Origin of the sequence: Streptomyces sp. NPDC059499 (genome assembly GCF_042749285.1) — a bacterium.
Taxonomy (GTDB): Bacteria; Actinomycetota; Actinomycetes; order Streptomycetales; family Streptomycetaceae; genus Streptomyces.
In genome coordinates, this window is record NZ_JBHYTT010000001.1 from 545,337 (window position 1) to 587,680 (window position 42,344).

Below are 42,344 nucleotides of genomic sequence, written 5' to 3' on the forward strand. Positions count from 1 at the left end.
ACCGGGGCCTCTTTGGAGGACGCGAAGGCGGGTGTCTCCCAGCGGAGCCGACCGGGGCCGGGCCTAGCTCACGGCCGCCGGACGGACGCGTCTCCGGGGTTCCGCTGTCCGGGCCGGGCCGCGAGCCCGACCCGGACGGGAGGTCCTAGCCGAGCGCCTGTGTGAGGTCGGCCAGCAGGTCGTCGGCGTTCTCGATGCCGACGGACAGCCGTACCAGGTCGGCGGGCACCTCCAGCGGGGAGCCCGCGGCCGATGCGTGGGTCATACGGCCCGGGTGCTCCAGCAGCGACTCGACACCGCCGAGCGACTCACCGAGCGTGAACAGCTTGGCGCGGTTGCAGACCTCGACCGCCGCCTCCTCGCCGCCCGCGACGCGGAAGGACACCATCCCGCCGAACGCCTTCATCTGCTTGGCGGCGATCTCGTGCCCCGGGTGCTCCGGCAGCCCCGGGTACAGGACCTTGGTCACCTTGGGGTGGCGGGTCAGCAGGTCGGCGACCTTGGTGGCGTTCTCGTCGTGGCGGTCCATGCGGACCGCGAGGGTCTTGATGCCGCGCAGCACCAGCCAGGCGTCGAACGGCCCGGCCACGGCGCCCATCGCGTTCTGGTGGTACGCGAGCTCCTCGGCCAGCTCGGGGTCGCTGACGACGAGCGCGCCGCCGACGACGTCCGAGTGCCCGCCCATGTACTTGGTGGTCGAGTGCACGACGACGTCCGCGCCGAGCGCGAGCGGCTGCTGGAGGTAGGGGCTGGCGAAGGTGTTGTCGACGACGAGCCGCACGCCCGCCTGCCGGGCCACACCGGCGACGGCCGCGATGTCCGTGATGCCGAGCAGCGGGTTGGACGGCGTCTCCACCCAGATCGCCTTGGTACGGGCGGTGATCGCCGCCCGGACCGCCGACACGTCGGAGGTGTCGGCCACCGAGAACTCCACGCCCCAGCGCGAGGCCACCTTCGCGAACAGCCGGAACGTACCGCCGTAGGCGTCGTTCGGGATGATCACGTGGTCGCCGGGCGTGAGCAGCGTGCGCAGGAGGCAGTCCTCCGCGGCGAGGCCGGACGCGAAGGCGAGCCCGCGCCGGCCGCCCTCCAGGGCCGCCAGGTTCTCCTCCAGGGCGGTACGGGTGGGGTTGGCGCTGCGGCTGTACTCGTAGCCGCCGCGCAGCCCGCCGACGCCGTCCTGCTTGTACGTGGACACCTGGTAGATCGGCGGGACCACGGCGCCGGTGAGGGGATCCGCCGTGTTGCCGGCGTGGATCGCAAGGGTCTCGAAGCTGTGCTGGTCGCTCATGGGGACCGAGCGTAGTTCGTCAAGAGGGCACTTACCGGCCGCTGCGCCGTCAAGGGACAATGGAGCCATGGAGATTCTGTGGTTCCTGCTCGCCCTGTGCATGCTCGCCGTGATCGTCGGCCCGATCATGCTGCGCCGCCGCGGCGGTATCCGGCAGGTCGCGCCCGGTTCCCCGGACGCGGCCGACCCGGAGAACTACGGATTCGTGCGCCAGGAGGAACTGGACATCCGGATGCCCGGGCCCGACCAGGACCTTCTCGACGTCCTGGCCGTCGTGCAGGGCACTCAGGAGTGGCGGGCCGCCTCCCAGCTCCTCGCGGGCACGCCCAAGGAGAGCGAGATCCGCTGGCAGCGGGTCCAGGCCTTCGCCGGTGCGGCTTCGCTGGAGCTGGCGCAGCGGCCCGGTGAGGGCGGGGCGTGGTTGCGGAAGTGGCGGGCCGAGGCCCCGAAGGACGCGGGCGGCGCGGCGGTGCACGCCGAGTTCCTGGTGCAGCAGGCGTGGCGTACCGCCGCGGTGGGCACCGACGACTTCCGGATCATCCTGGAGGAGGCGCACACGGTCTGCGGTGAGGCGGCCCTGCTGGCACCGGGCGACCCCGTCCCGTACATCGTGGAACTGGCCGTCGCCCGTGGACTGGGCTACTCCCACGAGCAGTTCGACCAGCTGTGGGCGAAGGTCATCGACCGTGCCCCCGCCCACATGGGTGCGCACATCGCCGCCCTGCACTACTGGTGCGAGAAATGGCACGGCTCGGCCGAGCTCGTCGACCGCTTCGCCACCGCCGCCGCCGCCCGCGCCCCGCAGGGCTCGCTGCTGGCCGCGCTGCCGCTGTTCGCGCTGTACGAGAACCTGCCGGAGGTCAATCTCGTGCAGGGCTTCTACCGGGGAGCCGTCGTGACGAAGGCGGTCGGGGGCGCGATGTTCGCGGTGCACGCCGCGCGCGCCGACGATCCGGTGCTCGCCCATGTCCGGCACCTGCTGGTCTTCTTCCTCGTCCGCATGGAGCGGTGGTCGGAGGCGATCCACCAGCTCGTCCACATCGACGGCCACGTGGGCGCGCTGCCCTGGATCCAGGACTCCGATCCGGCCGCCGAGTACACGGTGTACCGGGCGCTGGCCGTCGCCGGGTACGAGGCGAACGGCGGCAGCCCGGCGACGCTGCCGCAGTAGCCGCCGACGGGCAGGGGGCGCCGGAATCCACGGTGCCCCCGTGGCGTTGTACGCACTGAACACCGACCCCGGAGGAGCCCCCGCATGTTCCTGAACCACCGCACCCCGCAGCTCCCCACCCCCGAGGAGGCCCTGCGCGGCCGCCCGGTCCCCGAATTCACGGTCCCGTCCCGCCACACGGTCCTCGGCAATCCGCTGACCGGCCCGTACCCGGAGGGTCTGGAGGTCGCGGACTTCGCGCTGGGCTGTTTCTGGGGTGCCGAGCGCAAGTTCTGGCAGACCGAGGGCGTGTGGACGACCCTCGTCGGCTACCAGGGCGGCTCCACGGAGAACCCGGCGTACGAAGAGGTCTGCTCGGGCCTGACGGGCCACACGGAAGCGGTTCGTGTCGTCTTCGACCCGACGGTCGTGGGTTACGCGGAGCTGCTGAAGCTCTTCTGGGAGTCCCACAACCCGACCCAGGGCTTCCGCCAGGGCAACGACGTGGGCACGCAGTACCGCTCGGCGGTCTACACCCACACCGCGGAGCAGGCGGAGGGCGCGGCAGCGTCCCGCGAGGCGTACCAGCGGGTCCTCACCGGTGCGGGCTTCGGCGAGATCACCACGGAGATCCTGCCCGCCGAGGGCCGCACGCTGTGGCCGGCGGAGCCGTACCACCAGCAGTACCTGGACAAGAACCCGGACGGCTACTGCGGCATCGGCGGTACGGGCGCCACGCTGGAGTCCCCCTCCGAGACGAACTGGGGCCGCGCCTGCCCGACGGGCATCGCGCCGGCGCCGACGGAGGGCTGAGCCCCGCCTGCCGCACGGAGTCCGCGGACGGGAGTCCGGGCGCCTCCATGATCGCGTGATCGCTACTCTGTTCCCCCGCCCGGCTGCGGGCGGGGGAACAACAGGGGTGGGACATGCGCAGAGGTATCGCCGCACTCGCGGCGGTGGCGGCCGTGGGCGCCGCGGTAGTGACGGCTCCGGCCGCACACGCCGAGGGCCGGGGCGACATCCGGGTCGTCAAGACGGTCGTGAACGGGGGCGGCAGTGTGATCGTCGGCGTCACGAACGTGAAGCGGTTCCCGATCGTCATGACGATCAAGGACAACTCGGGCGTGAGGGACGTGACGGACGTGTCCGCGTTCAACACGTCCAACGGCTACGGGCCGGTGTCGTACCTGGGCACATCGTGCAAGAAGAGCAGCTCCACGACGTCCGTGTGCACCGCGACGATGGAGATCGACCCGTCGTGGATCGACTCCTACGGGAGCGGCAACGAGGGCTGGGACGCCAACGCGGTGGCCGGGACCTGGCAGGTCAACGCCACGGTCCGGGCCAACGACAAGGACTACTGGATCTCCGACCGCATCGCCACGTTCAAGATGAAGCGCGCGGCGACGCTGACGACGGACGCCGCTCCCGAGCCGGTGAAGAAGGGCGGCACGCTCACCGTCACCGGCAAGCTGTCCCGGGCCAACTGGACGGACCGGAAGTACCACGGGTACACCAAGCAGGTGGTGAAGCTGCAGTACAAGACACCCGGCGGCTCGTACCACACGGTCAAGACGGCGACCACGGACAGCGCGGGACGTCTCAAGACGACCGTGAAGGCCTCGGCGTCGGGCAGCTGGCGCTGGGCGTTCCTCGGCACGACGACGACCATGAAGGTCGTCTCCACCGGTGACGCGGTCACGGTGAAGTAGCCGGCCGCCTCTGCCCGCGGCGAATCTGCCGCGGGCAGAGATCGGTGACGTGGGCGCCCGGGCGGGCCAAGAGTGGAGGGAGCGCGGCTGATCCGGCCGCCCCACCACCGGGAGGTCCGATGTCGCCCCACTTCGCTGCCCGTCCACGCGCCGCCGACGAGGAGACACCGCCGACGCGGTTCGACGACCACCTCGCGGCGCAGCTCCTCGCCCAGCGGATCGTCTTCCTGGGGACCCAGGTGGACGAGGTCTCCGCCAACCGGGTCTGTGCGCAGTTGCTGCTGCTGTCCGCCGAGGACCCGCGCACCGACATCAGCCTCTACATCAACAGTCCCGGCGGATCCGTGACGGCCGGGCTGGCCATCTACGACACGATGCAGCTCATCCCGAACGACGTCTCCACCCTCGCCATGGGGTTCGCGGCGTCGATGGGGCAGTTCCTGCTCACCGTCGGGACCGAGGGCAAGCGGTTCGCCCTGCCGAACGCGCGGATCATGATGCACCAGCCCTCGGCCGGCATCGGCGGCACGGCCTCCGACATCGCGATCCAGGCCGAGAACCTCGAATTCACGAAGCAGGCCGTCGAGCGGATCACGGCGGCGCACACCGGGCAGTCCGCGGAGACGATCTCCCAGGACGGCGACCGGGACCGGTGGTTCACGGCCGGGCAGGCGAAGGCGTACGGGATGGTCGATCACGTCGTCGAGTCGCTCGACGACGTGCGCCCGGCCGGTTCGCGACGACGGATGGGACTCTGACATGAGCCAGTACACGATTCCGAACGTCGTCGAGCGCACCCCGCAGGGGGAACGGTCCTACGACGTCTTCAGCAGGCTCCTGTCCGAGCGGATCATCTTCATCGGTACGGAGATCGACGACGGGGTCGCGAACGTCGTCATCGCCCAGTTGCTCCACCTGGAGTCGTCGAGCCCCGGGGCCGAGATCGCGGTCTACCTCAACTCACCCGGGGGCTCCTTCACTTCGCTCATGGCGATCTACGACACCATGAGCTTCGTCTCGGCCCCCATCGCAACGTTCTGCGTCGGCCAGGCCGCCTCGACCGCGGCCGTGCTCCTGGCCGGCGGCGACCCGGGCCGCCGGTTCGTCCTGGAGCACTCCCGCGTGCTGCTGGGCCAGCCGGCCAGCGGCGGGCAGCAGGGGACGGTCTCCGACCTCCGGCTGCACGCCAAGGAGATGCTGCGGATCCGCTCACAGGTCGAGGAGGTCCTGGCCCGCCACACCCCCCACGACCTCGCGACCCTGCGGGCCGACACCGACAGGGACAGGATCTTCACCGCGCAGGAGGCGGTGACCTACGGCCTCGCGGACGAGGTCCTCAGCCGCCGGGTCCCGGCCTTCGCCTGAGGCTGCGTCAGGCGGCCAGTCGCACCTCGCCCATGGAGGTACGGGCCGGGGACATCCTGGAGGCCGTGCTGCGGCGCGCGAGCTCTCCCTGGGCCAGGGTCAGCACATCGGCCAGTCCGAGTCCGAGCGAGCGGGCCGCCGCCCCGAGGACCTCCGACGAGGCCTCCTTGCGGCCGCGCTCGATCTCGGAGAGGTACGGCATGGAGATCCGGGCGTCCTCGGCCACGTCCTTGAGCGTCCGGCCCTGGGCGAGCCGCTCGCGGCGCAGGACGTCCCCGACGACGTCCCGCCAGAGCGGCTCTCTGGCGGCGGGCGCGGGGCCCGGTGTCGCGGGGACGGGACGCAGGGGGATGACACGGGCTCGATTCTGCGCGTGGCTGCTCATCCCCCCAGCCTAGGAGCGCTGCGCCCGGCGCGGGCGGGGGAACCGCTCCGCGCCGGGCGGATCTGCTGTCGGCAGAACGCTCTTCCTCCTGGGGCGCGCGGATGCGTTCCGGGGCCGGGGCCGGTCAGCGCGGCGCGCGGATGCCGTCGATGATGCGCGTCCAGTTGTCGCCGCCGTGCCCGTCGTCGATCGCGCGCCGGTAGTGGGACTGCACCGCCAGCGGGAGCGCGAGGTCCAGGCCGAGTGCCCTGCCGGTCTCGACGATGTGATCGGACGTCGCGCCCATCATGGTGACCGTGCTGAGGTCGCCGGGGTGCTCTCCGGCGTCCAGCGCGGCACCGGGGTTCTCCTCACCGGCCCGCAGGATGTCGCTGGTCGAGTCGGCGGTGGAAAGCAGCTCCGGCAGCGTTTCCCTGGCCTTCATCCCTGCGGCCCCCAGCATCGCGGTGGCGTGCATCAGCCCGGACAGGGTGGTGAGGAACACGGTGAGCTGGGCCTGGTACATCAGCTGGGCGAGGCCGGGGTCCTCGCCCAGATACCTGGGTGTGCCGAGCAGCGCCAGGACCGGCTCGTGGGTACGCATCGCCCGGCCGGGGCCGCTGTAGTAGACGTAGGCGGCTTCGGTGCCGACCATCGGCGCGGGGACCATGACACCTCCGGTGAGGAAGGTGGCCCCGTGGCCCGCCGCCCAGGCGGCCGCCTCGCGTGTGCGCTCGGGGGTGTCGGAGCTCAGGTTGACCAGCGTCCGGCCGGCGAGCGATCCGGTGACACCGCCGAGGACGTCGTACATCGCCTGGTAGTCGGTGAGGCTGAGGAGCACGAGGTCACTCGCCTCGACGGCCTCGCCGGGTGTCGCCGCGAGCACCGCTCCGTCTCCGACGACGCCGTCCGCCCGGCCGGCGGTGCGGTTCCAGACGGTGACCCGGTGGCCGGCGGTGAGGAGCGCAAGGGCCATCGCCCGGCCCATCGGGCCGAGCCCGATCACGGTGGTGGCGCCGCTGCCCTGACTGGTGGTGAGGTTCTGTGGTTCGTTCACCCCTCCATGCTCGGCGGGCGTCACTACTCTCGGAAGTACCCACTATTTACTGCGGTACTTACCTTTTAGTAAGGGGACCACGATGGCCAAGGCGCCGAGATGCGGGCCTTACATCTGCGGCATCGACGCTGCGCTCGATGTGGTGAGCGGCAAGTGGAAGGGGCTGATCCTCTGGGAACTCGACGCCCACCGCGTACGCCGCTTCGGTGAGCTGCGCCGCGGTCTGCCGGGAGTGAGCGAGAAGATGCTGACGCAGCACCTGAGGGAGATGGAGGAGGACGACCTCGTGAACCGGAAGGTGTACGCCGAGGTGCCGCCACGCGTCGAGTACTCCCTGACCGAGTACGGGCACACGCTCAATCAGGCCCTTGCGCCGCTCGGGGTGTGGGGGGCCGAGCGGACGCGTCGCGAACAGCTCGAAGCGGTCGACCTGGCGGGGACGACCTCACACGCCTGAGTTCGCCGGCCACCGGCCGCGGTGAACACCGGACCTCGCCGACGGGCCGTGGGCCCGGTACGGGACACGGTCTGTTCCGTACCGGGCAGGCCGTCGGCGGGCGGGGCGCCCGCCGGCGACGGTTCAGCCGCCGATGGTGCTCTGCGGGCCGGCGTACTGCCGGAGCAGGGCGGGGACGTCCGCGGCCGGGTCGAGCGTGTAGCTGTAGTGGTCTCCCGGCTTGAAGGTGGTCCCGTTGGTCTGCTGCTTGCCGGTGCACGACACGCAGATACTGCCCGTCTGGGTCAGGGACGCCGCCGAGGTGTCGTTGTAGTAGGGGTTCGCGACGTTCTGGAAGTAGGTGTTCTCGATGACGGTCTTCGAGGCGCCGCGCGAGAGGTTGCCGTAGGACGACACGTTCTGCATGTAGTTGTTGTAGAGGTGGGCGTACGCGACGTTGTCGATGCTGGGGTTGCGCTGGTTGGTGTCGTGTATCCAGTTGTGATGGATGGTCATGCGGGCGGTGACGTTCTCCGTCCAGCCGATGCCGAAGGCCTTGTTCTGTTCGCCCATGACGTTCCAGGAGACGGTCAGGTAGCTGGTGTCCTTGCGGCTGTCGATGAGGCCGTCGTTCATCCGCTCGATGCGGTTGTGGTCGATCCAGATGTGGTCCGCGGTGTCCATCTGGATGCCGTCGTAGTCGTAGTCCTTGTCATCGGGATCGTCCGCGGCCATCCGGGTGTCGCGGATGGTGAGGTTGCGGATGATGACGTTGTGGACGCCGGTGCCGAGGAAGAAGCCGCCGCCGACGATCTGCCCGGAGGTGCCGACGCCGATGAGGGTCTTGTCGGACTTCACGGGTATCTCGTGCCCGTACGGGGAGACCGTGATCGCGGACGCCACCTTGATGACGTAGGGCTCCGCAGCGGTGGCGTACTTCACCAGGTCGGCGAAGTTCGTGACGGTGACGGTGGCCCCGGCCGCCCCGCCGGTGGTGCCGCCACCGGTGGCGGCGAAGCCGTCGGCCTTGTCGGACCAGGTGCGGCCCCCGGACACGGGCTGGAAGGCCCACTGCTTGTTGCTGTTGGCGGTGCAGGTCTCCTGGATGATCGCGGCACCACTGGCCGTGGACGCGCCCTTGTCACTCATGCACAGACCGCTGTTGACGTTCACGATCTGGTACGTCCCCGTACCGCTCGGGGTCAGCGTCCACTGCTGGTTCGTCTGCCCGGCACACCCCCACTGCTGGAGCTGCACCCCGCTCACCGTCGAATAGTCGGGCACATCCACGCACTTACCGCTCTGCCTGTTCACCAGCCGGTACCGCCCCGACCCGTCCGCGGTCAGCGTGAACTGCTGCCACGCAGCCCCCTCCGTACAACCCCACTGCTGCAACAACGCACCATTCGCCGTCGACGCCGCAGGCACGTCCACGCACTTACCGCTCTTCTTCACCACCAGCTGATAGACACCCCCCGCCGACGGCACCTCCGCCGCACCCGCCGACGACACCAGACCACCGGTGAGGGCTCCTCCGACGGTCAGTAGAAGCGCTGTCACCAGGGCTCCCAGCCCCAGCTTCCTTTGCCTGTTCCTGTGCTTGCTCATGCTTTCGTTCCTCTCGAACGGGGATGGTTCGGAATGCGTCCGGATGTGGCGGACGGTCAGCGCACCGGGTTCCAGCCGTCCGTGCCGGCCAGGTACTTCTGCGGCGTGTAGTTCGCGGCCTGGGCGTCCGTCAGATGTGGGCGGTTGCCGTTGACCGTGGCGCCGGCTCCGGTGTTGCGGTACTCGGAGAACCTGGCGTTCTTCCACGAGTTGGACGACATGTCCGTCCACGGCTGCGCGGTGGCGAGCGCCGAGGAGATCGAGCTCTCGCGGTAGAGGACCTGCGCGTCGGCGCGCCAGGGGCGGCCCAGCTGGGTGGTGTTCGCCACGGCACCGGTCACGGTGGACCGGTAGAACAGGAATCCGTACGTCTTGTCCGCAGGTGTGCTCGCGGCGGTGATCGGGCCGCCGGTGCTGCGCTTCTCGTGGATGGTGGAGGTGTGGAACACGGCGGTGCCACCGCCGTAGATGAAGTCCACCGTGCCTTCGACGTAGGAATCCACCACGTAGGCGCGGGCGCTGTTGTTCACCAGGAAGGTGTCCTGGTCGCCGAGCAGCCTGACGTCGTCGAGGACGGCGCGGTCGGCGTCGAGGTAGAGGGCGAGCGCCTGGTCACCGGTGTCGGAGCTGTTCTCGTCGAAGTCGTTCGCCATCGTCAGGTTGAGTGCCTGGAAGTCATGGCCGCGCGCGACGACGGTGGCCGATCCCGCGGTGCCGTAGTCACCGGCGTTGCGGTTACCGATGACGACCACGTCGTCCGCCGAGTCGCCGGTGCCCTTGAGGGTCACGAAGGGCTTGTCGGCGGGGACGGTCACCTGCTCGCGGTAGGTGCCGGGCTTGATGGTGATGGTGACGCGGCTCGCGTTGCCGGTGCCCACGGCGTTCACCGCGGCCTGGACCGTCCGGTAGGTGCCGGTGCCGTCGGCCGCGACGGTGGTCGGGGCGGAGGAACCGCCGACGGGCTGGAAGGCCCACTGCTTGTTGCTGTTGGCGGTGCAGGTCTCCTGGATGATCGCGGCACCACTGGCCGTGGACGCGCCCTTGTCACTCATGCACAGACCGCTGTTGACGTTCACGATCTGGTACGTCCCCGTACCGCTCGGGGTCAGCGTCCACTGCTGGTTCGTCTGCCCGGCACACCCCCACTGCTGGAGCTGCACCCCGCTCACCGTCGAATAGTCGGGCACATCCACGCACTTACCGCTCTGCCTGTTCACCAGCCGGTACCGCCCCGACCCGTCCGCGGTCAGCGTGAACTGCTGCCACGCAGCCCCCTCCGTACAACCCCACTGCTGCAACAACGCACCATTCGCCGTCGACGCCGCAGGCACGTCCACGCACTTACCGCTCTTCTTCACCACCAGCTGATAGACACCCCCCGCCGACGGCACCTCCGCCGCACCCGCCGACGACACCAGACCACCGGCCACGAGCAGGGCCGCGGGTAACGCGAGTGCCAGGGCGCGCCGGATCTTGTTCGGTTTCTCGGACATCGTTCGCTCCTCCAGATGGACGGTTGCTGCGGTGCTGTGGAGCCGCAGTGCCCAGGTAGATGCGCGAAACGGAGGGGGATGACAGAAAACCCGCAAGAAACTTCTCCGGGTTCCGGGAGGCGGAAGTTGCCCGGGTCCGCTTGTGGTGGAAGCGGCAACTTCTTTACGGGTCAGTGACGTTGTGCCACGATGCGTGACTCCGGGGCCCTGTCGGCCGCTTGTTCGGGGCCGTCCGGTGACCGGCCCCGAAGCGGAAGAGGGAGTCGTGACGGGATGACGGACAGCGGGACCGGCGCTACGGTGCGCGACATTCCGGCCCTGGTGCACAGGGCCAGGGGCGGCGACACCGGGGCGATGGACGAACTGCTCGGCGTCCACCTGCCGTTGGTATACGGAATCGTCGGGCGGGCCCTCAACGGCCACCCCGACGTCGACGACCTGGTGCAGGACGTGATGCTGCGGATCGTCCGCGCCCTGCCGTCGCTGCGCGAGCCCGAGCGTTTCCGCTCCTGGGCCGTGGCCATCGCGTACCGGGAGATCCAGCAGCACCAGCGGCGCACGGCCCGCGACCGGTTCCACCGGCACGAGGTGGAGGAGGTCGCCGACCCGCTCACCGACTTCGCCGAGCGCACCGTCGCCGAGCTGGAACTCACCGGCCAGCGCCGGGACCTGGCCCGTGCCGCCCGCTGGCTGGACGCGGACGACCGCCGACTGCTCGCCCTGTGGTGGGAGGAGGAGACCGGCCGCCTCACCAGGGCCGAGGTCGCCCGTGCCATCGGCCTGGACGCCCGGCACACCGCGGTCAGGGTACGGCGCATGAAGGTCCAGCTGGAGGCCGCGCGCACGGTCGTCCGCGCGCTGGGCACAACGCCCCGCTGCCCCGGACTGACGGACGCCGCGCGGGGCTGGGACGGCAGCACCGGTGCCCTCTGGCGCAAGAGGCTGACCCGCCATGTGCGGGGCTGCCCGCAGTGCGGGGCGGAGGGGTCGGGGCTGGTCGCGCCGGAGAAGCTGCTGCCCGGGCTGGGACTCGTACCGATACCGGGAGGTCTGCTGGACGGAGTGCGGCTGAGCGTGGAGACCGCCTCCGTGATCGGGCAGACGGCGGCCGACGGGGTCCGCGGGTATCTGCACCACCTCACGGCGAAGTCGGTCACGGCCTCCGCCGCGGTGCTGGCGGTCGTCACCGGGGCCCTGACCTACCCGGTGTGGCACTCACCCGCACCCTCTCCGCAGGCGGCACCACCGGCCGCGAGCCGTCCCGCGCAGCCGGCGAACCCGGCATCTTCCCGTCCGGCCCCGGCGCGTTCCGCGTCCGCCTCGCCTGCCGCGGTCCCGACGACGTCAGCCGCTGCGCGGAAGGCTTCGGGAGCGATCGGTGTGACCGGCGCCGACATCTATCTCGCACCCGGCGGCTCGGACTCGGGCGACGGCAGCCGGGCGCGCCCCTTCGCCACGCTCGGCAAAGCGGTGTCGGTGGTCCGGCCCGGACAGACGATCGCCATGCGCGGCGGCACGTACCGGCCGGAGGAGGGAGTGGACATCGGCACGGACGGCACCGCCGGCCGCCGCATCACACTCAGCAACATCCGGGGCGAACGGCCGGTGATCGACGCGTCCGGCGTACCCGCGGACACCTGGGCGATCACCCAGCAGGCGGATCACTGGACCGTGCAGGGGCTGGAGATCCGGGGCTCGGGAAGTCACGCGTACGTCTGCCGGGGCTGCCGGGACACCGTCTTCCGGGGGCTCTCCCTGCACGACAACGCCGAGTCCGGACTCACCCTGCGGGACGCCGGGACCGAGGGCAACAGCGTGCTCGACAGCGACTTCCACTCCAACGGGCCGAAGCCGGGGGGAGGCGTCGGCCTGGCGGTCAAGTTCGGCTCCGGCGGCGGCAACGTGGTCCGGGGCTGCCGCGCCTTCGACAACGGGGCCGACGGCATCGACCTCGGCGGCTTCACCACCCCGGTGACCGTGGAGAGCACCTGGTCCTACCGCAACGGCAACGGTTTCACGCTCGGCGGGGGCCGTACCACCGCCTCGGTGGCGCACGTGCTCACCGACGACGCCGCCTGGGACAACGCCGGGCTCGGCTTCAACGACGAGGGCAACCCGGGCGCCATCCGCCTCACCCGCAACACCGCCTTCCGCAACGGAACCGGCTTCTACCTGGCCAGCTCGTCCGCCGTGCTGAGCGCGAACGCGGCTGTGGGCAACACCGAGGGACCGGAACCGGTACTGGCGGACTCCGCACGTTCCGAGGGCAACACCTGGGACGGCGGGGGCGGGAGCCCGTCGATGTTCACCACGACCGATCCGGCCACCGCCGAGTCGCCCCGTTCCGCCGACGCCGCGCTGCCCCGGACGTCCTTCCTGGCCCCGGCCGGGCGGCAGCCAGGGGCACGCATGGCCGAAGGCTCCTGAGACGGCACGGGCACGTGGCACCCTTGCACGCAAAAGACCTCGATCGAAGGGGAGTTCGGATCCGATGACGGCGAGCAACGACCGTAGCCACCTCACCACTCTGCAGGGCCGTCCGTGGGTCGCCGCGAACGAGGTGCTCGCCTTCGTCCTCGAACTTGTGGCGATCGGCTGTCTGTCCTGGTGGGGCTTCACGGCCGTGGACGGCCGGCCGGCCTCGATACTGCTGGGGCTCGGCACACCTGCGGCGGCCGTCGCCCTGTGGGGACTCTTCGCGGCACCTCGCGCCCGGATCCGGCTGCCGCTCGCGGGAGTCCTGGCGGTGAAGACGCTGGTGCTCGGCGGTGCGGCGGCAGCCGTGTACGGGACGGGGCATCCGGTGGCGGCCGCGGTCCTCGCGGTGGTGCTCGTGCTGAACACGGGCTGCGCGGAGTACTTCCGGCGCGGCGCCGGTCAGGACGTGACGACGTAGCAGGTGTAGGCGCCGGTCACCGACGTCTCGGTCTTTCCCGCACCCACCGAGACCGTGGTGTCGGAGGAGCCGGTGTACGAGAAGCCGTCCTTGCGAACGGCGCCGCGCAGCCATGCGGCCGGGGCCTTGTCGTACGCGCGCCGGCACTGCTCGTCGGCGTATTCGTTCCCGTTCTTCTCCGCCCGGTCCCCGGGGAAGGTCCGGTCCACCTCGGTCTGCGCGAGCACCCGCATGTCGTGGCTCTCCGCGCAGTCGACGGGACGTACGACCCCGTTGCTGCCGAGTCCCGTGTCCGTGGCGGCGCACTGTCCCGCCTTCAGTCCGCCCACGGGGGCCAGCGTCTTCAGTGCGTCCTCGACGCCCCTGCCCGGCTTCCTGTGCCGGACCGGATCGCCGAACGCGCCGAGTTCGTAGGTCGCTCGCAGGGTCCTGATGCTTCCGGTGGGAGCGTTCTCCTCGTGCAGGCCGACGAGTACGGGCCCGAAATCGGCGGTCACCTCGGTGAGCCTGCCTTCGGAATCGAGCCGCACCGTCAGTTCCACCGGGTCGCCCCCGGCGGTCCGGAGTTCCGGGGGCAGTATTTCCGACGCGATCTCGGCGAGTACGGTCACCCGGTAGACGCGGCTGCCGTCCTTCTGCCGCTCGGGTTCCTGACGGGGGATCGTACGGGGGACGAGGTCGGCGAGGGTGCCGCTGTACGGTGCCACGTCGCCCGCGGCGTGCGCGGCCACCGCCCGGGTGGACTCGCCCAGTCCCGTGATCGCCTCAGGGGTGTAGCGCAGCCAGGCGGAGGCGCCGCGCCGTACGTAGACGTCGTCGCCGTCGGTGGCAAGGGTCTGCTCGACGGTCGTCCCCGGCTCCCCGACGAACTGGGCGGCGGTCCGGTGGAAGCGCCGGTCCACCGTGAGGCTGACGGTGGCGAGCGAGGTCCCCTCGGTGTAGTCCAGGCTTCCCTCGGTGACCTGTTCGGCGTCGCCGGTCGTCGTCCCGTACGTGAGGGTCGAGACGAAGGCGGCCGTGCCGGCCTTCCGCGTCGCTTCGGTCGCCGCGTGGAACTGCTCGGCCAGGGGCAGGCCGTAGACGGACTCCCCGGCTTCCGCTTCGTTGTCAGCGCCGCACGCGGCTGTGCCGACGAGCGCCGAGGTCAGCGCGAGCACGGCCCCCCAGCGTCTTGCAGTCTCCACGTTTCCCCACCCCTTGCACCTGCTCCGAACAGGCATTCTTCTCGGAGCAGGTGCTCCTGCGCGAGCACAGGATGATCACGAAGCCCCCGCGCCGGGGCGGGGCGGCCCGGGACACGCGCCGCACCCCGGACCGTTGCCACGTGGGGCCTTCGGATCAGATCAGGCCCTGCGCAAGCATCGCGTCGGCGACCAGTTCGAAGCCTGCGATGTTCGCGCCCACCACGTAGTTGCCGGGGCTGCCGTAGCGCTCGGCCGTCGTGTAGCAGGCGTCGTGGATGTGGCGCATGATCTCCGCGAGGCGCTCCTCCGTGTGGGCGAAGGTCCAGGAGTCGCGGGAGGCGTTCTGCTGCATCTCCAGCGCGCTGGTGGCCACGCCGCCCGCGTTGGCCGCCTTGCCGGGGGCGAAGGCGACACCCGCGTCCTGGAGGATGCGGACGGCTTCGGGGGTGGTGGGCATGTTCGCGCCCTCCGCGACCGCCTTCACACCGTGGCGTACGAGGGCGAGCGCGTCGGTCTCGTCGAGCTCGTTCTGGGTGGCGCAGGGCAGGGCTACGTCCACGGGGACGTTCCAGACACCCGTACCCGGGACGTAGCGGGCGTGCTCGCCGCGGCGCTCGGCGTAGTCGGAGACCCTGCCGCGCCCTGCTTCCTTGACCTCCTTGAGGAGGTCGAGGTCGATGCCCTTCTCGTCGACCACGTAGCCGCCCGAGTCGGAGCACGTCACGACGGTCGCGCCGAACTGCTGGGCCTTCTCGATCGCGTAGATGGCCACGTTCCCCGAACCCGAGACGGCGATGCGCTGGCCGTCGAGGGATTCGCCGCGGCTGCGGAGCATTTCGGCGGTGAACAGGACACAGCCGTAGCCGGTCGCCTCGGTGCGGGCCTGGGCGCCGCCCCAGCCCAGGCCCTTGCCGGTGAGCACGCCGGACTCGTAGCGGTTGGTGATGCGCTTGTACTGGCCGAAGAGGTAGCCGATCTCGCGGCCGCCGACGCCGATGTCACCGGCGGGTACGTCGGTGTACTCACCGAGATGGCGGTGGAGTTCCGTCATGAAGGACTGGCAGAACCGCATGATCTCGGCATCGGAGCGGCCCTTCGGGTCGAAGTCCGCGCCGCCCTTGCCGCCGCCGATCGGCATGCCCGTGAGGGCGTTCTTGAAGATCTGCTCGAAGCCGAGGAACTTCACGATGCCCAGGTTGACCGACGGGTGGAAGCGCAGTCCGCCCTTGTACGGGCCGAGGGCACTGGAGAACTCGACGCGGAAACCGCGGTTGACGTGGATGTCGCCGGAGTCGTCCGACCACGGGACCCGGAAGATGAGCTGGCGCTCGGGCTCGCAGATCCGCTCGATGATCCGGGCGTCGACCAGCTCCGGCCGCTGCGCCAGCACCGGACCCAGGGTTTCGAGGACCTCGCGTACCGCCTGGTGGAACTCCTTCTCACCCTGGTTGCGTCGCAGAACCTCCGCGTAGAGCGGTTCGATGACGCGGGTGGCGGCGGTGTGCGGGCTTGCGGAGCCGGAGGTGGCGGGCATCTGATCAAGACCTTCCATGGGTGGGCTCGTGCGCGACGGCGCTCCCTGTCCCTGGAAGCGCCACCGGTCGGGGGAGGACCGTCGCACCGGGCGATTGTCCCAGCGTGGCCCCGGAGAAGCCCGGAGCCGCCTCCATACTGACCACGATCGTCCGTATGACGACCCGTACGGTGGCGAAGCTCACAGCCTCCCGGGCGGGAGCGTGAGGGCCGAAGGGGTGCCCCGCCCCGCCGTAGGGTGTGCGCGTGGGGATCACTGAACGTGTTCGTACGCATACGCAAGTTCCCGGCCGGCCGTCCGCGAAGATCCCGCGGCCGCGCGGCAGTTCGAGCCCGGGTCCGGTGGCCGGCCGGCGTACGGCGTGGCGGGTGCCGCTCGTGGCGACGCTGGCGGTCGTGCCGCTGTACGTGGTGTGGGCCGCGTTCCTGTCCACCGGCGGCGGGGACCTCGCGGCGCAGCTGGCGTGGGCGGACTTCGCGGGGCGCCATCCCTGGTCGGCGTACAACCTCTCCTGGTACGGCGGGATGCACACCGCCAGCTACAGCGTGCTCACCCCGCATCTGATGGCCGTCCTGGGTGTGCGGACCGTCTCCGTGGCGGCGGGACTGGGCGGGTCGTGGGCGCTGGGGCGGCTGTGCGCGCGCGGTGGGGCGCGGTGGCCGGTGGCGGCCGCGGTGCTGGGGTCGTTCGGTATCTGGTGCAACGTCGGCTCCGGGCGTACGACGTTCGCGCTGGGCGCGGCGATCGGACTGGCCGCGCTGGTGTGCGTGACGGGGCGCCCCGCCGTCGCCGGGGGGTGTGCCGCGCTGGCGACGGCGGCGAGTCCGGTGGCGGGGTTGTTCCTCGTGGTGGCGGGTGCGGCGTACGGGCTGGACGGGCAGGTGCGCAGGGCGCTCGCGCTGCTGGCCGCGCCGGTCGCGGTGGTCACGGCGACGACGGCGCTGTTCCCGTTCACGGGCGAGCAGCCCATGCGCGCGGACGCGCTGTGGATGCCGCTCGGAACGTGCGCGGCCGTGTGGTTCGCCGCGCCGCGCACGGGCGGCTGGCGGGTGGTCAGGTTCGGGGCCGCGGTGTACGCGCACGGGGTCGTCCTGACCTTCTGTGTCGCCTCGCCGGTCGGGACGAACGTGGAGCGGCTGGTGGGACTCGCCGGTCCGCCCGTGCTGCTCGCGGCACTGCTCGCGGGCGCCGGGGGCCGGGCGGTGGCGGTGCGGCGGGTGGGGACAGCGGTGCTCGCGACGGTCCTCGTGGTCAACACCGGCTGGGTGGTGAACAAGACCGACGACGATCTGGAGGTCTCCACCACCGTGCCTGCCTGGGCCGTGCACACCGACGGTGTCGTCGCCGCGCTGCACGCACTCGGCGCGGACCGCACCCGGGTGGAGGTCGTCCCGGCCCGCAACCACCGGGAGGCGGCCCTGCTCGCCGGGCACGTCACGATGGCGCGCGGCTGGAACCGCCAGCTGGACGTGGAGCGGGGCCGGCTGTTCTACGGGAGGACCCTGGCACCGGCGGCGTACCGCGGCTGGCTCGACCGGTGGGGCGTCGGGCTGGTGGTGCTGCACAGCGGTACGCCGGACAGTCCGGCCGAGGCGGAGGCGGCTCTCGTCCGGCGCGGCGCGGACTGGCTGGAACCGGTGTGGCAGGACACCTGGTGGCGGGTCTACCGGGTCCGCGGGGCGGCAGGGCCGGTGTCGGCGCCGGGCGAGGTGGTGCGCGGGGACGCGGCGTCGCTGGTGGTGCGGATGCCGGCGGCGGGATCGGTACGGGTACGGATCGCGTACTCGCCCTGGCTGCGGGCGAACGGCGGGGCGTGCGTGGGGCGGGACGGCGCGTGGACACGGCTCACGGTGCCTCGGGCCGGCGTGTACCGGCTCGATTCCGGCTACCGGTTGTCCGGGGGCGGCTGCTGACCGTGCTCGCGCGGACGCCCAACAAACATCGGTGGTAAGTCGGAGGTGCAGGAGAAGCTCCCGCCGGCTGACGATCGGTCATGATGCCGTCATGACATCACCACGGGGGACCCGGAAGGCTACCGGTAGTCAACAGCCTTATGGACAAAGGGTGTTGGGGGAAAGATGCCGCTCGCGCGACAGTGCGATGCCCCCTCCGCCGTACGGTCTGCTCCGACCACCGCCCTCCCTTCCGTCCGGCGCCGACGGCATGCGGCGCTATCTCGCGATCGCCCTCGACTGCTATCTCTGCCTGCTGGCGGCCGGATTACTGACCCGGCCGTACGTGCACGCCGCCGAGACGGGCCGGGCCGTGGTCCTGACCGCCCTGCCCGCCCTCGCGCTCTCCTTCGTCAACCAGGTGCTGCTGACGGCGGCCGTCCGGGCCAGCGCGGGCAAACTGATCATGGGGGTACGGGTGATCGGGCTGCCCGACGCCCGCCGGCCGGGGCTGGGGCAGCTGATCAGGCGCTGGCTGTACGGGCTGGCCCGGCTTCCGCTGCAGCCCTGGTACCGGCTGCGCCCCGCCCGGCCCGGCGCCCGACGGCCGGGTGTCCCACGGCCCGCGTACGGGCAGCCCGGGATCGCGCAGCCAGGGGTCCCGCAGCCCGAAGGCTCACGGCCCGGCAGCATGGCCGACGACGACGTGGCGGGGCTGCGCCAGGTGAGGCGCGGGGACCTGCGGACCTACCTCAGGTCCGTCGCCGCGCACGCGTCGGTGTGACGCGGCGCCTCCCACCCGTCGGGCGGGGAGCGCCGCGTACCCGCCGGCCTCAGGCCGCCGCGTTCTCCGTGACCGTCACCCTGCCCTTGCGGATGGTCGCCACCCGGGGCGCCTTGCGGGCGAGGGAACTGTCGTGGGTGACCATCACGAAGGTCAGCCCGTGCTCCTTCCACAGCCCGTCGAGCAGTTCCATGATCTCGTCGCGCATGGACTCGTCGAGGTTGCCCGTGGGTTCGTCGGCGAGCAGCACCTTGGGCCGCTTCACGAGCGCCCTGGCGATCGCGACGCGCTGCTGCTGGCCGCCGGACATCTCGCCCGGCAGATGGGTGGGACGGTCGCCGAGGCCGACGGAGTCGAGGGCTTCCGCGGCCCGTTCCCGGCGGGTCCTCGCGCCGAGTCCGAGGGGGACGAGCGCGGTCTCGACGTTCTCCTGGGCGGTGAGCGTCGGGATCAGGTTGAAGCTCTGGAAGACGAAGCCGATGGACTCCGCCCGCACCTTGGTGAGCCGGGACTCGGGCAGCTTCGCCAGGTCGACGCCGTCGAGTTCGATGGTGCCGGAGGTGGGTCTGTCCAGCCCGCCGAGCATCTGGAGGAGCGTGGACTTGCCTCCGCCGGTCGGACCCTGGATGACGAGCCTGCCGCCGTCCTCGATGGTCAGGTCGACGCCCGCGAGTGCGTCGACGGGGTTCTTGCCGCGCATGTAGCGCTTGGTGACGCCCTTGAGCTGGTACACGTGTGGACTCCTGCTGTACGTACGGAGGGGAGGGGCGGGGCGGCGTTACGCGACGCGGCGCAGGGCGTCGGCCGGGCGCAGCCTGGAGGCCCGCCAGCCGCCGAAGGCGCCCGCGATGAGGCCTCCCGCCACCGCCAGCGCGACGGCGGTCAGGATCGTGGTGAGGGAGACCGGGGCGGTCAGCGCGATGTCGAGGGTCTTGGCCGCGGTCTGGCGGCCGGGACCGCCGCCGCCCATCGGGCCGCCGCCGCCCATGCCGCCTCCGCCGCCCGAGGAGCCGAGCTGGGCGGTGAGGGTGGGGCTGATGGCGGTCACGGCGTACGCGCCGGCGAGCCCGACGGCGATGCCGAGGACACCGCCCATGAGGCCGTTGACGAGGGCCTCGCCGACGACCTGGCGGGTGACGCGTCCGCTCTTCCAGCCGAGCGCCTTGAGGGTGCCGAACTCCCGTACACGGCGGCTGACCGCCGAGGAGGTGAGCAGTCCGGCGACGAGGAAGGCGGCGACCAGGACGGCGATGGAGAGCCACTTGCCGACGCTGGAGGCGAGGTCGGAGGCGGTGGAGAGGGAACCCGAGACCGTGTCGGCGAGGTCGGCGGACGTGGTGACCGTTGTGCCGGTGATGTTCTTCTGGATGGCGGCCTTGACGGTGTCGATCGCCTGCGAGCCGGCGGCCTTGACGTAGACCGTGGTGATCTTGTCCTTGGAGTCGGCGAGCGTCTGCGCCTGCTTCAGCGGGACGTAGACGTTGGCGGCCGCATCGCCGCTGTCCGCCGTCGAGACTCCGACGATCGTGTACTTCGTGCCGGAGATCGTGACGGTCTTGTCGACCGCGAGCTTCTTCTCCTTGGCGTACGCGGCGTCGACGACCGCGACCTCGGCGTCGGTCTCGGTGGCCTTGAACGTACGGCCCTTGGTGATCTTGGAGGAGGTCAGCGGGCCGAGGTCCTGCTGGGTGACGTCGGTGCCGTACACGGTGAAGGAGTTGACGTCGAAGGAGGCGCCGCCGCCCTGGACCTCACCCTGCGGCTGGCCGCTGCCGCCGCCGCGGGGACCGCCCTGGGCCGCTGCCCCGTCCTCGGGGGACTGCTTGAACTCACCGCGCTTGAACTGGCCGTCGACCTTCATGACGGTCAGGCTCAGCCCGCCGACGGCGTCCGCGACGCCGTCCTGCTTGCCGACCTTGTCGACGGTGGTGGAGGCCAGTGTCTGGAAGCCCTGGACCATGACGCGGTCGGTGCTCTGGGTCGCGTCGTCGTCGTCCTTGGCGTCGAACTCGAACCGGGGCCGTTCGGTGCCGGAACCCGGGGCGGCGGCGGCCTTGGTCACCGTCATGTCCGTACCCAGGCCGTACAGCGACTGGAGGACCTTGTCCTGGGCCTTGCTCATGCCCGAGGAGACCGAGCTGACGATGATGACCAGCGCAATGCCGAGGGCGAGCCCCGAGGCGACGACGAGCGCCGCCTTTCTGCGGCGGCGCAGCTCGCGCCGGAGGTAGGTGAAGAACATGGCGCGAAGCTACGGAGCGGGTGTGATGAGGAGTTAAGGCTGCGATGAGAGCTGGATGAGAACGCCTGCGGGCCGCACACGCCGAAGGCGGCGGCACCCCGGGGGAATCCGGGGTGCCGCCGCCTTCGTACGGGGGAGGAGCGCGGTGGGGACGATCAGGCGGCGGGAGCCGTCCACTCCGCCCAGCTCATGTTCCAGCCGTTGAGCCCGTTGTCGGGGGCGATGGTCTTGTCCGGGGAGTTCTTGACGACGACCACGTCACCGATCATGGAGTTGTCGTAGAACCAGGCGGCCGGCACGTTGGGGTCGCCCGCGCCCTTCGTGTCGGACAGGCCGACGCAGCCGTGGCTGGTGTTGACGCTGCCGAAGATCGACTTGGCGCCCCAGTAGTTGCCGTGGATGAAGGTGCCCGACGTGGACAGCCGCATGGCGTGCGGCACGTCCTTGATGTCGTACTCGCCCTTGCCGTCGTCGTCGGTGAAGCCGACCGTCGAACCGTCCATGCGGGTCTCCTTGAACTTCTCGGAGATCACCATCTGGCCGTTGTACGTCGGGTTCTCCGAGGAACCGGCGGAGATCGGGATGGTCTTGACCGTCTGGCCGTCCCGGGTGACGGTCATCGTGTGCGCCTTGGCGTCCACGGTGGAGACCTGGTTGCGGCCGACCTTGAAGGTGACCGTCTTCTGCTGTACGCCGACGACGCCGTCGGCACCTTCGACGCCGTCGAGCGCCAGCTTCAGCGTGACGGTGGAGTTGCCCTGCCAGTAGCTCTCGGGGCGCAGGTCCAGGCGCTTCTCGTTGAACCAGTGGCCGACGACTTCCTGGCCGCTGCTCGACGTCACGGTGATGCCGTCCTGGACGGCCTTCTTGTTCGTGATCGCCTTGTTGAAGTTGATCGAGACGGGCATGCCGACGCCGACGGTGGAGCCGTCCTCGGGAGTGAAGTTCCCGATGAAGCTGTTCTCGGGTGAAACGGTGGTGAAGGAGCTGTTGGCGTGCGCCTCGCGGTCCTTGGAGTCGGTGGCCGTCGCGCTGATCTTGTACGTGGTCGAGCGTTCGAGCTGACCCGTCGGCTTCCAGCTGGAGCCGTCGGAGGCGAGCGTGCCCTCGACGGCCTCCCCGGCGGACGTGGTCATGGTGACTTCGGTGAGCTTGCCCTTGGCGACGGTGACCATGGCGGCGTTGTTGATGCTCGCGTTGGTGGCACCGTTCTTCGGCGCGATCGTTATCTGCGCCTCGGAGGCGTCCTTGGCCGCCGCCTCGTCCACCTCGGCCTGCGACGTCTTCGAGCTCTCGGCGCTGCCGCCCTTGCCACCGCCGTCGTCGCTACAGGCCGAAAGCACCAGCACGCCGCCGAGCAGTGCGGACGCGGCCATGAGGCCCCTGCGCCGCTTGCTGTCCGTCATCACACGCTTCTCCATCGTTGCCGAATTCCCCAAAATCCCCGACGGGGCCGCCGGACGGCGAACACCCGTCAATCCTCCAAGAACACCCTGACCGGGTCTTCCGTTCCTCATCAGCCGAAGATGTGGGGAACACCACTCATCGACGCACCGGCGGCAGCGGCGGTTCCCACTGCCCGGCCGGCGTGCCGAGCGGAGTCAGCGTTCCGTCCCGCCACCCTCTTCGTCGTCCGTCTCATTGTCCTCGATCCCGTAGTGGCCCTCGTCCTCGTCGTCCCCGCCGGCGGTCCAGTCGTCGGCGCCGGGGTCGTAGTCGATGGTCTCGCTGCTCCACGAGGCCTGGGCGAGCTCGACCCCGGGTACCTGGCTGACCAGGTCGAACGGGTCGATAAGTGACGCGAGCGCCTCCGCATCGTCTTCCCTGACCGTCGCCTCCGCATGCATGCGTTCTTCGGCGGAGTCCTCGGCGTCGGCGCCGGACGCCGCGTGATCGGCGGCGATGCTCTCGAGTGCGGTGCCGGTCAGGGCGTCCGCGTCAGTGATCTCCAGCACCATCTCCACGCGAAGCCGAACAAATGCGTTTGTCTCTGAAGTGCTCATACGCCGGAGCGTAAGGCTCCTGGGGCCCGCGACTTTCCTCCGACCCGCTGCTTTGCTTAGCATCGGCTCACGGGGCTAACTGATGGTTGTCGCAAGGGGATCGATTCTGTGTCCATCGCTCGTCGCACGCTGCTGACCACCACCGCGGCAGGCACCCTGCTCTGCGCTCTCTGGTTCGTCCCCTCCGCCAACGCGACGGACGGGGCAGTCCCGCGGAGCGGTTCCGCCGGCTCCTCCGCCCCTGGCCAACAGGCGTCCGGTGCGGGAGAGATCACCACGCAGGAGACGCTCGCCGATACCGGGGCAGGGGTCGACACCACCCCGTATCTGATCGGCGGGACGGCCTTCCTGTGCGCGGGAGCGGGATTCGTCGCGTATTCGGCACGCCGGGGCACCGTGAGCCCGGGCTTCTGACGTACGCGGAAGGGCCGCCGCACCCGTGGGTGCGGCGGCCCTTCCGTGCGTACGGGTCGTGCGGGGTCAGGCGAGCGGTCCGGTCACCTTCTCCGCGGTGGCGACGAGCTTCCCTTCCCGGACGAAGGCGTCGGCGGCCGCCAGGTCGGGCGAGAGGAAGCGGTCGGGGCCCGGCCCCTGGACACCGGCGGCCCGCAGCGCCTCGATGACGGCCAGCGAGGCGGGCGCGGGGGCCAGTCCCTCGGCGGCGCGCAGTTCGACGGCGCGCGTGGCCGCGTACAGCTCGACGGCGACGATCCGCGCGAGGTTGGTGACGGCGGTACGGAGCTTGCGCGCGGCCGACCAGCCCATGGAGACGTGGTCCTCCTGCATCGCGGAGGACGGGATGGAGTCGACGGACGCCGGGACCGCGAGCCGCTTCATCTCGCTGACCAGGGCGGCCTGCGTGTACTGGGCGATCATCAGCCCGGAGTCGACACCGGCGTCGTCGGCGAGGAACGGCGGCAGACCGTGCGAACGGTTCTTGTCCAGGAGCCGGTCGGTGCGCCGCTCGGTGATCGAGCCGAGGTCGGCGGCGACGATCGCCAGGAAGTCGAGTACGTACGCGACGGGCGCACCGTGGAAGTTGCCGTTGGACTCCACGCGGCCGTCCGGGAGCACGACGGGGTTGTCGACGGCGGAGGCCAGCTCACGGTCCGCGACGAGCCGCCCGTGCGTGAGGGTGTCGCGTCCCGCCCCGTTGACCTGGGGTGCGCAGCGTACGGAGTAGGCGTCCTGGACGCGGGGCGCGTCGTCCTGGTGGTGGCCGGTGAGGCCGGATCCGGCCAGCACCCGCAGCATGTTGTCGGCGGAGGCGCCCTGGCCCGGGTGGGGGCGGATGGCGTGGAGCTCCGGGGCGAGGACCTTCTCCGTGCCGAGGAGGCCTTCCAGGGAGAGCGCGGCGGTGATGTCCGCGGCGGTGTAGAGGTTCTTCAGGTCGGCGAGGGCCATGACGAGCATGCCGAGCATGCCGTCGGTGCCGTTGAGGAGGGCGAGGCCCTCCTTCTCGCGCAGTTCGACGGGCGTGATGCCGTGGGCGGCGAGGAGCTCGCCGGCGGGGCGCACGACGCCGTCGGGGCCCTCCGCGTCGCCCTCGCCCATGAGGGTCAGGGCGCAGTGCGAGAGCGGGGCCAGGTCGCCGGAGCAGCCGAGCGAGCCGTATTCGTGCACGACGGGGGTGATGCCCGCGTTGAGCACGTCCGCCATGGTCTGCGCGACCTGGGGGCGTACGCCGGTGTGCCCGGAAGCGAGCGTCTTCAGCCTCAGGAACATCAGCGCCCGCACGACCTCGCGCTCGACGTGGGGGCCCATGCCCGCCGCGTGCGAGCGCACGATGTTGCGCTGCAACTGCGCCCGGAGGTCCGGGCTGATGTGCCGGCTGGCGAGGGCGCCGAAGCCGGTGGAGACGCCGTAGACCGGCTCGGGCTTGGCGGCCAGCGCGTCGACGATCTCACGGGCGGCGGCGAGGGCGTCGACGGCGTCCTGCGAGAGCTCGACACGGGCGCCCCCGCGGGCCACCGCGATGACGTCCTCGGCGGTGGTACCGGACGTCCCCACCACGACTGTATGCATATCCATATTCAGAAGCCTACGGACTGAATCTCGACATGTCACTAGTGGTCGTGCGGTTGACCCCTTACCGATCCGGCATCCCGTTCCCGGGCGGCGGACTGCCGCGCAGCCGACGGCGGTCGTGCGGCGACTTGGGCGGGGAGTCGGCGAGCCGGATCACCTCGCCGTCCCGACCCGCCACCACCGGCCTCCGGGAATGCGCCGCCTTGGCCTGGTACTGGGCCGCGTCGGCGAGCCGGAAGAGCCGACGCGCGGAGCGTACGGGGCCGATCTCGTCGCCGGTCGAGGCGACCCCGCAGGCGACCCCGTTGCCGAGCTCCAGGGCCACGGCCCGCGCGCAGAGCTCCTCGGAGACCCGGACCACGTCGTCCGCCGTGGGCCCCACGGTCAGCAGGCAGAACTCGTCGCCGCCCAGCCGCGCCGCCAGAGCGCCGGGGAGCATCGCCCCGCAGAGCGAGAGCACGGAGCCGAAACGTTCCAGCAGGCGGTCGCCGACCGCGTGGCCATGGGTGTCGTTGACCGCCTTGAGGCCGTTCAGGTCACAGACGACCAGGCTCACCACGGCGCCCTCCGTACGATGCCGCTCCACCGCCTCGTCGAGCCGGAGGTCGACGGCACGGCGGTTGGCGAGTCCGGTCAGCGGGTCCGTGAAGGCCAGCTTGCGTACCTCCTCCAGGCGCTCGGTCTGGGCGATGCCCGCCGCGACGACGGCGGCCAGCACGGTGGCGAAGTCCGCGTCGTCCCGGTCGAACACCCGCGCACCGGCCGGACGCGCCACGTACAACTCGCCCCAGGCCCTCCCGTGCAGCACGATCGGCGCCACCACGCAGCAGCCCCGCCCGCGCCGACGCAGAGCCGCGACCCGCTGGTGGCAGTACGGGCGGGCGCCCCGGGCCGGAGCTCCCGCGGCCGGGCTGCCGTCGGCGGTCTCCACCCAGGCGTCCGGCTCACCGCCGCCCGCCCAGCGCTCGTGCAGGAACTCGGTGATCTCCGGGAACTGGTGCACGGGGTAGGCCTCCTCGTCGGGGAACTCGTCCTCCCCGTCGGCCCGCTCCCCCGCGTTCACCAGCACCCGCAACCGGCCCCGGTCGCGCTCCCAGACGGAAAGGGCCGCGAAGCTGCCGCCCAGCGCCTCGCACGCCCCCAGCGCCGCGGCCCGCCAGGACTCGCGCGAGGTGTAGGCCGCCGCCATCGTCTGCGCCAGCGAAACCACGGCGCGCAGCCGCACATCATCACCGCCCATCACCACAGCTTAGGGAGGTTTGTGATGATTTGATCAGTTGGCAGCGCGGATGATCTTCAGCGCGCCCGCCGGGCGCTGCCGTCACTCACCCGGCCAGTTCGGCTTCCGCTTCTCGTTGAACGCGGCCACGCCCTCGGCCCGGTCCCCGGAGAAGGCCACCGACCGCCAGGCCGCGTCCTCCACCTCGAGCCCCGCCCGCAGGTCCAGCCCCTGGCCGAGCCTCAGGGCCCGCTTCGCGGCGCGCAGCCCCACCGGGGAGTTGACGGCGATCCGGCCGCCGAGCGCCAGCGCCTCGTCCCGGTCCAGACCCGCGTCGACCAGCTCGTCCACCAGCCCCAGCTCACGCGCCTCCACCGCCTCCACCCGCCGCGCGGAGAAGACCAGCTCGGCCGCGCGCGCAGCGCCGACCCTGCGGGGCAGCAGCTGCGTACCGCCACCGCCGGGAATGACGCCGACGGACACCTCGGGCAGTCCGACCACAGCGGTGCGGTCGGCCACGATCACATCGCAGGCCAGCGCGAGCTCGAAGCCGCCCCCGAGGGCGAAGCCGTGTACGGCGGCCACGGTCGGCATCGGCAGTTCGAGCACACCGGTATACGCGGCCCTCGCGGTGGGCCGCTGCCGCACCAGCTCGGCGTCCGTGAAGGAGTTCCGCTCCTTGAGGTCCGCGCCCACGCAGAAGGCCCGCTCATGGCTGGAGGTGAGCACGGTGACGCGCACCCCCTGGTCGGCGCCGAGCGCCTCGCAGGCGGCCCCGATCGAACGAGCCATGTCGGTGGACACCGCGTTCATCGCCTTGGGCCGGTCGAGCACGAGCTCGGCCACGTGCTCCTGACCTTCGTGCCGCCGCACGACGACGAACTCCCCGAACCGCTGCTCCGACGTGACGGTCATGACTGCACCCCTCCGGTTAACGAGCGTTACCGGGGGGATCCTAGGCGGCCGGACCGCAACACCCCAGCCCACCGGGCCGCCTCCCCGGCGACCCCAGACTTCCGACGCACGCGTGCACGCGCGGAACCCACCCCGGCAACCCCCGGCCCGCCCGGCGATCGAGGGCACCTCGGAGCCCACCCCGGCAACCCCCGTCCCGCCCGACGCTCCAGGGCACCTTCGAAGCCCACCCCCGCCACCCTCAGCCCGCCCGGCGATTGAGGGCACCTTCGAAGCCCACCCCGGCCATTTCAAGCCCGCCCGGCGATTGAGGGCATCCTTCAAGCCCGTCCGGCGATTGAGGACCGGGGCCCCGGGGGCGGAGCCCACGGTTTCGGGAAGGGGCGGGTAGGGGACAGGCCCGCCGCAGGCGCCACCCGCACCCCCACCGCGTCAGGACGCCGGCTTGCCCCGCCGCGCCAGCAGCCACGGCTCCACGACACCCAGCCCCCGCACAGGCCGCTGCCACATCGGCTGCAGCCCGAAGCGGTACGTCGGCAGCGGCGGCTCGTCCTCCACAGGCCGGCCCTCCTTCTCGGCCAGCCGCGCCCGCTCGGCCGCGGCCGCGACCACCTCGGCCGCCTGGGCCTCGGAGGCGGGGGCGTCACCGGTCCGCGTGAGCTCCTGGGCGAACGCGCTGTCGACCAGCACGGCGTCCTTCGGCGCTATCGAGGTCAGCCGGCTGGCCAGATTCACCGTCGTTCCGAACACATCGCCCATCCGGGTGGTGACCGTGCCGAACGCGATGCCCACCCGCAGTGCGGGCATCGTGGTGTCCTGAGCCATCGCCTCGACCAGCCGGAGCGCTATCTCGCCCGCCGTGCCCGCGTCGTCCGCGGCGAAGAGGACCTCGTCGCCCAGCGTCTTGATCAGGCGTCCGCCATGGGCGGCGACCAGGTCGGCGGAGGTCGTCTCGAAGGCCTCGACGAGCTCGCCGAGCTCCTCCTCCTCCAGCCGCCGGGTCAGCCGCGTGAAGCCGACCAGGTCGGCGAAGCCCACCGCGAGCCGGCGGTCGACCATCTCCTCGTCGTCCGCGGCCTGCACGACCCGGCCGGTGGCGGCGGCCAGCTGGCGCCGCCACACGTACACGAGGAATTCCTGCAGCTCGGGCAGGAGAAGCTCGACCAGCGGATACGTGACCTCGGTACGGGTCATACCGGGCTCGGGGGGCTCGGTCAGCCCTTCCAGGAAGGAGTCGATCTGCCACTCCGCGAGCCGCGCGGTCGTCTGCCCGGTCGACCGGGCCACCTGGATCGCCATCGGCTCGCTGAGCAGCCCGGCCTCCACGAGGCCGGCCAGGCGCCGCAGCGCCAGCACGTCCGCCTCGGTGAGCGCCTTGGCCTGCCCGATGTCGGCGAAGCCCATGGCACGCCAGAACCGGGACGCCAGGTCCATGGAGACCCCGGCGGTCCTGGCCGCCTGGAACGGCGTGTAGCGCCGGTCGGCCCCCAGGATCAGCTGTTCCAGCCTGATCGCGAGAGGGTCGTCGGTCGGTTCGGCCGTGTGGTCGACTTCGTGATGCGGTGTCGCGTGGACCGAGGATCCCGGCGGGGGCTCCGTGCCCGCGCCTGAGTTCGTGTCGTCGACGGTCACCGGCCGCCTCCTGCCCGTTCCCTGCGCACTGCCCTGCCGATCTGTCGCTGGATCGCCTCAACGATACGGCAGATGTGCCCCAGCTCACGTCCCCGGTTGACCGGTTCGGGTGCGTCATGAGAGACATCGTCCGCAATCGCCCGTGCCGTCCGCGCCGTACGTACGCCGACGCCGGCCCGGTTCAGGTCAGCCCGCCCTCCGCTCCGCGCAGATGGACGATGTCACCGGCGGAAACCGGCTCCTGGAGTCCGTCCCCGGTGGCCAGCACCAGCCGCCCGTCACCATCGATCGCGACGGCCTCGCCGACGACGGACCGGTCACCGGGCAGCTCCGCCCGCACCGTGCGGTCCAGGGTGGCGCAGCCCGCCGCGTACGCGGCCTGCAGGCCGCTCTCGGCGGCGTCGCCCTTCGCTTCGCGCCACCGGCCGTACCACTCCTCCAGTGAGCGCAGGACGGCCCGCAGCAGCGTCTCCCGGTCGGTCGACACCGCCCCGGCGAGCGCCAGCGAACCCGCCTGGGGGGCGGGCAGCTCGGCCGCGCGCAGGGAGACGTTGAGCCCGATACCGATGACGACGCCGTCCCCGGCCCGCTCGGCGAGGATGCCGCCGGTCTTGCGCTCCGCGCCGGACTGGGTCCCGGTCTCCCCGGGGCGGGTGCCGGAGCCCGTGGGAATGGTCACCAGGAGGTCGTTGGGCCATTTCAGTGCCATGTCGACGCCGGCCGACTGCGCGAGACCCGTCGCGGTCGCCACACCGGCGAGCAGCGGCAGCCAGCCCCACCGCTCGGGGGGCACGTCACCGGGGGTCAGGTAGACCGAGAAGAACAGCCCCGATCGGGGCGGCGCGGTCCAGCTCCGGTCCAGCCTCCCGCGGCCCGCGGTCTGCTCCTCGGCGACCAGCACGGTGCCCTCGGCCAGTCCGGAGGCGGCCCGTGCCGCGAGGTCGGAGTTGGTGGAGCCGGTCGTCGCGACGATGTCGAGCGAGGTCCACAGGCCGCCCGGTCTCAGCAGTCCGCGGCGCAGCGCGGCCTCGTTCAGGGGCGGTCTGTCGAGGTCCGACCAGCGGTTGTGTGGCGCATCCGGAGGTGTCATGCAACCCACATTAGGTGTGGGCAACGACGCACTGCCGAACCGTATGCGCGCCGATACGCTACGGATCAGTAGCCAACACCAGCCGACGAGCCTGTAGCCGTCGAGCACTTTTCGGTCCAGCACCTTTACTGGATGTACCAGCCGTCCCCGTGACCAGGCAGGGAGCCGCCACCCGATGTCCGAGCCGCAGAGCGACATCCACACGACCGCGGGCAAGATCGCGGATCTGCAGCGCCGTATTGACGAGGCCACGCACGCAGGTTCCGCACGCGCCGTCGAAAAGCAGCACGCCAAGGGCAAGTTGACCGCCCGTGAGCGCGTCGAGCTCCTGCTCGACGAAGGCTCCTTCGTGGAGCTCGACGAGTTCGCCCGGCACCGGTCGACGAACTTCGGCATCGAGAAGAACCGCCCCTACGGCGACGGCGTCGTCACCGGCTACGGCACCGTCGACGGCCGCCCCGTCTGCGTGTACTCGCAGGACTTCACGATCTTCGGCGGCTCGCTCGGCGAGGTCTACGGCGAGAAGATCGTGAAGGTCATGGACTTCGCGATGAAGACCGGCTGCCCGGTCATCGGCATCAACGACGGCGGCGGCGCCCGCATCCAGGAGGGCGTGGCCGCCCTCGGCCTGTTCGCCGAGATCTTCCGCCGCAACGTGCACGCCTCGGGCGTCGTACCGCAGATCTCCCTGATCGTGGGACCCTGCGCGGGCGGCGCGGTCTACTCCCCCGCGATCACCGACTTCACGGTCATGGTCGACCAGACGTCGCACATGTTCATCACCGGACCCGACGTCATCAAGACCGTCACCGGCGAGGACGTCGGATTCGAGGAGCTGGGCGGCGCCCGCACCCACAACACCACCTCCGGTGTCGCCCACCACATGGCGGGCGACGAGAAGGACGCCATCGAGTACGTCAAGTCCCTTCTGTCCTACCTCCCGTCGAACAACCTCTCGGAGGCCCCGGCCTTCCCCGAGGAAGCCGACCTGGAGACCACGGACGAGGACCGCGAGCTCGACACCCTCATCCCGGACTCGGCGAACCAGCCCTACGACATGCACACCGCCATCGAGCACGTGCTGGACGAGGGCGAGTTCCTGGAGACCCAGGCCCTGTTCGCACCGAACATCATCACGGGCTTCGGCCGCATCGAGGGCTATCCCGTCGGCATCGTCGCCAACCAGCCGATGCAGTTCGCCGGCTGTCTGGACATCAACGCCAGCGAAAAGGCCGCACGCTTCGTCCGCACCTGCGACGCGTTCAACGTGCCGGTCCTGACCTTCGTGGACGTCCCCGGCTTCCTGCCCGGCGTCGACCAGGAGTACGGCGGCATCATCCGCCGCGGCGCCAAGCTGATCTACGCCTACGCCGAAGCGACCGTCCCGCTGATCACCGTCATCACGCGCAAGGCCTTCGGCGGCGCGTACGACGTCATGGGCTCCAAGCACCTGGGCGCCGACCTGAACCTGGCCTGGCCCACCGCCCAGATCGCCGTGATGGGCGCGCAGGGCGCGGTGAACATCCTGCACCGCCGCACCATCGCCGCCGCCGACGACCCGGACGCCACCCGCGCCGAGCTCATGGCCGACTACGAGGACGCCCTCCTCAACCCGTACGTCGCCGCCGAACGCGGCTACGTCGACGCCGTCATCATGCCCTCCGACACCCGTGCCCACCTCGTCAAGGGCCTGCGCCAGCTCCGCACCAAGCGCGAGTCACTGCCCCCGAAGAAGCACGGGAACATCCCCCTCTAGGCACCGGGAGCCACCATGATCAAGGTCGTACGGGGCAATCCCACCCCGGAGGAACTGGCTGCCGCGCTGGCGGTCGTCCGGGCGCGTGCCGCCGCGGGTGCCGTGCTGCCGTCCGGCGATCCCATGCCGCCCGAGCAGTGGTCCGACCCGGGCCGTGTCGCACGGCGCGGGGCGCTGCGGCCGGGCCCGCGGTCCTGGGCCCGGACGTACTGGCCCGTCTGACGGGAGCGCTGAGTCGCACGGTCGCGGCGCCTGAGTACGCGTACTCAGGCGCCGCAGCCGTCCCCGGGCCACCATCGGAACCATGTTGTGGTCCGACCCCGAGAACAAGCCGCCGAAGGAACTGCGCGACGCCCAGGACATGATGCGGCGCGCGGGGCTTCTGCTCGCCCTGGCCATGGTCGTCGCGATGTTCGTCCTGGGCACCCGCTGAGTCCCCGTCACGAGGGACCGGTCCGGGCTGCGGGACCGAGCCCGTGTCACAGGGGCCGAGTCCGGGTCACGAGGGCGCCGGGGCCCTTCTACGATGGCCGCTATGACTGATCAGCGCCGCCTCGTGCTCGCCTCCGCCTCCCCCGCCCGTCTCGGCCTGCTGCGCCAGGCGGGCTTCGCCCCCGAGGTGATCGTCAGCGGCGTGGACGAGGACGCGCTCTCGGCCCCGACACCGGCCGAGCTGGCGCTCGTGCTGGCCGAGGCGAAGGCCTCCGCCGTCGCGTCCCGTCCCGAAGCCTCCGGCGCGCTGGTCATCGGCTGCGACTCCGTCCTCGAGCTGGACGGTGAGGCGCTCGGCAAGCCCGCCGACGGCGAGGAGGCCACCGCACGCTGGAAGGCCATGCGCGGCCGTTCCGGCGTCCTGCAGACCGGGCACAGTGTGATCGACACGGCGACCGGCCGTACGGCGTCGGCGACCGCGTCCACCGTCGTGAGGTTCGGCGAGCCGACCGACGCCGAGGTGGCCGCCTACGTCGCTTCCGGCGAGCCGCTCCATGTCGCGGGCGCGTTCACCCTGGACGGCCGCTCCGCGCCCTTCGTCGACTCGATCGAGGGCGACCACGGCAATGTCATCGGGCTCTCGCTGCCCCTGCTGCGCCGGCTGCTCGGCGAACTCGGCATCTCCGTGACCGAGTTGTGGGTCTGAGCGGACCCTGCTTCACGCCGGCGCGGGCGCCCCTTCTCCGGCGCCGCTCCCGCTGGTGCCGGTCTCTCCTGTGCCGTTCCCGCCGACGCCGGTCTCCCCTGCGCCGGTCTCCTTCTCGTCGCCGGCCGGCTCACGGCGTCCGTACGCCACCAGGGTCAGCACGATCAGTCCCAGGACGACCATCATGAAAGCGAACGCGGTCCAGCCGACCAGTCCCACCACCACGGCGCCCAGCACACCGTGCACGACCGCGCACCCGATGAGGGCGATCCTGGCGATCCGGCCCGGCGCGCGGTCACGGATCCCGGCCAGCAGCGGGATCAGACCGCACGCCACCAGCAGGAGCCCGGAGAAGCCGCCCATCACCCATGTGCCGGTGGACATCACGTCCGGGTCCATGCCCGCCAGGGACATCTTCTGATTGTCGACGACCGTCGCGAGGATGCCGTTGATGAGCACGATGCCCGCGGCTTCCCCGAACAGAACGATCGCGGTTATGACGGCCACTGATCTGCGCACCACGGCGCCCACCCCCTGTTACCTGTAGTACTGCGATACAGCGCGGACCCTACTAACCGGTAATCCTTCGGACAAGGGGTCGCGCAGTCCTCGCGCCTCCTCGTACGTTCAGCAAAGATTCCTTCGGCCGTTCGTAGGGTGTCCACAAAGAAACACCACGTGTGGCTGACCGTACGGACAGAGACTTGGACCACACCTCGTGGCTACTGTGCGGTGAAGGATCGCGGCGTACCGTGGTGCGACAAGGGATTTCGCGACTCGAGCAAGCCTCGAATCACACTCCGTGTGGGCAAGTTCACCTTTGGGGACGGGTCGTACGGCCGTGTCGGTAGTCCCTAAACTCAGCTTGTTCTCAAGGAGGGAGTCATCGTGCGCAAGGTGCTCATCGCCAACCGTGGCGAAATCGCTGTCCGCGTTGCTCGGGCTTGCCAGGATGCCGGAATCGCGAGCGTAGCCGTCTACGCCGATCCGGACCGGGATGCTCTGCATGTCCGCGCGGCAGACGAGGCGTTCGCCCTGGGCGGTGACACCCCGGCCGCCAGCTACCTGGACATGGGCAAGGTCCTCCAGGCGGCCAAGGACTCCGGGGCCGACGCGATCCACCCCGGCTACGGCTTCCTCTCGGAGAACGCCGAGTTCGCCCAGGCCGTCCTGGACGCGGGCCTGACCTGGATCGGCCCGCCGCCGCAGGCGATCCGCGACCTCGGTGACAAGGTCGCCGCCCGGCACATCGCCCAGCGGGCCGGCGCGCCGCTGGTGGCCGGCACCCCCGACCCGGTCTCCGGATCGGCCGAGGTCGTCGCGTTCGCCGAGCAGAACGGCCTGCCCATCGCGATCAAGGCCGCCTTCGGCGGCGGCGGACGCGGTCTGAAGGTCGCCCGCACCCTCGAGGAGATCCCGGAGCTGTACGACTCCGCGGTCCGCGAGGCCGTCGCCGCCTTCGGCCGCGGCGAGTGCTTCGTCGAGCGCTACCTCGACAAGCCCCGCCACGTGGAGACCCAGTGCCTGGCCGACTCCCACGGCAACGTGGTCGTCGTCTCCACCCGTGACTGCTCGCTGCAGCGCCGCCACCAGAAGCTCGTCGAGGAAGCCCCCGCGCCGTTCCTCTCCGAGGCGCAGAACGCGGAGCTGTACGCCGCGTCCAAGGCGATCCTCAAGGAAGCCGGCTACGTCGGCGCCGGCACGGTCGAGTTCCTCGTCGGCACGGACGGCACCATCTCCTTCCTCGAGGTCAACACCCGCCTCCAGGTCGAGCACCCGGTCACCGAAGAGGTCACCGGCCTCGACCTCGTCCGCGAGATGTTCCGCATCGCCGACGGCGAGGAGCTCGGCTACGGCGACCCCGCCGTGCGCGGTCACTCCTTCGAGTTCCGGATCAACGGCGAGGACCCGGGCCGCGGCTTCCTGCCCGCCCCCGGCACCGTCACCGCCTTCAACCCGCCCTCGGGTCCCGGCGTCCGCCTCGACGCGGGCGTCGAGTCCGGCAGCGTCATCGGACCCGCCTGGGACTCCCTGCTCGCCAAGCTGATCGTGACCGGCGCGACGCGTGAGCAGGCACTCCAGCGCGCGGCCCGCGCCCTGCGCGAGTTCACCGTCGAGGGCATGGCCACCGCCATCCCCTTCCACCGTGCCGTCGTCGTCGACCCGGCGTTCACCGCCGACCCGTTCCGCGTCCACACCCGGTGGATCGAGACGGAGTTCGTCAACGACATCCCCGCCTTCGCCGTTCCCGCCGACACCGAAGCGGACGAGGAGTCTGGCCGCGAGACCGTCGTCGTCGAGGTCGGCGGCAAGCGCCTCGAGGTCTCCCTGCCCTCCTCGCTCGGCATGAGCCTGGCCCGCACCGGCCTCGCCGCCGGCGCCAAGCCCAAGCGCCGCGCCGCGAAGAAGGCCGGCTCCGCCGCCTCCGGCGACACCCTCGCCTCTCCGATGCAGGGCACCATCGTCAAGATCGCCGTCGAGGAGGGCCAGGAAGTCAAGGAAGGCGACCTCATCGTCGTCCTCGAAGCGATGAAGATGGAACAGCCCCTCAACGCCCACCGCTCCGGCACCGTCAAGGGCCTGTCCGCCGAGGTCGGAAGTTCCATCTCCTCCGGCGCCCCCATCTGCGAGATCAAGGACTGAGCGCTCTTCTCCCCCCGAGGGCCCGGCCGCTGTCGACGACGTACCCGACAGCGGCCGGGCCCTCGGTGGCATCCTGGACGCAGGGCGGAGACCAGGAGGACAGCGCGATGGCGATGAGCACGGCACGGACACCGGACCGGCCGATGCGCGCCGACGCGCGCCGCAACTACGAGCGGCTGGTCGGCGAGGCCCGCACGTCCTTCGCCGAGCACGGTACGGATGCCTCGCTCGAGGACATCGCCCGGCAGGCGGAGGTCGGCATCGGCACGCTGTACCGGCACTTCCCGAACCGGCACGCGCTGATGAACGCGGTGTTCCAGGAGGCCCTTGCCTCACTGCTCGCCCGCTCCCACGAGCTGGCGGAGGCGGAGCAGCCGTGCAGCGCGCTGGTGGAGTGGCTGGGCGCGATCGTCACCCATGCCGGTGAGTACCGCGGCCTGGCGCAGGCACTCATGTCGGCGTCGGGGGACACGACTTCCGCTCTGGCGCAGTGCAATGTGCCCCTGCGTCAGGCGGGGGCGCGACTGCTGGCGCGGGCCCAGGCGAGCGGTTCGGTGCGGGCGGACGTCTCGATCGACGATCTGCTGCAGCTGACGAACGCGATCGCGCTGGCGGCCGAGCAGACTCCGTCGGATCCGGGCCTGGCCGACCGCCTCCTGATGTTGACGCTCCAGGGCCTGAAGAGCGGGACATCCGCACCTGGCCCACGGGGCGACTGAGACCGTCCCCCTGCCCCTGATCCGGGTGGAGAGGAAGCGCCGCCCCGCTACCGGCGCCGCAGGTCCGCCACCCGGGCACGCTCGCCCGACCCCTGCTCGGCCAGCGCCGCCGCGCTCCGCAACTGCGGTGGTCCCAGCCCCGAGTGGCCCCCCGGCTGGGTGCGGCGCTGACCCGGGAGCGGCATGTCCCGCCGGGGCCGGTGGCCCGGACCGCTCTCACCACCGGAGGACTCCGCCTCGGGTCCCGCGACCGTGATCTCCACGCCCTGGTCCGCCAGAGCCTGCAGCTCGGTGGCGGCACGCTCGTCGTGGACCGGTGGTTCGTCGGTCACCAGCCGGGTGATCAGCTCCGTGGGCACCGTCTGGAACATGGTGTCGGAGCCGAGCTTGGTGTGGTCCGCGAGGACCACCACCTCCGCCGCCGCCTGCACCAGCGCCCGGTCGACGCTCGCCGAGAGCATGTTGGACGTGGACAGCCCGCGCTCGGCGGTCAGCCCGCTCCCGGACAGGAACGCGCGGGACACCCGCAGCCCCTGGAGGGACTGCTCGGCACCGCTGCCCACGAGCGCGTAGTTACTCCCGCGCAACGTGCCACCGGTCATCACCACTTCCACCCGGTTGGCATGGGCCAACGCCTGGGCGACGAGCAGCGAGTTGGTGACCACGGTCAGACCGGGAACACGCGCGAGCCGGCGGGCCAGCTCCTGCGTGGTCGTGCCGGCGCCGACCACGATGGCCTCGCCTTCACCGACGAGGCCGGCGGCCAGGTCGGCAATAGCTGTTTTTTCCGCGGTGGAGAGATGGGATTTCTGCGGAAAGCCGGACTCCCGCGTAAAACCGCCCGGCAAAACCGCACCGCCATGCCGGCGGTCGAGGAGTCCTTCTGCCTCCAGTGCCCGCACGTCCCGCCGTACGGTCACTTCGGAGGTCTGGACGACGCGGGCGAGCTCACGGAGCGATACCGCCCCGTTGGCGCGCACCATTTCGAGGATCAACTGACGACGTTCTGCAGCGAACACGGAACTGACAGTAACCTGGCCGTGGGTTGCTTTTCAGCAGTTTGCGCCGAATAAGAGAAGTTGTACACGCACAGGGCCCCCTAGTGGTATAGGGGGCCCTGTTGTTGTTCTTGAGTTGTCCGGGAGGTGCCCGGGAGATGCACAAACGCCCTGTCAGGACGCCGGGGAGGCCGGGCTCCGCCGGTTCGGCGGCAGCCCTCCGGCTCCTGCCTACGCCTCGCCCGCCCGCTTACGGGTGTGCAACTGCCGGGCGACTTCCGCGATCGATCCGGACAGGGACGGGTACACGGTGAACGCGTTCGCGATCTGTTCCACTGTCAGATTGTTGTCGACCGCGATCGAGATCGGATGAATCAGCTCGCTGGCCCTGGGCGCGACGACACAGCCGCCGACCACGATGCCGGTGCCCGGCCGGCAGAAGATCTTGACGAAGCCGTCCCGGATGCCCTGCATCTTGGCGCGCGGGTTGCGCAGCAGGGGCAGCTTCACGACGCGGGCGTCTATCTTGCCGGAGTCGACATCGGCCTGGCTGTATCCGACCGTGGCGATCTCGGGGTCGGTGAAGACGTTGGAGGAGACCGTCTTCAGGTCCAGCGGAGCCACCGCGTCCCCGAGGAAGTGGTACATCGCGATCCGGCCCTGCATCGCGGCGACGGAGGCCAGCGCGAAGATGCCGGTGACGTCGCCGGCCGCGTACACGCCGGGGGCGCTCGTGCGGGAGACGCGGTCGGTCCGGATGTGGCCGGACTCCTTGAGCAGGACCCCGGACTCCTCCAGGCCCATCCCCGCGGTGTTGGGGATCGCGCCGACGGCCATCAGGCAGTGCGTACCGGAGATGACGCGGCCGTCGGCCAGCGTGACCTCGACGCGGTCTCCGACGCGCTTCGCGGACTGGGCCCGGGAGCGGGCCATGACGTTCATGCCGCGGCGCCGGAACACGTCCTCCAGGACGGCCGCGGCGTCCGGGTCCTCGCCCGGGAGAACCCGGTCGCGGGACGAGACGAGGGTGACGCGGGAGCCGAGCGCCTGGTAGGCGCCGGCGAACTCGGCGCCGGTCACACCGGAGCCGACCACGATGAGCTCCTCGGGGAGCTCGTCCAGGTCGTAGACCTGGGTCCAGTTCAGGATGCGCTCGCCGTCGGGCAGGGCGTCCGGGATCTCCCGGGGGTGGGCACCCGTCGCGATCAGGACGGCGTCGGCCGTGAGGCGCTCCTCGGTGCCGTCGGCCGCGGTCACCACGACCTGGCGGGAGCCGTCGGCGGCCTGGAGGCCCTCGAGGCGGCCGCGGCCGCGCATGACCCTGGCACCGGCGCGGGTGACGGAGGCGGTGATGTCGTGGGACTGGGCGAGCGCGAGGCGCTTGACCCGTCGGTTGACCTTGCCCAGGTCGACACCGACCACGCGCGCCGCCTGCTCTATGTGCGGCGTGTCGTCGGCGACGATGATGCCGAGTTCCTCGTACGAGGAGTCGAAGGTGGTCATCACCTCGGCCGTCGCGATCAGGGTCTTCGAAGGTACGCAGTCGGTGAGTACCGACGCGCCGCCGAGGCCGTCGCAGTCGACGACGGTCACCTCGGCGCCGAGCTGGGCGCCCACCAGTGCCGCCTCGTAGCCGCCGGGGCCGCCGCCGATGATCACGATCCGGGTCACGAAAAGTCCGCCTCGCGTGGTGTCTTCCCGCGGCCGTCTGCCGCCCCGGCCGGGGGTCCGGGGGATCGCCCCGGGGAATGCAGTACGTAATTCATTGTCCCGCACGCGCCAAGGTGCTTCGCCCCGGGGCCCTCCATACGGGGACGGGGCCGATCGGGCCACGGCCTCCGGACCCGATGGGACCGCCCCGGGCGACGCCCCGGCCGGGGGGTTCCTCACAGGAAACGGCACGCGCCCCGCCACCTCCCGTACCCTCGACCCCATGTCGCTCTACGCCGCGTACGCCGGCAACCTCGACGCGCGGCTGATGACGCGCCGCGCTCCGCATTCCCCGCTGCGCGGCACCGGCTGGCTCAACGGCTGGCGGCTGACGTTCGGCGGGGAGCAGATGGGCTGGGAGGGCGCGCTCGCCACGGTCGTGGAGGCGCCCCGTTCCCAGGTCTTCGTCGCGCTGTACGACCTGGCGCCGATGGACGAGGACTCCATGGACCGCTGGGAGGGTGTCGGCCTCGACATCTACCGGCGGATGCGGGTGCGCGTGCACACCCTGGACGGCGAGGAGCCGGCCTGGATGTACGTGCTGAACGGCTACGAGGGCGGGCTGCCGTCCGCCCGCTACCTGGGCGAGGTGGCCGACGCCGCCGAGTCCGCGGGCGCGCCGCACGACTATGTGATGGGTCTGCGCAAGCACCCCTGCTGAGCCCTCGCGGAACCCGTGCCGGTCCCCTGCCGGACCGCGCCCCGGACGGCGCTCCCGCACCGCTTTCGTACGAAAGTACGAGCACGACAGGCCAGACTCTGAACCTGCGCATCTACGCGCGTAGGGATTCACCGGTTACCCTCATCCGCGTGAACGCATCTGTTATTCCGGACCACATCCAGGGCGACCCCCACGTCGCCGCAGCCGACGCCGCCGCCCGCCTGCGCGAGCTCACCGGTGCCGAGACCCATGACGTCGCCCTCGTGATGGGCTCCGGGTGGGCCCCCGCAGGCGATGCGCTCGGCGCGCCGGAGGCCGAGTTCCCCGTGACCGCGCTGCCCGGGTTCCCGGCGCCCGCGGTGGAGGGGCACGGCGGCACGATCCGCTCGTACCGGATCGGCGAGAAGCGCGCCCTGGTCTTCCTCGGCCGCACGCACTACTACGAGGGCCGCGGCGTCGCCGCCGTCGCCCACGGCGTCCGTACGGCCGTCGCCGCGGGCTGCAAGACCATCGTCCTGACGAACGGCTGCGGCGGTCTCCGCGAGGGCATGCGCCCCGGACAGCCCGTGCTCATCAGCGACCACATCAACCTCACGGCGGCGTCGCCGATCATCGGCGCCAACTTCGTCGACCTGACCGACCTGTACTCGCCGCGGCTGCGCGCGCTGTGCAAGGAGATCGACGAGACGCTCGAAGAGGGCGTGTACGTGCAGTTCCCCGGCCCGCACTACGAGACTCCTGCCGAGATCAACATGGTGCGCGTGATGGGCGGCGACCTCGTCGGCATGTCCACCGTGCTGGAGGCCATCGCGGCACGTGAGGCGGGCGCGGAGGTGCTGGGGATCTCCCTGGTCACGAATCTCGCCGCCGGCCTGAGCGGCGAGCCCCTGAACCACGAAGAGGTCCTCCAGGCCGGCCGGGACTCCGCCGCCCGGATGGGTTCGCTGCTGGCCCGGGTCCTCGACCGGATCTGAGCAGGATCAGCCTCGCCGGCGTCCGGGGCGCGGTGGTCGGGGGTGGAGCCCCCGCAGCGCAGCGGCCCGCCCCGGCCCACACAACAGCACCGCAGAAAGGCGGACACCGTGCAGCAGGACCTCATCACGCAGGCCAGGACCTGGCTCGCCGAGGACCCGGACCCCGAGACCCGCGCGGAGCTCGCCGGACTCGTCGACGCCGGGGACCTGGCCGCGCTCGCCGACCGGTTCGCGGGCACCCTGCAGTTCGGCACGGCCGGCCTGCGCGGTGAGCTCGGCGCGGGCCCGATGCGGATGAACCGGTCCGTCGTCATCCGCGCCGCCGCCGGCCTCGCCGCGTATCTGACGGCCCAGGGGCAGGCCGGCGGACTCGTCGTCATCGGCTACGACGCCCGTTATAAGTCGGCCGACTTCGCCCGCGACACCGCGGCCGTGATGACCGGAGCGGGCCTGCGCGCCGCCGTGCTCCCCCGCCCGCTGCCCACCCCCGTCCTCGCGTACGCCATAAGGCATCTGGGCGCCGTGGCGGGCGTGGAGGTCACCGCCAGCCACAATCCGCCGCGCGACAACGGCTACAAGGTCTACCTCGGCGACGGCTCGCAGATCGTGCCGCCGGCCGACGCCGGGATCGCCGCCGCGATCGCGGCGGTCGGCCCGCTGGAGACCGTGCCGCGCCCCGGCGACGGCTGGCAGACCCTCGGCGACGAGGTCCTGGACGCCTACCTCGCCCGTACGGACACCGTCCTGGGTGCCGGCTCCCCCCGCACCGCGCGCACCGTCCACACGGCCCTGCACGGCGTCGGCACCTCCGTCCTCACGGCCGCCTTCGCACGGGCCGGTTTCCCCGCGCCCGTGCTCGTCGCCGAGCAGGCGGAGCCCGACCCGGCGTTCCCCACCGTGGCCTTCCCCAATCCGGAGGAGCCCGGCGCCATGGATCTCGCCTTCGCGACCGCGCGCCGTACGGATCCGGACATCATCATCGCCAACGACCCGGACGCCGACCGCTGCGCCGTCGCCGTGCCGGACGCGTCCACGGACGGCGGCTGGCGGATGCTGCGCGGCGACGAGGTGGGCGCGCTGCTGGCGGCACACCTGGTGGACCGGGGCGTCACGGGCGTGTTCGCCGAGTCGATCGTGTCCTCGTCGCTGCTGGGCCGGATCGCGGAGAAGGCCGGGCTCGGGTACGAGGAGACGCTGACGGGCTTCAAGTGGATCGCCCGCGTCGACGGTCTGCGCTACGGGTACGAGGAGGCGCTGGGCTACTGCGTGGACCCGGACGGGGTCCGCGACAAGGACGGCATCACCGCCGCGCTGCTGATCGCCGAACTGACCTCCGTGCTGAAGGAGAAGGGCCGCACCCTCCTCGACCTGCTCGACGACCTCGCGCTCGCACACGGCCTGCACGCCACGGACCAGCTGTCGGTCCGGGTCGAGGACCTGACGGTCATCGCGGACGCCATGCGCCGCCTGCGGGAGAACCCCCCGACCGCGCTGGCCGGCCTCCCCGTCACCTCGGCCGAGGACCTGTCCCGGGGTACGGAGCAGCTGCCGCCCACGGACGGTCTGCGCTACCACCTGACGGGCGCGCGGGTCATCGTCCGCCCGAGCGGCACCGAGCCGAAGCTCAAGTGCTACCTGGAGGTCGTGGTGCCGGTCGCCTCGGCCGACGAGCTCCCGGCCTCCCGGGAACGGGCCGCGGAGCTGCTCGACGGCATCAAGCGCGACCTGGCTGCCGCCGCCGGCATCTGAGGGGGCGGGCCCCGCCTGCCTGCCGTGGGGGGGCGGGCCCCCCCCCGGCGGCCCGCCGCAGCCCCCCGCCCCCCCGCGGCCGGGACGACACGGGCGCCCCA

39 protein-coding genes are annotated in these 42,344 nt (G+C 71.3%); 20 read left to right on the top strand and 19 right to left on the bottom strand.

Translation table 11 applies throughout. The features are described 5' to 3' along the window. Positions 1–145 precede the first annotated feature (145 nt). On the bottom strand, positions 146–1,291 hold the full coding sequence (locus ACFW9O_RS02535; protein ID WP_351182109.1) for a cystathionine gamma-synthase: 1,146 nt from the start codon (positions 1,289–1,291) through the stop codon (positions 146–148). A 67-nt stretch (positions 1,292–1,358) separates the two neighbouring features. On the opposite strand from ACFW9O_RS02535, the gene ACFW9O_RS02540 reads away from it, so the two are divergent. The 5 genes from ACFW9O_RS02540 (at position 1,359) to ACFW9O_RS02560 (ending at position 5,518) form a co-directional block, all read left to right on the top strand. Then, positions 1,359–2,462, top strand: a complete 1,104-nt coding sequence (locus tag ACFW9O_RS02540; protein WP_384604171.1) for a hypothetical protein — start codon at positions 1,359–1,361, stop codon at positions 2,460–2,462. Positions 2,463–2,546: 84 nt separating this feature from the next. Next, entirely contained in the window at positions 2,547–3,254 is a 708-nt protein-coding gene (gene msrA / locus ACFW9O_RS02545; protein WP_384604174.1) for a peptide-methionine (S)-S-oxide reductase MsrA, read from the top strand. 113 nt (positions 3,255–3,367) lie between these two features. Beyond that, positions 3,368–4,153 carry a hypothetical protein gene (locus ACFW9O_RS02550; RefSeq protein WP_384604177.1) on the top strand — a complete coding sequence of 262 codons (786 nt, stop codon included), beginning with the start codon at positions 3,368–3,370 and terminating at the stop codon, positions 4,151–4,153. 119 nt (positions 4,154–4,272) lie between these two features. Further along, a complete protein-coding gene (locus ACFW9O_RS02555; RefSeq protein WP_351179050.1) occupies positions 4,273–4,911 on the top strand; it encodes an ATP-dependent Clp protease proteolytic subunit in 639 nt (212 codons plus the stop codon). Between the two features lies 1 nt (position 4,912). Then, complete coding sequence (locus tag ACFW9O_RS02560) at positions 4,913–5,518, top strand: ClpP family protease (protein ID WP_384604180.1); 606 nt, start codon at positions 4,913–4,915, stop codon at positions 5,516–5,518. A gap of 7 nt (positions 5,519–5,525) precedes the next feature. On the opposite strand, the gene ACFW9O_RS02565 is transcribed toward ACFW9O_RS02560, so the two are convergent. Together ACFW9O_RS02565 and ACFW9O_RS02570 are read right to left on the bottom strand one after the other, a co-directional pair. Next, positions 5,526–5,903: a helix-turn-helix domain-containing protein gene (locus tag ACFW9O_RS02565; RefSeq protein ID WP_384604182.1), complete on the bottom strand. Its 378-nt coding sequence runs from the start codon at positions 5,901–5,903 to the stop codon at positions 5,526–5,528. A 124-nt stretch (positions 5,904–6,027) separates the two neighbouring features. After that, on the bottom strand, positions 6,028–6,939 hold the full coding sequence (locus ACFW9O_RS02570; RefSeq protein ID WP_384604185.1) for an NAD(P)-dependent oxidoreductase: 912 nt from the start codon (positions 6,937–6,939) through the stop codon (positions 6,028–6,030). Positions 6,940–7,021: 82 nt separating this feature from the next. Between ACFW9O_RS02570 and ACFW9O_RS02575 the strand changes: the two genes are divergently transcribed. Further along, positions 7,022–7,396 carry a winged helix-turn-helix transcriptional regulator gene (locus ACFW9O_RS02575; RefSeq protein ID WP_384604187.1) on the top strand — a complete coding sequence of 125 codons (375 nt, stop codon included), beginning with the start codon at positions 7,022–7,024 and terminating at the stop codon, positions 7,394–7,396. Positions 7,397–7,519: 123 nt separating this feature from the next. Here the strand turns inward: ACFW9O_RS02575 and ACFW9O_RS02580 are convergent, their stop codons facing one another. Beyond that, positions 7,520–8,983 (bottom strand): RICIN domain-containing protein, encoded by a 1,464-nt coding sequence (locus ACFW9O_RS02580; protein ID WP_384604190.1) that lies wholly within the window; start codon positions 8,981–8,983, stop codon positions 7,520–7,522. A gap of 56 nt (positions 8,984–9,039) precedes the next feature. Then, the gene (locus tag ACFW9O_RS02585) at positions 9,040–10,476 is read right to left on the bottom strand and encodes a pectinesterase family protein (RefSeq protein WP_384604192.1); all 1,437 of its coding nucleotides are present in this window, start codon (positions 10,474–10,476) and stop codon (positions 9,040–9,042) included. A gap of 273 nt (positions 10,477–10,749) precedes the next feature. On the opposite strand from ACFW9O_RS02585, the gene ACFW9O_RS02590 reads away from it, so the two are divergent. Both ACFW9O_RS02590 and ACFW9O_RS02595 read left to right on the top strand, forming a co-directional pair. Further along, the gene (locus ACFW9O_RS02590; protein ID WP_384604193.1) at positions 10,750–12,903 is read left to right on the top strand and encodes a sigma-70 family RNA polymerase sigma factor; all 2,154 of its coding nucleotides are present in this window, start codon (positions 10,750–10,752) and stop codon (positions 12,901–12,903) included. Between the two features lie 64 nt (positions 12,904–12,967). Further along, positions 12,968–13,372: a YrdB family protein gene (locus ACFW9O_RS02595; RefSeq protein WP_384604196.1), complete on the top strand. Its 405-nt coding sequence runs from the start codon at positions 12,968–12,970 to the stop codon at positions 13,370–13,372. On the opposite strand, the gene ACFW9O_RS02600 is transcribed toward ACFW9O_RS02595, so the two are convergent. Both ACFW9O_RS02600 and gdhA read right to left on the bottom strand, forming a co-directional pair. Beyond that, a complete protein-coding gene (locus ACFW9O_RS02600; protein ID WP_384604199.1) occupies positions 13,354–14,556 on the bottom strand; it encodes a septum formation family protein in 1,203 nt (400 codons plus the stop codon). The two genes, ACFW9O_RS02595 and ACFW9O_RS02600, sit on opposite strands and share 19 nt — an antisense overlap. Positions 14,557–14,710: 154 nt before the next feature. Beyond that, positions 14,711–16,090, bottom strand: a complete 1,380-nt coding sequence (gene gdhA / locus ACFW9O_RS02605) for an NADP-specific glutamate dehydrogenase (protein ID WP_384604202.1) — start codon at positions 16,088–16,090, stop codon at positions 14,711–14,713. Positions 16,091–16,458: 368 nt separating this feature from the next. Here gdhA and ACFW9O_RS02610 point away from each other — a divergent pair, with 368 nt between their 5' ends. Both ACFW9O_RS02610 and ACFW9O_RS02615 read left to right on the top strand, forming a co-directional pair. Continuing rightward, positions 16,459–18,003, top strand: a complete 1,545-nt coding sequence (locus ACFW9O_RS02610; protein ID WP_384605232.1) for a hypothetical protein — start codon at positions 16,459–16,461, stop codon at positions 18,001–18,003. A 250-nt stretch (positions 18,004–18,253) separates the two neighbouring features. Further along, positions 18,254–18,766 carry an RDD family protein gene (locus ACFW9O_RS02615; RefSeq protein ID WP_384604204.1) on the top strand — a complete coding sequence of 171 codons (513 nt, stop codon included), beginning with the start codon at positions 18,254–18,256 and terminating at the stop codon, positions 18,764–18,766. 49 nt (positions 18,767–18,815) lie between these two features. On the opposite strand, the gene ACFW9O_RS02620 is transcribed toward ACFW9O_RS02615, so the two are convergent. From ACFW9O_RS02620 to ACFW9O_RS02635, 4 genes are all read right to left on the bottom strand, one after another. Beyond that, on the bottom strand, positions 18,816–19,499 hold the full coding sequence (locus ACFW9O_RS02620) for an ABC transporter ATP-binding protein (RefSeq protein WP_351179017.1): 684 nt from the start codon (positions 19,497–19,499) through the stop codon (positions 18,816–18,818). 45 nt (positions 19,500–19,544) lie between these two features. Next, positions 19,545–21,008 carry an ABC transporter permease gene (locus tag ACFW9O_RS02625; RefSeq protein WP_384604207.1) on the bottom strand — a complete coding sequence of 488 codons (1,464 nt, stop codon included), beginning with the start codon at positions 21,006–21,008 and terminating at the stop codon, positions 19,545–19,547. Between the two features lie 155 nt (positions 21,009–21,163). After that, positions 21,164–22,429 carry an Ig-like domain-containing protein gene (locus tag ACFW9O_RS02630; protein WP_351182426.1) on the bottom strand — a complete coding sequence of 422 codons (1,266 nt, stop codon included), beginning with the start codon at positions 22,427–22,429 and terminating at the stop codon, positions 21,164–21,166. Positions 22,430–22,609: 180 nt separating this feature from the next. Then, the gene (locus ACFW9O_RS02635; RefSeq protein WP_384604210.1) at positions 22,610–23,011 is read right to left on the bottom strand and encodes a hypothetical protein; all 402 of its coding nucleotides are present in this window, start codon (positions 23,009–23,011) and stop codon (positions 22,610–22,612) included. A 108-nt stretch (positions 23,012–23,119) separates the two neighbouring features. Between ACFW9O_RS02635 and ACFW9O_RS02640 the strand changes: the two genes are divergently transcribed. Then, the gene (locus ACFW9O_RS02640) at positions 23,120–23,425 is read left to right on the top strand and encodes a hypothetical protein (RefSeq protein ID WP_384604213.1); all 306 of its coding nucleotides are present in this window, start codon (positions 23,120–23,122) and stop codon (positions 23,423–23,425) included. 66 nt (positions 23,426–23,491) lie between these two features. Here the strand turns inward: ACFW9O_RS02640 and hutH are convergent, their stop codons facing one another. The 5 genes from hutH to ACFW9O_RS02665 all read right to left on the bottom strand — a co-directional run bounded on the left by hutH (position 23,492) and on the right by ACFW9O_RS02665 (position 29,895). Beyond that, positions 23,492–25,042 carry a histidine ammonia-lyase gene (hutH, locus tag ACFW9O_RS02645; RefSeq protein ID WP_384604215.1) on the bottom strand — a complete coding sequence of 517 codons (1,551 nt, stop codon included), beginning with the start codon at positions 25,040–25,042 and terminating at the stop codon, positions 23,492–23,494. A gap of 58 nt (positions 25,043–25,100) precedes the next feature. Beyond that, positions 25,101–26,279, bottom strand: coding sequence for a GGDEF domain-containing protein (locus tag ACFW9O_RS02650; RefSeq protein ID WP_351181213.1), 1,179 nt, complete (start codon positions 26,277–26,279; stop codon positions 25,101–25,103). A gap of 81 nt (positions 26,280–26,360) precedes the next feature. Further along, on the bottom strand, positions 26,361–27,173 hold the full coding sequence (locus ACFW9O_RS02655) for an enoyl-CoA hydratase-related protein (protein ID WP_351181210.1): 813 nt from the start codon (positions 27,171–27,173) through the stop codon (positions 26,361–26,363). Positions 27,174–27,605: 432 nt separating this feature from the next. Then, positions 27,606–28,805 carry an adenylate/guanylate cyclase domain-containing protein gene (locus ACFW9O_RS02660; protein ID WP_351181207.1) on the bottom strand — a complete coding sequence of 400 codons (1,200 nt, stop codon included), beginning with the start codon at positions 28,803–28,805 and terminating at the stop codon, positions 27,606–27,608. 181 nt (positions 28,806–28,986) lie between these two features. After that, positions 28,987–29,895, bottom strand: a complete 909-nt coding sequence (locus ACFW9O_RS02665; RefSeq protein ID WP_384604218.1) for a biotin--[acetyl-CoA-carboxylase] ligase — start codon at positions 29,893–29,895, stop codon at positions 28,987–28,989. A 175-nt stretch (positions 29,896–30,070) separates the two neighbouring features. On the opposite strand from ACFW9O_RS02665, the gene ACFW9O_RS02670 reads away from it, so the two are divergent. The 4 genes from ACFW9O_RS02670 to ACFW9O_RS02685 all read left to right on the top strand — a co-directional run bounded on the left by ACFW9O_RS02670 (position 30,071) and on the right by ACFW9O_RS02685 (position 32,789). Then, entirely contained in the window at positions 30,071–31,651 is a 1,581-nt protein-coding gene (locus tag ACFW9O_RS02670) for an acyl-CoA carboxylase subunit beta (protein WP_384604221.1), read from the top strand. A gap of 15 nt (positions 31,652–31,666) precedes the next feature. Further along, entirely contained in the window at positions 31,667–31,873 is a 207-nt protein-coding gene (locus tag ACFW9O_RS02675; RefSeq protein WP_351181198.1) for an acyl-CoA carboxylase epsilon subunit, read from the top strand. A gap of 82 nt (positions 31,874–31,955) precedes the next feature. Further along, on the top strand, positions 31,956–32,084 hold the full coding sequence (mmpB, locus tag ACFW9O_RS02680) for a morphogenic membrane protein MmpB (protein ID WP_099174806.1): 129 nt from the start codon (positions 31,956–31,958) through the stop codon (positions 32,082–32,084). Positions 32,085–32,177: 93 nt separating this feature from the next. Beyond that, a complete protein-coding gene (locus tag ACFW9O_RS02685; protein ID WP_384604225.1) occupies positions 32,178–32,789 on the top strand; it encodes a Maf family protein in 612 nt (203 codons plus the stop codon). 12 nt (positions 32,790–32,801) lie between these two features. Here the strand turns inward: ACFW9O_RS02685 and ACFW9O_RS02690 are convergent, their stop codons facing one another. Further along, positions 32,802–33,311, bottom strand: coding sequence for a hypothetical protein (locus ACFW9O_RS02690; protein ID WP_384604228.1), 510 nt, complete (start codon positions 33,309–33,311; stop codon positions 32,802–32,804). A 366-nt stretch (positions 33,312–33,677) separates the two neighbouring features. Here ACFW9O_RS02690 and ACFW9O_RS02695 point away from each other — a divergent pair, with 366 nt between their 5' ends. Then, positions 33,678–35,432 (top strand): biotin carboxylase N-terminal domain-containing protein, encoded by a 1,755-nt coding sequence (locus ACFW9O_RS02695; protein ID WP_351179807.1) that lies wholly within the window; start codon positions 33,678–33,680, stop codon positions 35,430–35,432. 107 nt (positions 35,433–35,539) lie between these two features. Continuing rightward, on the top strand, positions 35,540–36,151 hold the full coding sequence (locus ACFW9O_RS02700) for a helix-turn-helix domain-containing protein (protein ID WP_351179804.1): 612 nt from the start codon (positions 35,540–35,542) through the stop codon (positions 36,149–36,151). A 47-nt stretch (positions 36,152–36,198) separates the two neighbouring features. Here ACFW9O_RS02700 and ACFW9O_RS02705 read toward each other — a convergent pair whose 3' ends face one another. Both ACFW9O_RS02705 and ACFW9O_RS02710 read right to left on the bottom strand, forming a co-directional pair. Next, entirely contained in the window at positions 36,199–37,170 is a 972-nt protein-coding gene (locus ACFW9O_RS02705) for a DeoR/GlpR family DNA-binding transcription regulator (protein ID WP_384604232.1), read from the bottom strand. Between the two features lie 210 nt (positions 37,171–37,380). Further along, positions 37,381–38,820, bottom strand: a complete 1,440-nt coding sequence (locus ACFW9O_RS02710; RefSeq protein ID WP_384604235.1) for an NAD(P)H-quinone dehydrogenase — start codon at positions 38,818–38,820, stop codon at positions 37,381–37,383. A gap of 262 nt (positions 38,821–39,082) precedes the next feature. On the opposite strand from ACFW9O_RS02710, the gene ACFW9O_RS02715 reads away from it, so the two are divergent. From ACFW9O_RS02715 to ACFW9O_RS02725, 3 genes are all read left to right on the top strand, one after another. Beyond that, on the top strand, positions 39,083–39,520 hold the full coding sequence (locus ACFW9O_RS02715; protein ID WP_307125293.1) for a gamma-glutamylcyclotransferase: 438 nt from the start codon (positions 39,083–39,085) through the stop codon (positions 39,518–39,520). Between the two features lie 149 nt (positions 39,521–39,669). Beyond that, a complete protein-coding gene (locus ACFW9O_RS02720) occupies positions 39,670–40,494 on the top strand; it encodes a purine-nucleoside phosphorylase (protein ID WP_329208018.1) in 825 nt (274 codons plus the stop codon). Between the two features lie 108 nt (positions 40,495–40,602). After that, positions 40,603–42,243, top strand: a complete 1,641-nt coding sequence (locus ACFW9O_RS02725; protein WP_384604239.1) for a phospho-sugar mutase — start codon at positions 40,603–40,605, stop codon at positions 42,241–42,243. The last annotated feature ends 101 nt before the right edge of the window (positions 42,244–42,344 follow it).

Bases quoted from the DNA above. Each gene is read 5' to 3' on its own strand.
- ACFW9O_RS02535 (WP_351182109.1), bottom strand. From the start codon at position 1,291: ATGAGCGACCAGCACAGCTTCGAGACCCTTGCGATCCACGCCGGCAAC.
- ACFW9O_RS02540 (WP_384604171.1), top strand. From the start codon at position 1,359: ATGGAGATTCTGTGGTTCCTGCTCGCCCTGTGCATGCTCGCCGTGATC.
- msrA (WP_384604174.1), top strand. From the start codon at position 2,547: ATGTTCCTGAACCACCGCACCCCGCAGCTCCCCACCCCCGAGGAGGCC.
- ACFW9O_RS02550 (WP_384604177.1), top strand. From the start codon at position 3,368: ATGCGCAGAGGTATCGCCGCACTCGCGGCGGTGGCGGCCGTGGGCGCC.
- ACFW9O_RS02555 (WP_351179050.1), top strand. From the start codon at position 4,273: ATGTCGCCCCACTTCGCTGCCCGTCCACGCGCCGCCGACGAGGAGACA.
- ACFW9O_RS02560 (WP_384604180.1), top strand. From the start codon at position 4,913: ATGAGCCAGTACACGATTCCGAACGTCGTCGAGCGCACCCCGCAGGGG.
- ACFW9O_RS02565 (WP_384604182.1), bottom strand. From the start codon at position 5,903: ATGAGCAGCCACGCGCAGAATCGAGCCCGTGTCATCCCCCTGCGTCCC.
- ACFW9O_RS02575 (WP_384604187.1), top strand. From the start codon at position 7,022: ATGGCCAAGGCGCCGAGATGCGGGCCTTACATCTGCGGCATCGACGCT.
- ACFW9O_RS02580 (WP_384604190.1), bottom strand. From the start codon at position 8,983: ATGAGCAAGCACAGGAACAGGCAAAGGAAGCTGGGGCTGGGAGCCCTG.
- ACFW9O_RS02585 (WP_384604192.1), bottom strand. From the start codon at position 10,476: ATGTCCGAGAAACCGAACAAGATCCGGCGCGCCCTGGCACTCGCGTTA.
- ACFW9O_RS02590 (WP_384604193.1), top strand. From the start codon at position 10,750: ATGACGGACAGCGGGACCGGCGCTACGGTGCGCGACATTCCGGCCCTG.
- ACFW9O_RS02595 (WP_384604196.1), top strand. From the start codon at position 12,968: ATGACGGCGAGCAACGACCGTAGCCACCTCACCACTCTGCAGGGCCGT.
- gdhA (WP_384604202.1), bottom strand. From the start codon at position 16,090: ATGCCCGCCACCTCCGGCTCCGCAAGCCCGCACACCGCCGCCACCCGC.
- ACFW9O_RS02615 (WP_384604204.1), top strand. From the start codon at position 18,254: ATGCGGCGCTATCTCGCGATCGCCCTCGACTGCTATCTCTGCCTGCTG.
- ACFW9O_RS02625 (WP_384604207.1), bottom strand. From the start codon at position 21,008: ATGTTCTTCACCTACCTCCGGCGCGAGCTGCGCCGCCGCAGAAAGGCG.
- ACFW9O_RS02630 (WP_351182426.1), bottom strand. From the start codon at position 22,429: ATGGAGAAGCGTGTGATGACGGACAGCAAGCGGCGCAGGGGCCTCATG.
- ACFW9O_RS02635 (WP_384604210.1), bottom strand. From the start codon at position 23,011: ATGAGCACTTCAGAGACAAACGCATTTGTTCGGCTTCGCGTGGAGATG.
- hutH (WP_384604215.1), bottom strand. From the start codon at position 25,042: ATGGATATGCATACAGTCGTGGTGGGGACGTCCGGTACCACCGCCGAG.
- ACFW9O_RS02650 (WP_351181213.1), bottom strand. From the start codon at position 26,279: ATGGGCGGTGATGATGTGCGGCTGCGCGCCGTGGTTTCGCTGGCGCAG.
- ACFW9O_RS02655 (WP_351181210.1), bottom strand. From the start codon at position 27,173: ATGACCGTCACGTCGGAGCAGCGGTTCGGGGAGTTCGTCGTCGTGCGG.
- ACFW9O_RS02665 (WP_384604218.1), bottom strand. From the start codon at position 29,895: ATGACACCTCCGGATGCGCCACACAACCGCTGGTCGGACCTCGACAGA.
- ACFW9O_RS02670 (WP_384604221.1), top strand. From the start codon at position 30,071: ATGTCCGAGCCGCAGAGCGACATCCACACGACCGCGGGCAAGATCGCG.
- ACFW9O_RS02675 (WP_351181198.1), top strand. From the start codon at position 31,667: ATGATCAAGGTCGTACGGGGCAATCCCACCCCGGAGGAACTGGCTGCC.
- mmpB (WP_099174806.1), top strand. From the start codon at position 31,956: ATGTTGTGGTCCGACCCCGAGAACAAGCCGCCGAAGGAACTGCGCGAC.
- ACFW9O_RS02685 (WP_384604225.1), top strand. From the start codon at position 32,178: ATGGCCGCTATGACTGATCAGCGCCGCCTCGTGCTCGCCTCCGCCTCC.
- ACFW9O_RS02700 (WP_351179804.1), top strand. From the start codon at position 35,540: ATGGCGATGAGCACGGCACGGACACCGGACCGGCCGATGCGCGCCGAC.
- ACFW9O_RS02715 (WP_307125293.1), top strand. From the start codon at position 39,083: ATGTCGCTCTACGCCGCGTACGCCGGCAACCTCGACGCGCGGCTGATG.